The sequence below is a fragment of the Variovorax soli NBRC 106424 genome (assembly GCF_001591385.1).
GTDB lineage: Bacteria > Pseudomonadota > Gammaproteobacteria > Burkholderiales > Burkholderiaceae_C > Variovorax > Variovorax soli.
The window spans coordinates 1-48,453 of the sequence record NZ_BCUU01000033.1 but is presented as its reverse complement, the minus strand read 5'-3'; the positions used below and the strand labels follow the sequence as shown (position 1 = coordinate 48,453).

Sequence of the window (48,453 nt, the reverse complement as noted above, 5' to 3'; positions counted from 1 at the left end):
GCCCGCGGCGCCATGCAACAACGGCTGCGCGCCCGTCAATCGCCGCCCAGCGCGTCGAGTTCCTGGCGCATGTTGGTGCGCGCCTGCGCCTCCCACGCTTCGTGCCAGCGCGGCGTATGGAAAATCGCCGGGCGCGCGAGGAAGGATTGCAGCACGCGTCGCCTGCCTGCCTTGTAGGCCGCTTCCTCGACATGCCGGTATTCGGCGCGGATCGCCGCGCTGTAGGCCGCATACACCGGTGCGGGCTGCCCAAGGATCGACAGGTCCAGGTCGAGGAAGAGGCGCAGGTCCGCGTCCTCCACGCCGTCCGTTGCATGGCCGGCCGTGGCCAGCACCATCGATTCGACCTTGTCGATGGCAGGGGCCGGCCATTGCAGCGCGGTGAGTTCGCGGCGCGCCAACTGCGCCGAGTCCGCCTCGTTGCGCGTGCTGCGCGTGTCGTACACCGCGTCGTGGAACCAGATCGCGGCCTCGATGGCGCGCGGGTCGGCCGCCAGGTCGCGCGACTGGTCCAGCCAGCGCAGCAGCGCCTCGACATGCGCCATGCCGTGGTAATGCCGGCCCGGTTCGCGGTGCCGGGCCGCGAGCGAATCCTTCAGTGCCTGGGGCAGGGCGGGCGTGGCCTGCTGCTGCAGCAGGTCGACATACGCGCCTTCGCACAACTGGCTGCGCTCGATGGACAAGTCCTCCATCAGCCGGTGGGCTTCGCTCACGCCGTCTTGCGCGGACTCGCCTTCGCGCAGCACCACTTCCAGTTCGACGAACGCGCCCAGCCCTTGCACCTGGTCCAGGTGGATGCGCGTGCGGCCGAGCAGGTACAAAAGGCGCCGCTTGCGCACCCGACCGGCCGTGCCCCAGGCCAGCGTGAGTGACTCGCGCAGCACGTCGGGGTCGGGTGTCCTGCTGCGCAGGTAGAACGACTCCTTGGGCCCCGCCTGGTCGGCTCGCCGATAGAAGATGAGTTCGCCGCTGCCGTCGGCAAAGGCGCGCAGCTTGAGCCGGCCGTTCTGGCAGGCGAAGAAGCTGTCGTCCTGAAGGATTTCGACGGGGCCTTCTGCGCCCAGGCGCCGGGCTGCCGCGGCAATGGCGTCGAGGTCGGCGACGCGGGCCTTGATTTCGATGTTGCGGGCCATTGGGCGATCATGCCGCATCGCTTGTCGGCTCGCGCTAAAGTGGCGCCCCTCGTTTCGTCCGCCGCATCGCCCCCATGACCGCACCCCACCACAGCGCACGCCCGCCACGCACCGAAGCGCAGGTGCGCATCGACCTGGCCGCGGCCTTTCGCATGGCCGCCATCAACGGCTGGGACGACACCATCTACACGCATCTGTCCGCCAGCGTGCCGGGCGAACCCGGGCATTACCTGATCAACCGCTTCGGCGACACCTTCGACGAGATCACCGCATCGAGCCTGGTCAAGGTCGATGTGAACGGCAAGGTGGTGGACGGCTCCGGCGCGCCGGTCAACCCCAGCGGCTTTGCCATCCACGGCGCGGTGCATGCGGCGCGGCCCGAGGTGGAATGCGTGATCCACCTGCACACGCCCTGGGGCGTGGCGCTGTCGATGGTGCCGGGCGGCCTGCAGCCCACCTCCCAATCGGCCATGCGCCTTCACCGGCGCCTGGGGCGCCACGCCTACGAAGGTCTCGCGCTGGGCAAGGAAGAACAGCAGCGGCTGGTGCAGGAACTCGGCAGCCTGGACGGCCTGATTCTGGAGAACCATGGGCCGCTCGTCGTCGGCCGCACGGTGGCCGAGGCCTGGATGCTCATGCACCTGCTCGAACGCGCCGCGCAGGCCCAGCTGCGCGCCATGGCGGCCATCGGCGGCGCGGTGCCGGCGGTGAGCGAAGCGCTGGCGCAGCGCACCTATGAAGAATGGGTGGGCGACGGCAGCGTGTGGGACGGCGACATCGAGTGGCAGCCCCTGCTGCGCCGGCTGGACCGCACATCGCCCGGCTACCGGGACTGATGAAACGCGTCACTCAAGCAACCAATCAATCAATCGATCAATCAACATAAAGGAGAAACCAACCCATGCCAACCATCCGCGTCGAAATGTTCGAAGGCCGCACGGTCGACCAGAAGCGCGCCTTCGCGCAGGCCGTGACCGAGGCCGTGGTGAAGACGCTGGGCAGCTCGGCAGACAGCGTGGACGTCGTGTTCTACGACATCGCCAAGCAGGACTGGGCCACCGGCGGCAAGCTGTGGAGCGACCCGCCCGCCGCCAAGCCCGCGGGCTGACCCGGAACAAAAAAGTCAGTACAGCACGCGCCAGGCCGGCACCGGCCGCGCGAAGCCCTTGAGGGCCAGCTCGCCCACCGGGTCGAGCGACCAGCCGGCGGCATCGCCATCAGCGGCAGGATCCTGCAGTGCGGCATACACCCGCTGCGACAACAGGATCTGGCCGCCGGCCGCCTCGCCGCACAGCCGCGCGGCCAGGTTGGTCACGGTGCCGATGGCGCCGTAGTCGATGCGGCCCGCAAAGCCGATGCCGCCCAGCGTGGCAAAGCCCTGCGCGATGCCGATGCCCATGGTCAGGTCGTAGCCGCGGCGCCGCCACTGGCCGCTGAGGGCGGCCATGTCGGCCTGCATCTGCAACGCCATGCGCAGCGCGCGCGCCGGCGCATCGGGCACGGGCTGCGGGTCGTTGAAGAAGATCATCATCCCGTCGCCTGAAAAGCGCTCCAGCGTGCCCTCGTGCTCCAGCACGCGCTGCCCCATCGCGGCGTGGTACTGGGCCAGCACGCCCATCACTTCCTCAGGGTCGGCCGTCTCGGTAAAAGAGGTGAAGCCGCGCAGGTCCAGGAACACCACCGTGATCTCGCGGCGGTGGCTGCGCAGCGGGTCCTGCGCGCCACCGGCCAGGATGGCGTCGGCGAGCTGCGGCGAGAAGAAGCGCTTGAGCTGGCCCACGCGCTCGAGCTGCTGCACGCCATGCGCCACGCGCTGCTCCAGCGTGCTGTTCCAGGCCTGGAGCTCGGCGCGCTGGCGCTGCACTTCGTCGTACAGCGCCTTCACCCGCAGCAGCGAGCGCACGCGAGCCATCAGCTCGGCCTGGTGGATGGGTTTGCCCAGGAAGTCGTCGGCGCCGGCCTCCAGGCCCTTGATGCGCTCCTGCTCGGGGTCGAGTGCAGTGACGAGCACCACGGGCAGCACCGCGCAGGCCGGGTCGGCGCGGATGGCGCGGCACACCTGGTAGCCGTCCATGCCGGGCATCATCACGTCCAGCAGCACGAGGTCGGGCCGCTCGGCCGCCAGGCAGGCCAGCGCCTCTTCGCCCGAGGCGGCGGTGCTGGTGCGATAGCCGTGCGCGCCCAGCACGTCGGCCAGCAGGCGAACGTTGCGGGGCACGTCGTCCACCACGAGTATGTGTGCGGTCATTGGGAAACCTCCGTGCTGCGCACTGCGGTGCGAGCTTCCTTCGGAGCGGCCGGGCGGAAGCTCATGCAATCGCCTCCAGTGCGAGCCGCGGCAGCACGACGGTGAATGTGGAGCCTTCGCCCGCGCGGCTTTGCACGCTGAGGGCGCCGCCGTGCAGTTCGACAAAGCGCTTGGACAGCGACAGGCCCAGGCCCGTGCCCTCGGCCTTGTGCAGCACATTGCCGCCGCCTTGGCGGAACTCCTCGAAGATCAGCACCTGGTCCTCCAGCGCGATGCCCACGCCGGTGTCGGCGACGCTGATCTCGGCCATGGCCTGGCCGCCATGGTCCGCGTCGATGCGGCGCGCCAGCAGCCGCACGCTGCCGCCCATCAGCGTGAACTTCACCGCGTTCGACAGCAGGTTCACCACCACTTGCTTGAGCTTGCGGGCGTCGGCCACCCAGTCCTGCAGGCCCTCGCCCACCTCCAGCGACACCGACAGGCCGTGCCGCTGTGCGCGCTCGCGCACCAGCATCATGGCGTTCTCCAGCAGCAGGCCCAGGTCGAAGCAGCTCAGGTCCAGCTCCATGCGGCCGGCCTCGATCTTCGACAGGTCGAGCACGTCGTTGATCAGGCTCAGCAGGTGCTGGCCCGAGGCGTGGATGTCGCGCAGGTACTCCATCTGCTTGGCATTGACCGGGCCGAACATCTGGTCGGTGAGCACTTCCGAAAAGCCGATGATGGCGTTGAGCGGCGTGCGCAGCTCGTGCGACATGTTGGCCAGGAACTCGGACTTGTGGCGGTTGGCCACCTCCAGCTGGCTGCTCTTGTCCTCGATCTCGCGAAACATGCGCGCGTTCAGAATGGCGATGACGGCCTGGTCGGCAAAGGTCTCGACCAGGCGGATCTCGGCGGCGGAGAAGGGCTGCACGTCCTGCCGCAGCACGGTGATCACGCCCACCGAGGCGCCTTCGCGCACCATGGGCACGGCCAGCACCGTGCGAAAGCCCAGCCGCGACTGGCCCGGGCGGGATGCGGGGTAGCGCGAGTCGAGCAGCTGGCGCACGTCGTCCACATGCACGGTGCGCCGCTCCACGAACGCGCGGCCCACCACCGATTCGCTGCTTTGCGGCATCTCTTCGTCATGGCCGAGCTCGATGCTGCCCTCGGTCTGGTAGCCCGTCATGGCGCGCAGGGTCTGGCCGTCGGCCGCGGGCAGCCACACGCGGCTGCCGTGGGCGCGGCACAGCTGCACCGAGCGCTCGGCCACCGCCTGCAGCACCGGCTGCAGGTTGCTGGGCGACTGGCTCAGCACGCGCAGGATGTCGGCGGTGGCGGTCTGGAACTCCAGCGCTGCGCGCAGCTCGGCGGTGCGCAGCTCCACCTTGCGCTCCAGCTCGCCGTAGGACGCTTGCAGCTGGGCCGACATGCTGTTGAACTGAGCGGCCAGGTCTTCCAGCTCGTCGTGGGTGTCCACCTCGATCTTCTGGCTGAGCTCGCCGCGGCCGATGTGGCGCGCGCCGCGCGCCAGGGTGCGGATGGGCTGCACCATGCTGCGCGCCAGTACCGAGGCCGCCAGCGCCGACACCACGAGGCCTGCCAGCAGCAGGATGGCGGCGCGCAGGAAGGACGCGTTGAGCTTGGCGTAGACCTCGCCGATGGGCTGCTGCACATACACCTTCCAGCCCAGGGGCTTGATGGGCACCATCGAGGTCAGCACGGTGTCGCCCTGCAGGTCGTGCGACACCATGGCCAGTTCGTCGGGCACCTGGCCCGCGCCTGCCGCGGCCTGCACGTGCGGCAGGGCGGCGAAGCTGGTCTTGCGCAGCACCAGGCCGATGTCGGGGTCGGCCACCAGCAGGCCGTTGCTGTCCAGCACGTAGGCCTTGCCTTTTTCGCCGATGCGGATGCGCGAGACCACGTCCCAGATGAACTTGAGGTTGAACTCGGCCACCGTCACCGGCGCCTCGTCGCCGCCCGGGCGGATGGCCACGGTCATGTAGGGCTCGGTGTCGCGGTTGAAGTACACCGGCCCGTACCAGGTGGCGTCGGGCAGTGCGTTGCGGAAGGCCGGCTCGCCCGAACGGTCCTTGCCGGAGCCCAGCACATCCAGCCCGAGGCGCGACACGGCGACCTCTTCGCGTCCGGTGTGGTCGAGCTGGGCGACGTCGGTCACCTCGGGCGCCTGGCGCAGCAGGCGCCAGAACTCGCTGCGCTGCGCCTCCAGGTCGGGCGCGTCGATCTGCGCCAGCGAGGCGGACTCCAGCTGCTGCGACAGCTGCAGCACGTACTGCTCGATGCGCGAGGCCGCGCCCACCGCCTTCTCGTGCTGCAGGCTGGCCAGCGCCTCCTTGTTCTCCTGGTAGGCGAAGTACAGGCTGATGGCGCTGGAGGCCAGCAGCACCGTGGTCACTAGCGAGAGGATCAGCAGGAAGTACTTGCGGAACAGTTTCCCGTGGTGGGATCGGGGCGGCTCCGGTTCCGTCGGCGCAAGCTCGCCCGACAGGCTGGCGGGTGAAGAATCCGGCGCCTTCATGGTCTTTCGATTGGACCGCGCCCGCCGTGCAATGGGAAGGCCGCGGGCCCTGGCCATTGGTGGGATCGGCCATATGCCGCAGTGGCAGGCGCCACCGGGCGGCGCAGAATTTCCGGTTCCGCCTCTTTCTTCCTGCCGCAACCGGAGTCCCCTCGCGATGCGCCGCGCCTTCGCTTTCAGGCTGCACCTTCTGCTGGCGATGCTGCTGGCGCTTGCCTGCGCCAGCCCGGCGCATGCGCAGCCGGGCAAGAAGATGCCTCGCCTGGGCTACCTCGCGGCCGTCTCGGCCACCGCCGACGCGCCGCGGCTCGAGGCCTTCCGCCGCGGCCTGCGCGAACAGGGCTACGTGGAAGGCCGCAACATCCAGATCGAGTACCGCCACGAGAGTCAGGACCTGAGCCGCCTGACGGCCCACGCCGCCGAACTGCTGGCCATGGACATCGACGTGCTGGTGGCCGTCACCAGCAATGCCGCGGTGGCCGCGAAGAAGAGCACGTCGACCGTGCCCATCGTCTTCATGGGCGTCACCGACCCGATCAGCGCCGGCCTGGCAGAGAGCCTGGCGCGCCCGGGCGGCAATGCCACCGGCATCACCAACGTGGCGGCCATCCTCACTGGCAAGCGGCTGGAGCTGCTCAAGGAGACCGTGCCCGGCCTGGTCCATGTGGCCGTGCTCTGGGACCCGAAGGCGCCTGGCTCCATTCCACAGTGGGAGGCCAGCCAGGCCCCGGCCCGCACGCTTGGCCTGACATTGCATTCGATGACGGCCAGCAGCCCCGACGACTACGCCACGGCCTTCAAGGCCGCGCTGAAGGCGGGCAGCACGGCGGCATGGATCACGCTGAACCCGGTGGCCAATTCCAACCAGAAGCTCATTGCCGAGCTGGCCATCGAGAACCGGCTGCCGACCATCTGCGCGCGCGCCGACTATGCGGAGAACGGCTGCCTCATGGCCTACGGCCCGGGCTACGACACCGAGGGCAAGGACGGCGCGCGCTATGTGGACCGCATCCTGAAGGGCGCGCGCCCCAGCGACCTGCCGATCGAGCAGCCGACCAAGTTCGAGCTGATCATCAACCTCAAGACCGCCAAGCGCCTGGGCTTCGCCGTGCCGCGCCCGGTGCTCAACCGCGCGGACAGGATCGTTCAATGAAGAGGGAGGCGGCCCCGCGTGTGGAATGATGGGGGCATGACCCATTCACCCTACCGGAGGTGCCTGATGGCCGCAGGCTTGCTCGGCGCCCTGATGTCCTTGTTCGGCTGCGACTCGCAGCGCATCGAGAAGCTGGAGGAGGGCGTGTCCACCGAGGCCGACGTGCGCAAGGCCTTCGGCGAGCCCGAGGCCGTGTGGGAGTCGCCCGCCGGCCAGGTCTTCGAATACAACCGCCAGCCGGCCGGGCAGAAGAACTACATGATCACCATCGGCCCCGACGGCAAGATGGCCGCCCTGCGCCAGGTGCTCACGCCCGAAAACTTCGCGAAGGTGAAGGCCGGGATGGGGGCCGAAGAGTTGCGCAAGATGCTGGGCAAGCCCGCCAGCCGCAAGCCCTATCCGCTGAAGAACGAGGTCGAGTGGGAATGGCGCTGGCTGCAGCCGCCCAATTCGCCGATGGTGTTCGGCGCCGTGCTGAGCGCGGACGACCTGCGCGTGGTGCGCAGCGGCTCGTCGCCGGACCGGAGCACCGAGGCGCCGTAGTTGTGCAAGTTATAGCTTGCAAATTGGCCTGAATAGGCCAGACATGCAAGTCATGACTGACACGCGGGCACGGGCCGTGCGACGCAAAGCCGGGGTTTCTACCAAGATCCCCGCCCTTTTACCGGGGCGCATACTGGGTGCCACCCACGGTAACAAAACGCGCGAGCACCCCCACCCAGGGCGCCTGGCGCGGCAGCCAGGAGACACGCTTTGCTGCGCACCAACATCGAGAACCCGGCCTACTTCCACAAGGTCGTCGATTGCCAATACGCCTGCCCGGCGCACACCCCTGTTCCTGAATACATCCGGCTGATCGCGCAGCGCCGCTATGGCGATGCCTACATGATCAACTGGGTGTCGAACGTGTTCCCCGGCATCCTGGGCCGCACCTGCGACCGGCCGTGCGAGCCCGCCTGCCGGCGCGGGCGGGTCGAGCAGACCAACGCGCAGGACCCGGAGCCGGTGGCCATCTGCCGGCTCAAGCGCGTGGCGGCGGACATGAAGGAAGACGTGCGCGCCCGCATGCCCCAGGTGGCGCCTCGCAATGGCAAGCGCGTGGCCTGCGTGGGCGCCGGGCCGGCCTCGCTCACGGTGGCGCGCGACCTGGCGCCGCTGGGCTACGAGGTGACGGTGTTCGACGGCGAGGCCAAGGCGGGTGGCTTCATCCGCACGCAGATCCCGCGCTTTCGGCTGCCCGAGTCGGTCATCGACGAGGAATGCGGCTACATCCTTGACCTGGGCGTGCAGTTCGAAAGCGGACGGCGCATCGAGTCCATGCAGGCGCTGCTGGACGAGGATTTCGACGCCATCTTCGTCGGCTGCGGCGCGCCGCGCGGGCGCGACCTCGACCTGCCCGGGCGCCAGGAGGCCGCTGCCAACATCCACATCGGCATCGACTGGCTCGCTTCGGTGTCCTTCGGCCACGTGACGAAGATCGGCCGGCGCGTGATCGTGCTGGGCGGCGGCAACACCGCCATGGACTGCTGCCGCTCCGCGCGCCGCCTGGGCGGCACCGACGTGAAGGTCATCGTGCGCAGCGGCTTCGACGAGATGAAGGCCTCGCCCTGGGAAAAGGAAGACGCGGCGCACGAAGGCATTCCCATCATCAACTTCCATGTGCCCAAGGCCTTCGTGCTGGAAGGCGGCAAGCTGGTGGGCATGACCTTCGAGATCGTGCAGGCGCAGTACGACGACAAGGGCCGGCGCAAGCTGGTGCCCACCGGCGCACCCGACGCGTACTTCGAATGCGACGACGTGCTGGTGGCGGTGGGCCAGGAAAACGCCTTCCCGTGGATCGAGCGCGATTGCGGCATCGCCTTCGACGAGTGGGGCCTGCCCGTGCTGGACAAGACCAGCTTCCAGTCCACCGTGCCCCATGTCTTCTTCGGCGGCGACGCGGCCTTCGGCCCCAAGAACATCATCACCGCCGTGGCGCACGGCCACGAGGCGGCGGTGTCCATCGACAAGCTGCTCCATGGCGAGGAGGTCGACGAGCGCCCGGCGCCCATGACCAACCTGATCTCGCAGAAGATGGGCATCCACGAGTGGAGCTACGACAACGACATTGCCAACGACCTGCGCTTCAAGGTGCCGTGGGCCAAGGCCGAGAAGGCGCTGGCCAGCATCAAGGTGGAGGTGGAGCTGGGCTTCGACGCCGCCACCGCCTTCAAGGAAGCGGGGCGCTGCCTCAACTGCGACGTGCAGACCGTGTTCCAGGAAAGCGCCTGCATCGAATGCGATGCCTGCGTGGACATCTGCCCCATGGACTGCATCACCTTCACCGACAACGGCGATGAGCAGGAGCTGCGCCATCGGCTGAAGGCGCCCGCGCTCAACCTTGCGCAAGACCTGTACGTGTCGGGCGGCCTGAAGACGGGCAGGGTGATGGTCAAGGACGAGGACGTGTGCCTGCACTGCGGCCTGTGCGCCGAGCGCTGCCCGACCGGCGCCTGGGACATGAAGAAGTTCCTCTTGAAGATGACGCCGGCGGGGCCCGCCGCCCGCGCGGCCAAGGAAGTGCAGGAGGTGCACGCGTGACGAACAACACCCCTGCCCACCGGATCGAGGCCGTCAACGACTTCGTCATCAAGTTCGCCAACGTCAACGGTTCGGGCTCCGCCTCGGCCAACGAGCTGTTCGCCAAGTCCATCCTGCGCATGGGCGTGCCGGTGAGCCCGCGCAACATCTTTCCGAGCAACATCCAGGGCCTGCCCACCTGGTACGAGGTGCGGGTGACCGAGGCCGGCCACCTGGGCCGGCGCGGCGGCACCGACATGATGGTGGCCATGAACCCGCAGACCTGGGACGCGGACGTGGCCGAGCTGGAGAGCGGCGGTTACCTGTTCTATGACAGCACCCGCCCGCTGCCGCCCGCCAAGTTCCGCGAGGACATCCACGTGATCGGCATGCCGCTCACCGAGATCTGCAACGCGGTCTATCAGGATCCGCGTCAGCGCCAGCTGTTCAAGAACATCGTGTATGTGGGCGCGCTGGCGGTGCTGCTGGGCATCGACCCCGAGGTGATCGAGAAGCTCTTTTCCGAGCAGTACAAGGGCAAGGAGAAGCTGCTCGATTCGAACGTGCGTGCGCTGCACCTGGGCTGCGACTTCGCGCGCGAGAACCTGGCCGAGCGGCCCGTGGGCCTGAAGGTGCGCCGCGCCGACAAGGTGGGCCGCAAGATCTTCGTGGACGGCAACAGCGCGGCCGCGCTGGGCTGCGTGTATGGCGGCGCGACGGTGGCGGCGTGGTACCCCATCACGCCGTCGTCGTCGGTGGCCGAGGCCTTCCAGAAGTACTGCGCGAAGTTCCGCGTGGATGCGGCCACCGGCCAGCAGCGCTTCGCCATCGTGCAGGCCGAGGACGAGATCGCCTCCATCGGCATGGTGGTGGGCGCCGGCTGGAACGGGGCACGCGCGTTCACCGCGACCTCGGGGCCGGGCGTGTCGCTCATGACCGAGTTCATCGGGCTGGCCTACTTTGCCGAGATACCGGTCACCATCATCAACGTGCAGCGCGGCGGCCCGTCCACGGGCATGCCCACGCGCACGCAGCAGGCGGACATCCTCAGCTGCGCCTATGCATCCCACGGCGACACCAAGCACGTGCTGCTGTTTCCGCAGGACCCGCACGAATGCTTCGAGCATGCGGCCGCGGCGCTGGACCTGGCCGACCGGCTGCAGACGCCGGTGTTCGTCATGACCGACCTGGACATCGGCATGAACCAGCGCCTGTGCGAGCCCTTCGAATGGGACGACAGCCAGGCCTACGACCGCGGCAAGGTCATGACCGCCGAGGAACTGGAAGCCGGCAAGGAGTTCGGCCGCTACAAGGACGTGGACGGCGACGGCATTCCGTGGCGCACGCTGCCGGGCACCCACCCCACCAAGGGCAGCTATTTCACGCGCGGCACCACGCGCGACCCGTATGCCCGCTACTCGGAGCGCGGGCCCGACTACATCTACAACATGGAGCGGCTGCTGCGCAAATTTGCCACCGCCGCCACGCTGGTGCCGGCGCCCGTGCTGCGACCGGCGCCAGTGAAGACTGAGCTGGGCGTCATCTACTTCGGCTCCACCAGTCCGTCGATGCAGGAAGCGCTCGAGGTGCTGGAGTCGGAAGAGGGCATCCAGCTCGACGCGCTGCGGCTGCGCGCCTTTCCGTTTGCCGACAGCGTGGCGCAGTTCCTGGGCACGCACAGCCGCGTGTTCGTGGTGGAGCAGAACCGCGACGCGCAGATGCGCAGCCTGCTGGTCAACGAGCTGGGCGTGTCGCCCGAGCAGCTGGTGGCGGTGCTGCACTACGACGGCACGCCGATCACCGCGCGCTACATCGCCCGGGCCATCGCCGAAAAAGTGAAGGGCAAGCCGGCGCCGCCGCGCATGGCCGACCTGGCCGAGCCGCCGCCCGCCATCGTCACGCCGGCCAAGTAAGGGAGCGACCCGCATGACCTATCTCGCCAAGCCCCGCCTGCACCACCCCACGCTGGCCGCCAACAAGGTCGGCTACACGCGGCGCGACTACGAGGGCAAGATCTCCACCCTGTGCGCCGGCTGCGGGCACGACTCCATCTCCGCCTCGATCATCGAGGCCTGCTGGGAGCTGGACATCGAGCCGCACCGCGTGGCCAAGCTCTCGGGCATTGGCTGCAGCAGCAAGACGCCCGACTACTTCCTGGGCGCCTCGCACGGCTTCAACACCGTGCACGGGCGCATGCCCAGCGTGCTGACGGGCGCCAACCTGGCCAACCGCGACCTGCTGTACCTGGGCGTGTCGGGCGACGGCGATTCGGCCTCCATCGGCCTCGGCCAGTTCGCGCACGCCATGCGGCGCGGCGTCCGCATGGCCTACATCGTGGAGAACAACGGCGTGTACGGCCTCACCAAGGGCCAGTTCTCCGCCACGGCCGACCAAGGCTCCAGGAGCAAGAAGGGCGTGGTCAACACCGACAGCGCGGTCGACCTGGTGGGCATGGCGCTGCAGCTGGGCGCGACGTATGTGGCGCGCGGCTTCTCGGGCAACAAGGCGCAGCTGGTGCCGCTGATCAAGGGCGCCATCAGCCACGGCGGCGCGGCCTTCATCGACGTCATCAGCCCCTGCGTGGCCTTCAACAACCACCCGGGCAGCACCAAGAGCTACGACTACGTGCGCGAGCACAACGAGGCGGTGAGCCGCATCGACTTCATCAGCGGCCGCGACGAGATCACCGCCGACATCGCCCCCGGCGAGGTGATGGACGTGCGCCAGCACGATGGCACCCTGCTGCGCCTGCGCAGCCTGCATGCCGACTACGACCCGGTCGACCGCTACGCCGCCATGGCCTACATGCAAAAGCACCAGGCGCAGGGCGAGATCGTGACCGGGCTGCTGTACGTGGACCCGCTGGCCACCGACCTGCACACGGCCCTCAACACCTGCGAGGCGCCACTCAACAGCCTGGGCGCGAAGGATTTGTGCCCGGGTGCAGCGGCGCTCGAAAAGCTCAACAGTTCCTTACGCTAAAGCGATTGCGCGGCGGCTGCGGCTGCCGCAGCATTGCGAGTCCACGCGCAGGAGGGTGCCCATGGCCGAGAGGACGGTTTTTCAGTCGATTTCGCGCAAACACGTGATCAGCCTGGGTCCGCAGGCGACCGTGCGCGAGGCCGCAGGCGTGATGACGCGCGCCAACTGCGGCAGCGTGCTCATCATGGAGCCGCCCGACAAGCTGCTGGGCATCCTGACCGAGCGCGACCTCATGACCCGCGTGCTGGCCCGCGGGCTCGACCCCGACCACACCGCGATCCGCGCGGTGATGACGCCCAACCCCATCTGCGTGCCGCCAGAAATGCCGGTGTCCGACGCGGTCTGCCTCATGCTCGAGCGCGGCTTTCGGCACCTGCCGCTGGTGCGCGGCAAGCTGGTGCTGGGCGTGTTCTCGGTGCGCGACGCGCTGCCGCGTGAACTGGGCGTGGCCTGGAGCCAGGCGGAGTTCAACGAGCAGTTGAACGACGTGCTGGGGTGAATAGAGGAAGGTGTTACCATGGTGTCACCAGCACCTGGAACACTGCATGCCTACCACCTCGCTGAAACTCCCTGAGGACATCAAACAGCTCGCCGCTTCTGCCGCCACGCAGCAAGGCGTGACGCCGCATGCCTTCATGGTGGAGGCCATCCGGGCAGCGGCGCTGGCTGCGCAGCGGCGGGCGAGCTTCGTGTCGGAAGCGGCGGCATCGAGGGTGGAGGCCATGGAGTCCGGTAAGGGCTATGTCGCGACGGAAGTGCATGACTACCTTCGCGCCCGCATGCAGGGCAAGGCGGCGGCAAAGCCCAAGGCCAAGCCTTGGCGCGCCTGATCTACGCCAGGCGGGCGCTGGCCGATCTCGAGCGACTCAGCGACTTTCTGCAGGAGACCGACCCCGCAGCAGCGCTTCGCACGGTGGACTTGATCTCCGAGGCCGTACAGATTCTGCAGAACCATCCATTGATCGGCCGGCCTGTGGAAGAGGGCATGAGAGAGCTTGTGATCTCGCGCGGCCGCACGGGCTACCTGGCCTTGTACGACTACGTTGCGGCGCACGACGCGGTGCTGCTGCTGGCCATTCGGCATCAGCGTGAAGCCGGCTACGCGCAAGACTGATTGACGCGGCACATCTGCCGCGTGCGCTTTTCCAGACAACACCTCCTCCCGCCGTCCGGATTTCCATCCGCCCGCGCCCGGGAAAACCATGAGCCGTTGTCTGCGTCTCCTTTGAATTCAAGGACTTGCAAGCCGGGCCGCGCCTGGCATGTGCGTTGCTATTGACCGACCGCTGCGGCGCGCCCGCGCCGGGCTTCGCACTTTTTGCAAGTCCAAGAAGGAGACAAGAGACGATGACAACGAGAGACCTGATTTCTCGCCGCGGCAGCCGCCGCGTGCCTGCACAGCTCAGCGCCATGGGCGCCGCACTGATCCTCGCGGCCTGCGGCGGCGGCAGCGACGGTACCGGCACCAATGCCAGCGGCTCCGGCGGTACGAGCAGCACCGCCTCGGCCAAGCCCACGGTGCCCGGCGAGCCGCGCAACAGCGAGCCGACCATCCGCATCAACGTGCTGTCGTCCAGGCCGCACCTGGTGTCGGGCGACGATGCGCTGGTCGAGCTCGAAAAGCTGGTGTCCCAGCCCAGTGCGGACTTCTCCGTCACGCTCAACGGAGCGGACGTGACCGAGCTGTTCCAGACGCATCCGGGCACCGGCCGCCTGATCGCCAAGCTCACCGGCCTCAAGCTCGGCGACAACGACCTCATCGCCAAGTTCCGCGGCTACCGCGCGCACCAGGTGCTCACCGCCTACCCGGTCACCGGCCCGATGATCTCCGGCCCGCACGAGCAGCCCTTTGTCTGCGGCTACGAGACCTTCACCCGCATGGGCGGCCAGAAGCTCACGCCCACCGGCGACGACAAGTGCTCGGTGGTCACGCGGGTCGACTACTACTACCGCAACACCTCGGGCGGCAACACACGCTTCGTGCCCGAGGACATCACGGCGTACCCCGCCAACATGAGCTACCTCACCATCGACGGCAAGACGGTGCCCTACGTGGTGCGGCTGGAAAGCGGCACCATCAACCGCGCGCTGTACCAGTCGGCGATCCTGCACGACGTGCTCAACGAACCCGCGCCGTCGCCCACCTCGCGCCCCGCGGGCTGGACCGGTGGCGTGATCTATCCGCTGGGCGGGGGCTGCCAGGGCGGCTGGTTCCAGCAGGGCAACGACTTCGCCACGCTGATCAACCCCACCTACCAGAGCCGCGGCCTGGCGGTGACCACCTCCACGCTCAACGTCTTCGGCACCAACTGCAACGACCAGCTCTCGTCCGAGACCATCGCCATGGTCAAGGAGCGCTTCATCGAGAACTTCGGCGTGCCCGACTACACCATCGGCACCGGCGGCTCGGGCGGCTCCTACCAGAGCCACCAGACCAGTGACAACTACCCGGGGCTGTTCGACGGCGTGGTGGTCAGCCAGGTCTTTGCCGATGTGACGTCTTCCACCATCTTCAAGCTGCACGACTCGCGCGTGCTCAACAACTACTTCAACGATCCGGCCACGGCGGCGCTGAACTACACGGTGGCGGAGAAGCAGGCCATCTCGGGCTACCTGCAGATCGGCAACATCCCGAACATGAGCGGCAGCGCCGGCCGCCTGGACCCGGTGGTGTCGTTCCCGTCGGGCGTGCCGGTGGAGCAGCGCTACAACCCGGTGACCAACCCCACCGGCGCGCGCGCCACCGTGTGGGACCACACCATCAACGTCTACGGCAAGACGGCGGCCGAAGGCTTCGCGCTGCGGCCCATCGACAACGTGGGCATCCAGTACGGCCTGAAGGCGCTCAACGAAGGCAAGCTGGGCATCGAGAAGTTCCTCGACCTCAACGAGCGTGTGGGCGGCGTGGACCGCGACATGAAGCGCACCGCCACCCGTACCGTGGGCGACCTGGACGCGCTTCGCCGCGCCTACCAGTCGGGCCGCATCGTCAACGGCGGCGGCGGGCTGGCATCCACCGCCATCATCGACCTGCGCGACTACAACGACCAGGCCGTGAATGGCGACATCCACACCAAGATCCACTCCTTCTCGATGCGCGAGCGCCTGCGCCGCGCCAACGGCGACATCGGCAACCATGTGATGTGGACCAAGGGCGCCAGCAGCGCCGAGGCCTTCGACGCCATGGGCCGGTGGCTGCGCGCGGTGAAGGCGGACGATTCGGACCGCACGCTGGCGCAGAAGATCCGGGCCGACCGGCCGGCCGACCTGAAGGACGCCTGCTGGGCCAACGGCCTGAAGTACGAGGAGGAGCAGACTGCCTTCGGCCCCGGTGCCTGCAACACCTTCTATCCGGCCGGCACCACGCCGCGCATGGCGGCCGGCGGCCCGCTGGCCGACGACATCGCCAAGTGCCAGCTCAAGCCGCTGAACGCGGCCGACTACGGCGTGAGCTTCACGCCCCAGCAGTGGGCGCGCCTCTCGGCCATCTTCCCTGAAGGCGTGTGCGACTGGACCCAGCCCGGGGTGGGCCAGCAGCCGCTGGCAGGCACCTGGCTGTCCTTCGGGCCTTCGCCGGTGAACCTGCTGTTCGACATCACCGGCCTGATCACGGCCAGCGTGCTGCCGCAGCAGTGATGCACGGGCCGCCGGGAGCGTGCACCCGGCGGCCTTCTTCTCCATTCCAACGAACGACCCGCCTTGCGGAGTGATTACCTTGAGCGCCTCGAAGAAACTCAAATCCCTGGCACTGGTTGCCGCGGCCACCGCCTCCTTCGGCCTGCATGCCCAGAACTACCCCGACGGCAAGCCCATCACCATCGTCGTGCCCTTTGCCGCCGGCGGCCCCACCGACCGCGTGGCCCGCGACCTGGCCGAGGCCCTGCGCAAGCCGCTGGACGGCGTGAGCATCGTCATCGACAACGCCGCCGGCGCCGGCTCCACCATCGGCAACGCCAAGGTCGCGCGCGCCAAGCCCGACGGCTACACCCTGCTCGTCACCCACGTGGGCATGGCCACCACCCCGGTGCTGTACCGCAAGCTCACCTACAACTACGAGACCGACTTCGAATACTTGGGGCTGATCAACGACGTGCCCATGACGCTCATCGGCAAACCGCAGCTGGAAGCCAACAACTTCAAGGAGCTGCGCGAGTGGATTTCCAAGAGCGGCGGCAAGGTCAACCTGGGCAACGCCGGCATCGGCTCGGCTTCGCACCTGTGCGGCCTCTTGTTCCAGAGCGAGCTCAAGGCTGAAATGACGACGGTCCCGTACAAGGGCACGGCCCCGGCCATTGCCGACCTGATCGGCGGGCAGATCGACCTCTTGTGCGACCAGACCACCAACACCACGGGCCAGATCGAGGCCAAGAAGGTCAAGCCCTATGCGGTGACGACCCTGAAGCGCCTGAACACGCCGGTGCTGAAAGACATTCCGACGCTGGACGAGTCGGGCCTGAAGAACTTCCAGGTGACGATCTGGCACGGCATGTACGCGCCCAAGGGCACGCCCGCGCCCATCCTGAAGAAGCTCAACGATGCGCTGAAGGTGGCGCTGAAGGACCCGGACTTCATCAAGAAGCAGGAAGGCCTTGGCGCGGTGGTGGTCAATGACAAGCGCGTGGAGCCGGCCGAGCACAAGAAGTTCGTGCAGGCGGAAGTGGCGCGCTTCGGGCCGGTCATCAAGGCGGCGGGCGTGTACGCCGACTGACAGTGGTGGCGCGTGCGGCCGGGCTGTGCAAGCAGGGTAATTCCGCCTTCGCGGCGGGGGAGGCGGGGCCCATGATTCGACCCCGTTGCCGCCAACCCGAGCCGCACCGCTCCCCGTTTCCGTGTCAATGCTGCTTTCGGCAGGACGCGCCGTGCTGAGGCTTTCCGAGCCGTACCGCGCCAGCCTGGCCGGCTCCCTGGATGAACTTCGCGAGCATGCCGCGCCGCCGCGCGCGCAGTGGCGGCGCTGGGCCGCCGTGGGCGCCTGGGCCTGCCTGGTCGCGGCGGCCGGCGCGCTGGCCTATCTCGCGGCCGAGCGCGCGGGCATCCGCTCGCTGCAGCAAGGCACCCTGCATCGGCTCGACATCTACGCCACCGGCCTGCGCAGCGAACTCAGCCGCTACGAGTACCTGCCCCAGGTGCTGTCGCTCAGCCCCGATGTGCTGGACCTGCTGCATTCGCCGAACGACGAGGCCCTGCGGCGCGAGGCCAACGTCTACCTCGAAACCGTCAACGCCCACGCCCAGGCCAGCGCCAGCTACGTGATGGACAACGCGGGCCTCACGCTGGCCGCCAGCAACTGGGGCCAGCCCGGCAGCTTCGTGCACATGAACTTCTCGTACCGGCCGTACTTTCGCGATGCGATGGGCGGGCAGCCGGGGCGCTTCTACGGCATCGGCACGGTGAGCCGCGAGGCCGGCTACTACTTCTCCTTTCCGATCTCGGATGCGGGGCGGCGCATCGGCGTGGCCACCGTCAAGGTGGGCCTGGACAAGCTGGACGCGCCCTGGGCCAACTCGGCGGACAAGGTGCTGGCCATCGACCGCAACGGCGTGGTGGTGCTGTCGTCGGTGCCGGCATGGAAGTTCCGCTCGCTGCGTCCGCTGTCCACGCAGACGCTGCAGCAACTCGCGCAGACGCGCCAGTACACCGAGGCCGGCGAGCTCACCGCGCTGGACCTGCGCGAGCACCAGCCCTGGTCGGGCGGCGCGGCCACCGTGGTGCAGATCGGCACGGATGCGCCGCGCACCAAGGCCGGCAATGGCGGCTTCGGTCCCGACCTGCTGCTGGACAGCCGGCCGGTAGACGGCACCGACTGGAAGCTCATCATGCTGTCCGACATGGGCCCGGTGCATGCCTTTGCGCGCACGGCCGCGCTGGTGACCATGTTCGCGCTCGTGTTCCTCACGCTGCTGGTGCTGTTCTTCCAGCAGCGCCGCCGCATCGTCCACCACCGGCTGGCGGCGCGCGAGGCGCTGCAGCGCGCCTACGACGAGCTGGAGCACAAGGTGCAGCTGCGCACCGAGGCGCTGAGCGAAGCCAATTACCACCTCCAAAGCGAAGTGGCCGAACGCAAGCGCGCCGAGGAGATATTGAAGAACACGCTCGAGGACCTGGTGCAGACCGGCAAGATGGCCGTGCTGGGCCAGATGTCGGCCGGCATCACGCACGAACTGAACCAGCCGCTGGCGGCGCTGCGCACGCTGTCGGCCAATGCCGTGGTCTTCCTGGAGCGCGGCCAGCCCGAGCAGGTGGACCTGAACCTGCGCACCATCTGCCAGCTGACCGACCGCATGGGGCAGATCACCTCGCAGCTCAAGAAGTTCGCGCGCCGCTCCGGCGTGGAACTGCAATCTGTGCTGCTGGCGGATGTGATCGGCGATGCGGTGTTCCTGCTGGGCCAGCGCATCCGCGAAGAGCGCATCCAGCTCGAACAGCAGATCGAGCCTGGCCTGTGCGCGCTGTGCGAAGGCAATCGGCTCGAGCAGGTGCTGGTGAACCTGCTGGTCAACGCCTTCGACGCCACCGCCGCGGGCGGTGCGCCGCGGCAGGTGCGCATCGTGGCGCAGCGCACGGCGGACGGCGTGGCGCTGGAGGTGCACGACAACGGCCCGGGCATTGCGCCCGAGGTGATGGCGCATCTGTTCGAACCCTTCTTCACCACCAAGGAGCAGGGGCGGGGCCTGGGCCTCGGCCTGGCGATTTCGGCCGGCATCGTGCGCGACTTCGGCGGGCTGCTGCGCGCCACGTCCAGCGGCGCACTCGGCGGCGCGGCCTTCATCGTTTCCCTGCGCAACAACAACAACGGCAATGGCAACTGCGAGACATCCAATGACCGACCCCCAAGCGCTTGAAGTACTTTTCGTGGAAGACGACGACGCCGTGCGGCTGGGCAGCACGCAGGCGCTGCAGCTGGCGGGCCTGCGCGTGTCGGGCTTCGGCTCGGCCGAGAAGGCGCTGGCGCAGATCGTTCCGGGCGTGGCGGCAGTGCTGGTCACCGACGTGCGGCTGCCGGGCATCGACGGGCTGGAGCTGCTCTCGCGCGCACTCAGGATCGAGCCCACGCTGCCGGTCATCCTCATCACCGGCCATGGCGACATCTCGATGGCGGTGCAGGCCATGCGCCTGGGCGCCTACGACTTCCTCGAGAAGCCCTTTTCGCCCGAGCAGCTGAGCGAAGTCGTGTCACGCGCATTGGAAAAGCGCGCGCTGAGCCTGGAGGTGGAGCGCCTGCGCGGCCAGCTGGCCGGCTACGAAAGCATCGAGGCGCGGCTGGTCGGCCGCTCGGGCGCCATGCAGCAGCTGCGCCGCCTGGTGCGCGACCTGGCCAGCTCCGACGCCGACGTGCTGGTGCTGGGCGAAACCGGCACCGGCAAGGAACTGGTGGCGCGCTGCCTGCACGAAGGCAGCCGCCGGCGCGGCGGCAACTTTGCTGCCATCAACTGCGGCGGCATGCCCGAGGCGCTGTTCGAGAGCGAGATGTTCGGCCACGAGGCCGGCGCCTTCACCGGCGCGGCCAAGCGGCGCATCGGCAAGATCGAGCATGCGCGCGGCGGCACGCTCTTCCTGGACGAGATCGAGACCATGCCCATGAGCCTGCAGGTGAAGATGCTGCGCACCCTGCAGGAGCGGCAGTTCGAGCGCCTGGGCTCCAACGAGCTGCGGACCATGGACAGCCGTGTCATCGCCGCCACCAAGGCCGACCTGCTGGCGGCCGCGCGCGAAGGCAAGTTCCGCGACGACCTGTACTACCGCCTGGGCGTGGTGGTGCTGCAGCTGCCGCCGCTGCGCGAGCGGCGCGAGGACATTCCCTTGCTCTTCACCCACTTCGCCGCGCAGGCCGCGCTGCGCCACGAGCGCGAACTGCCGGGCGTGCACAGCCGCCACCTGGAGGCGCTGATGGCCCATGCCTGGCCCGGCAACGTGCGCGAGCTGCGCAACATCGCGGACCGCTTCGTGCTCGGCCTGTGGGACGGCGAGGCCCGCATGCAGGACGCCGCCCGCCCGCAGCGCAGCTTGGACGAGCAGATGGCGCAGTTCGAGCGCTACCTGATCAACGAAGCCCTGGAGGCCTGCAACGGCAGCGCCGCCGCGGCCGCCGAACGGCTGGGCCTGCCGCGCAAGACGCTGTACGACAAGATGCGGCGGCTGGGGCCGTTGAAGGCGGTGGCGTAGCGCCTAAGCCCTTGCCGCCTGCCCGGCACGCGCCCGGTACTCCGAAGGCGCCATCCCGGTCCAGCGCCGGAACGCGCGCCGGAAGCAGCGCGAATCCGAGAACCCCACAGCTTCCGCCACGGCCTGCGTGCCGGCCCCTTGGCGAAGCATGCGCTGTGCGCGCTCCTGCCGGTGGCGATCGGCCAGCTGCGAATAGTCGATGCCCTCGCGCGCGAGCAGCCGGTGCAGCGAGCGCAGGCTCATGCCCAGGTCGTCCGCCGCATCCGCCAGGCTCTTGAGTTCGCCGCGCCGGCCGAACAGGTGCTGCAGCATGCTGTTTGCGCCCGTCTCGTGCCGCACGCCGCGCCCGGCCAGTTCCTGCTCGCATGCCTGCCGCGACATGGCGAGCAGTGCGTGGTCGTGAAAGCGCAGCGGCGTGTCGACCTGGTGCGCGTCGAACACGATGCGGCTGGCCGCTGCGCCAAAGGCGACGGGTGCGCCGATGGCTCGCTCGATGGCATCCGCCAGTTCGTCGCCAGGCGGCGCAAACGCCAGCTCCAGGCGCCGCACTTCGAAGTGCACGTCGCAAGGCAGCTGGCGAATGGCATTGAGGGCGGTCAGCAGGTGGTCCAGGTCGAGGAAGGGCCTGAGGTCCTCATCGCTGAACAGCGGCTGCGCCTCGATGGCCGCGGTGTCGTCGTCCTCCACCAGCAAGTGCAGCCGCAGCATCGAGCCGGCCACCAGCTGGTAGTCCAGCCCGAAGCGGATGGCCTCGCCCCGCGTGCCGTGCGAGAGCATGCCCAGGCCCATCACGCCCAGGTTGGGAATGGACTTGCGTCCGCCCGAGAGCAGCGCCAGGTCGGTGGCGCCGTGCAGGCGCTGCGCGTTCAGGATGGCCTCGCGTGCCTGCACGTAGCTGCAGCGGGTGCCCGCCGGATCGGCCTGCGCGCCGTGCGCGGTGAACCACGGGAACAGCCCGTCGTGCAGCCAGCCGCGCTCGCGTCCCACCGACAGCACGCCGGCGAAAGGGAGCATTGGAAAGACTGGGTCGTGCATCGACAGCACCTGTGGCGCGGGCCGTGGCGTCGTTGTTGCGGAATCGTTGGCGAAAGAGGCAGGCATGGCAGCAAATGTCCGTTGCCCTGGCACGCGGTGCCCTCGGCAACGAGGCGCCCGCGCGTCAGCATCCGGCTCGGGCCTCAGGAATGTAAGTGAATGTAGATAAGCCCGTGCGTGTTGCCGGCGGCCGGGCGGATGAGGCTTTCCCCAAGGGCCGGCGGCAACCGGATGTGGTTGGAGACGAATAGCGATGAAGGCGATGGATCGACGTGGCTTCCTGGCCGTGGCCGGTGCCGCGTGCATGGCAGGCCGGGTGCAGGCGCAGGGCGCGGACGCGGGCGTCTCGCGAACCGAGATTCTGCTGGGCCAGAGCGCGGTATTGACCGGCCAGCTCGGAGACGCAGCCCTGGCGGCACAGGCCGGCGCCCGGCTGGTGTTCGACGACGCGAATGCCGGCGGCGGCGTGGCGGGCCGGGCGCTGCGGCTGGTGTCCCTGGACGACGAGCTCAACCCCGACAAGGCCCTGGCCAACTACCGCAGCCTGGTGCTCGAGCAGAGGGTGCTGGCCTGCGTGTGCGGCACCGGCGCCGCGCCCACGATGGCCGGCACGGGTGTGCTGCGCGAGAACGGCGTGCCGCTCATCGGCGCCAGCGCCGTCACCGATTCGGTGCGCGACAAGACGCGCGGCGTGGCCTACTACGTGCGCGCCAGCTCGATGCGCGAGCTGGAGGCGCTGGTGCAGCACCTGGTCACCCTGGGCATGTCGCGCATCGCCTTCATCCACCTGGCCACGCCGGGCGGAGAAGAAATCAAGGGGCAGATGCAGCAGGTTCTCTCGGCGCAGCAGCTGCAGCTGCATGCTTCCGCCGGCGTGGGCCCCGACGGGGCCGGCGCGCAGGACACGGCCAAGCTGCTGGCCACCAGCCAGCCGCAGGCGGTGGTGCTGTTCATGAGCGGCGCCGCGGCTGCCGCCGTGATGAAGGCCACCTGGCAGCTCGGCGCGGCGCCCACCTTCTACGGCATGTCCATCGTCTCGGGCGAAACCACGGCGCGCCTGCTGGGTGCGCAGTCGCGCGGCCTGGCGGTGGCGCAGGTCACGCCCTACCCGTGGGACGGCGCGGACCCCGACGCGCTCCAGTTCCGCCGCCTGGCGCAGGCCGCCAAGGTGCCGGTCAACTACCACAGCTACGAAGGCTACCTGGCCGGCCGCGTGACGGTCGAGGCGCTGCAGCGCGCGGGGCGCGACCTGTCGCGCGAGCGCCTGCATGCCGTGCTGCGCTCGATGCGCATGCGCGTGGCGGGCATGGACATCGACTTCACCGGCAACCGCCACACCGGCTCGCGCTTCGTGGAGCTGGTGCAGGTCAAGCAGGACGGGCGCTACGTGCGCTGACCATGCGCTGCGCCGGGCACCAGGGCGTCAACCCAGAGCCAGCTCGCGCGCATGGTTGCTGCGCACCCAGCTGATCTGGCCCGCCTGCGCGTTGTGGGCCTGCCAGGCACGGAATTCGGGGTCGGCCGAGAGCGGATCGACGACCTTGGCGAAGGCCGCGGCGCTGTCGAACTGCACGCTGAGCACGTAGTTGCCCAGCTCCCCGGCGGTGATGGCCCAGAGCTGGGGACGCGCGGCGCCGTGCTTGCGCCAGAGCGCGGCCCCTTGCTGCATCGTCGTCATGACGGCAGCCAGGTCGGCGCCGGGGTTCAGCTTGAAGACATAGCGGGCTTCGTATGCCATGGGGCCTCCTCGCGGGAGCGTGCGGGCGAACATTAAAGCGCCGGGCGCGGCGAGGTGCAACATCTTCTTGCCAGCCGGCGCGATGGCGCGGCCAACCAGCAGCGGCAGGTCAGTTCGCCGCGAGCTTGAACAGGCTGGTGGCCACGAGGTCCAGCGCCACCTGCTCGCGCTGGTTGATCAGGCGCCACTGCCAGCGCAGGATGCCCAGGGTGGGGCGCTTTTCCGATCGGCGCGCGTCGATCACATCCGCCACCAGGCGCAGCGAGTCGCCGGGGCGCACGGGGTTGGGCCACTTCACGTAGTCCAGCCCCGGCGAGGCGAAGGACTCGGAGCCTTCCAGCGCCGCCAGCGCCACCAGCCGCATGGCAATGCCGCAGGTGTGCCAGCCGCTGGCGATCAGGCCGCCGAAGGGACCCTCGGCCGCGGCCTTCGCATCGGTGTGGAACCACTGCGGGTCGTAGGCCTTGGCGAACTGCAGCAGCTCTTCCTCGGTGACGAGGTAGGGGCCTGCCTCGATGACCTGGCCCGCGTGGAACTCGGCGAACTTCATGCGCGCGACTCTAGCGCGCTAGTAGGTCTCGAGGTGTAGGCGGCCTTCGCGCTTCAGCGCCGCGCCCACCGTGTCCCAGTCCAGCCCGGCCTCCTGGGCCACGTCGCGCAGCGCGAGCACCACGCCTTCCTCCATGCTCTTCAAGCCGCACACGTAGAAGTGGCTCTGGCCGTCTTTCAGCAACTCGGCCAGGTCGGCGGCGCGCTCGCGCATCAGGTCCTGCACGTAGCGCTTGGGCTGGCCTTGGGTGCGTGAGAAGGCGAAGTTGATGTCGATGAAGTCCTTGGGCAGCGACTGCAGCGGGCCGAAGTAGGGCAGCTCCTGCTGGGTGCGCGCGCCGAAGAAGAGCAGCAGCTTGCCGCCCTCGAACTTGCCGCTCTTGCGCAGGCGCCGGCGCCATTCGGTCATGGCGCGCATGGGCGCGCTGCCGGTGCCGGTGCAGATCATCACGATGTGCGACTTGGGGTGGTTGGGCATCAGGAAGGACGAGCCGAAGGGCCCGATTACCTGCACCTTGTCGCGCACCTTGAGGTCGCACACGTAGTTGGAGGCCACGCCGCGCACCGGCCGGCCCTGGTGGTCCTGCAGCACGCGCTTTACCGTGAGCGACACGTTGTTGTAGCCGGGCCGCTCGCCGTTGCGCGGGCTGGCAATGGAGTACTGGCGCGCGAAGTGCGGCTTGCCGTTGGCGTCCGTGCCCGGCGGGATGATGCCGATGGACTGCCCCTCCAGCACCGGGAAGGGCATGGCGCCGAAGTCCAGCACGATGTGGTGCGTCTGGTTCTCGTAGCCGGCCTCGGTGCAGTTGAAGTTGCCCACCACCGTGGCGGTGGTCGGTGCCTTCGGCGGATACAGGTTGGTGTACGCATGCGCAGCCGACCACGGCGGCGTGGTGGCGCCGTACTGCGCGGAGTTGAAGGCCACCGTGCCGGGCTCCGGCGCGGTGATCTGCTCCGCGGTGCTGGCCAGGGCGGCCTGCTGCGGCGGCAACTCGGCCGGTGCACCGGCGCCTTCGGCTTCCAGCTGCTCGGGCGTGAGTTCGGCGGGCAGTTCGTCCCACGTCAGCTGCTCTTCGATGGAGTAGGCCTTGGCCACCGGCATGGTGCGCCAGTTGTCGATGCTGCCGGTGGGGCAGGGCGAGATGCAGGCCATGCAGCCATTGCACACGTCGGCGCGCACCACGTAGTTGCGGTCGTCGTGGGTGATGGCGCCCACGGGGCAGGTGGCCTCGCAGGTGTTGCAGCGGATGCAGATCTCGGGGTCGATCAGGTGCTGCTTGATCACCCCGATGTTGACGACGGCCATGTCCATGTTGTGTCTCCTTGCATTCACTCCCTCCCCCGCTGGGGGCGGGTTGGGGTGGGGGCATGCGGCGCTGATCGTGGTCGCGCTGCGTGCCCCCATCCCGGCCTTCCCCCAAAGGGGGAAGGAGGAATACCTCAGCCGAAGCGGATGTATTCGAAATCCACCGGCTGGCGGTTGATGCCCATCACCGGCGGTGCGATCCAGTTGGCGAACTTGCCCGGCTCCACCACGCGGCCCATCAACGATGCCACGAAGGCGAAGTCTTCGGGCGTGGGCAGCCATTCGCCCTTCTTGGCCTGCCATTCGGCCTCGTTCACCACGCGGCCCTCGGGCGACATCTTGATGCCGGCCAGCGCGCCGATCTGGCGGTTGAAGGCCTTGTGCGGCACCGTCAGGCGGGTGGGAATGCCGGCCTTTTCCAGCACCTTGTTCCAGCGGCCCACGCCGGCCACCGAGTCCTTGATGAAGTCGTCGCGCAGCACCTCGTTCAGGGCGTTGAGCATCGGCACTTCCTTCTCGACGAGCTGGCCGTTCTGCACTTCCAGCACCTTGTAGGTGTTGCCCTTGAGCACGTGGTCGTCCTCGCGCTTGCCTTCTTCGTAGCGGCCCTTCAGGCCCGAGGAGTAGAAGGTGGCGGCGTTGCTCGACTGGTCGGCGCCGAATAGGTCGATGGTCACCGAGTAGTGGAAGTTGAGATAGCGCTGGATGGTCGGCAGGTCGATGCAGCCGGCCTCGCGCACCTTCTTCGCATCGTCGGTCTTGAGTTCGTTCATGACCTGCGCGGTGCGTGCCAGCACGCGCGACACGCCCGACTCGCCCACGAACATGTGGTGCGCTTCCTCGGTCAGCATGAACTTGGTGGTGCGTGCCAGCGGGTCGAACGCGCTTTCTGCCAGCGCCGACAGCTGGAACTTGCCGTCGCGGTCGGTGAAGTAGGTGAACATGAAGAAGGCCAGCCAGTCGGGCGTCTTCTCGTTGAACGCGCCCAGGATGCGGGGGTTGTTCTCGTCGCCGCTCTGGCGCTGCAGCAGGGCTTCGGCCTCTTCGCGGCCGTCGCGGCCGAAATGCTTGTGCAGCAGGTACACCATGGCCCACAGGTGCCGGCCTTCTTCCACGTTGATCTGGAAGAGGTTGCGCATGTCGTACATGCTGGGGGCGGTGAGGCCCAGGTGGCGCTGCTGCTCCACCGATGCGGGCTCGGTGTCGCCTTGCGTCACGATGATGCGGCGCAGGTTGGCGCGGTGCTCGCCGGGCACGTCCTGCCAGGCCTTCTCGCCCTTGTGGTCGCCGAAGTGGATCTCGCGGTTGGCATCGCCCGGGTTCAGGAAGATGCCCCAGCGGTAGTCGCGCATCTTCACATGGCCGAACTGCGCCCAGCCCTGCGGGTCGACGCTCACCGCGGTGCGCAGGTACACCTCGTAGTTGGCCGAGCCGTCCGGGCCCACATCGTCCCACCAGTTGATGAAGTTGGGCTGCCAGCCTTCGAGCGCGCGCTGCAGCGTGCGGTCTTCGCCGAGGTTGACGTTGTTGGGGATCTTCTCGCTGTAGTTGATCGTGCTCATCGTGATTCCTCGGTTGTGTTCAGACGCGGTTGAGATCGAAGCCGGCCTTCTGGCCGGTGCCGTAGACCTTGAGCGCACCCTTCTCGCCCACGGCGTTGGGGCGGTTGAAGATCCAGTTCTGCCAGGCCGAGAGGCGGCCGAACACGCGGGTGATCATGTTCTCCTTGCTGGCAAAGCGCAGGTTGGCTTCCAGGCCGGTAAGGGCGTCGGGCGACATGGCGGCGCGCTCCTCGATGGCGATGCGGATCTCGTCATCCCAGTCGATGTCGTCGGGCGCGGCGGTGACCAGGCCCAGCGCCACGGCGGCGTCGGCGTCCAGTGCCTTGCCGATGGCGCCGCGGGCAGCTTCCATGGGCGCGGCCTCTTCGTAGAAGCGGCGCTGCAGGCGCGTCTGGTCGTTCACCAGCGGGAAGTAGCCGAAGTTCATTTCGCTGAGCGTGATGCGCGGTGCGCGCTCGGGCTCGTCGGGCAGGGCCAGCATGTAGGCGCGGTCGGCGGCAAAGGCCAGCTCGGCCAGCGTGCCGGCGAAGCAGGAGCCGGCCTCGATCAGCGCGAACAGGCTGCGCGAGGACACGTCCAGGCGTGCCAGCGTGCGGCGCAGCGCGCCCAGCGTCTCGCGCACCAGCCAGTGGTCCTGGTGGGCGAGCATGAGGGCGTCGTTGGCCAGCACGGCTTGAGCACCTGCCTCATCGCCTTCGGTCTTGAGCAGCCAGGTGCCCACGTCCAGCTCGTTGGTGCGCAGGTTCAGGATGGCGTCGTCCAACTGGCGCGCCACGGCCAGCGGCCACCAGGCGGCAGCCGCGGCCTCGATGCCGGCGATGTCGGTGGGCTGCGCGCCGGCCGGGGCCTTCACCGTGAGGGTGGCGGTGCGGCGGCTGCGGTCGATCTGCACATCGACATGCTCGTAGCGGATGCCGTCGGCGCTGTCTTCGCGCTCGATGCGGGGCAGGGCGATGCCCTTGGCGTTGGCGGGGCGCTTGGCTTCATCGCCCATCTTCGCGGCGCGCTCCTGCACAGCGGCAGCGAATTGCGCCGGCTTGGCGATCGCATCCACCAGGCGCCAGTCCACGGCACGTTGGCCTCTTACGCCTTCCACGCTGGTGCAGAAGATGTCGGCCAGGTCGTGGCGCACATGGCGCTTGTCGGTCACGCGGGTGAGGCCGCCGGTGCCGGGCAGCACGCCCAGCAGCGGCACTTCGGGCAGGCTGACGGAAGAAGAACGGTCGTCCACCAGCAGGATCTCGTCGCAGGCCAGGGCCAGCTCGTAGCCGCCGCCGGCGCAGGCGCCGTTCACGGCCGCCAGGAACTTCAGGCCCGAATGCTTCGAGGTGTCTTCCAGGCCGTTGCGCGTCTCGTTGGTGAACTTGCAGAAGTTGACCTTCCAGGCGTGGCTGGAGACGCCCAGCATGAAGATGTTGGCGCCCGAGCAGAAGATGCGGTCCTTGCCGCTGGTGACGATCACGCTCTTGACCTGCGGATGCTCGAAGCGGATGCGGTTGATGGCGTCGTGCAGTTCGATGTCCACGCCCAGGTCGTAGCTGTTGAGCTTGAGCTTGTAGCCCGGCCGGATGCCACCGTCTTCCGCGATGTCGAGCGTGAGGCGCGCCACGTTGCCTTCCACGGCGAGTTTCCAGTGGCGGTATTGCGAAGGCTCCACGCGGTAGTCGACGCGCGCGGGGTGGGCGGTGCTTTCAGTCATGGCCGGGGTCTCCTGATGGAAAAATAATGCAAACGCTGGTCCGATGGAGATGCATCATTATGCATGTTGACGTTGGCGTCAACCCCTTTGGGCCTTTGCTTACAAGTTTTCAGTGGGGGTGCTGGGCCAGGCTGGCGCGCACGGTGCTTCGCAGCAGCTCGAAGCTGGCGGGCAGGTCCAGGCCGGTGGTGTCCACCTTCAGGTCGGCCTTCGAATAGAAGGCGGCGCGGCCCTGCAGGATGCGGCGCAGGTCTTCCATCGCCTCCTTGCTGGCCGCCATGGGGCGGGTGTCGCCCTGGGCCCGCACGCGGCCCATGTGCTCCTCGGGCGCGGCCTGCAGCCACACGGTGGTGCAGTGCGCCAGCAGTTCGTTGAAGGTGGCCGGGTCGGACACGATGCCGCCCGGCGTGGCGATGACCACCTCGCTGTAGATCTGCACGGTTTCTTCCAGCGCGCGGCGCTCGTAGCGGCGGTAGGCGTTGGTGCCGTACAGGTCGTGGATCTCGCGCACGCTGCAGCCGGCGAACTTCTCGATCTCGCGGCTGAGTTCGATGAAGGGCACGTCCAGGTCGTCGGCCAGCATCTGGCCCAGGGTGGATTTGCCGGCGCCGCGCAGCCCGATGAGCGCAAAGCGGCGCTGGCGGGCCGGGTCGCTGGCGGCGGTGCCCAGCAGTTCGCCGATGGCCACGCGCGCCCGGCGCAGGTCGGCTTCGCTGCGGCCTTCGAGCAGTTCGCGGATGAGCAGCCACTCGGGCGAGCTGGTGGTGACGTCGCCCACCAGTTCGGCCAGCGGGCATTGCAGCGCGCCGGCCACCTGCTGCAGCACCAGGATGGAGGCGTTGCCCGTGCCGTATTCCAGGTTGGCCAAGTGCCGCTCGGAGACTTCGGCCGCCTGCGCGACGGCCTTGCGCGTCAGGCCGCGGCGCGCGCGCAGGTTGCGCACCCGCTCGCCCAGCGCCACCAGCAGCGGGTTTTTTGCTTCTTCCGCCAGCTCGCCGGTTTCTGGCGCGGCGGCAAGCAGCATGTCGTCGGTTCGTTCGTTCATGGCGCGTGTTGTCTGTTGGCCGGAGCGGTGCCCCATCAGGGTTTTCACCGTTCATGCACTATATTGCTTGACACTCCGAGGGTGGATGCTTATGGTTCGTCCACAAGCAAGATACTGCACGCAGGCTATTGCCGCAAGCACCGGAAAGACGCCCCATGATGTCCAAGCAAGATTTCCACGGCCTGATCGAAGCGCTGACCGCCCGCATCGCCGGCCGGCCGCTCGACGCGCAACTGCAGCAGTGGCTCAACAGCGAGTACGGCAGCCAGACCGAGGGCTACCGCCAGCTCAAGCAGGCCTGCATCGACGGCGTGGCGCAAGGCTGGCTGTGCGAGCGCGAAGGCGGCGGCATCCGCTATGGCCGCGTGTTCAAGGCCGAAGACGCGCTGCAGCGCTTCTCGGTGGATGTGGTCGACATGCAGGACATCGCCGGCCCGCACCACCGCCACCCCGGCGGCGAGATCGACCTGATCATGCCCCTCGAAGGCGAGGCCACCTTCGACGGCCACCCCGCCGGCTGGTGCGTCTACGGCCCCGGCACCGCGCACTACCCCACGGTGGCGCAGGGCAGGGCGCTGGTGCTCTACCTGCTGCCCGAGGGGCAGATCGAATTCACACGCGGCGCGCCGCCCAAGCCGGCCGCCTGACAACGCCTGCCGCGCGCCCGCACCCAAGGAGACAAACCCCATGACCAGTAGCCCGAGCCTGCCCGAGCGCTTCAATTTCGCCGAGCATCTTTTTTCCCTGAACAGCGGCCGCGCCGGCAAGGTTGCCTACATCGACGACCGCGGCGTGCTGAGCTACGGCGAGCTCGAGGAGCGCTCGCGCAAGCTGGCCGCGGCCCTGCTGGCCAGCGGCGTGCAGCGCGAAGACCGCGTGCTGCTGCTGATGCTCGACAGCAGCGACTGGCCGGTGTGCTTCCTGGGCAGCCTCTACGCGGGCGTGGTGCCGGTGGCGGTGAACACGCTGCTCACCAGCGAGGACTACGCCTACATGCTGGCCCACAGCGAGGCCAGGGCCGCGCTGGTGTCGGGCGCGCTGCTGCCCACGCTGCAGTCCGCCATGGACAAAGGGCCGCACCACCTGCGCACGGTGTTCGTCTCGCAGCCCGCCGGCCCGTTGCCCGAAGGCATGCTGGCGCTGGAGGCCTCCATCGCTGCGCGCGCGCCCATGTCGCAGGCCGCGGAAACATCGCCGCGCGACCATGCCTTCTGGCTCTATTCCTCCGGCTCCACCGGCAAGCCCAAGGGCACGGTGCATGTGCATGGCAGCCCGTGGTGGACGGCCGAGCTGTTCGGCAAGCCGGTGCTGGGCCTCATGGAAAGCGACGTGTGCTTCTCCGCCGCCAAGCTGTACTTTGCGTATGGCCTGGGCAATGCGCTGACCTTTCCGCTCTCGGTGGGCGCCAGCGTGGTGCTGATGGCCGAGCGGCCCACGCCCGATGCCACCTTCAAGCGCTGGGTCGGGCAGACCGATGCGCTGAAGGCCGCGGGTGGCGTGCAGCCCACGGTGTTCTTCGGTGCACCCACGGGTTTCGCCGGCATGCTCGCGTCGCCGCAGCTGCCGGCGCGCGAGGCGGTTCGCCTTCGCATGTGTTCCTCGGCCGGCGAGGCGCTGCCGGGCGAGCTGGCGCAGCGCTTCAAGGCGCACTTCGGCTGCGACATCGTCGACGGCATCGGCTCCACCGAAATGCTGCACGTCTTCATCTCCAACCGGCTGGGCGACATCCGCTACGGCACCACCGGCAAGCCGGTGCCCGGCTACGAGATCGAGCTGCGCGGCGAAGACGGCCAACCCGTGGCCGATGGCGAAGTGGGCGACCTGTACATCAAGGGCCCGAGCACCGCCGTCATGTACTGGGCCAACCCGGAAAAGACCGCCGACACCTTCAAGGACGGCTGGGCCAAGAGCGGCGACAAGTACTCGCGCGATGCCGACGGCTACTACACCTACGCCGGCCGCAGCGACGACATGCTCAAGGTCAGCGGCATCTACGTCTCGCCCTTCGAGGTGGAGGCCACGCTGATGCAGCACCCGGCCGTGCTGGAAGCCGCCGTGATCGGCAAGCAGGACGCCGACGGCCTGACCAAGACCAAGGCCTTCGTCGTGCGCAAGGGCGACGCGCAAGTGAGCGATGAAGAACTCAAGGCTTTCGTGAAGGAGCGGCTGGCACCCTACAAGTACCCGCGCTTCATCGAGTTCGTCGACGAGCTGCCCAAGACGGCCACCGGCAAGATCCAGCGCTTTCGTCTGCGTGAGTTGGAGAACGCTCGATGAGCGTTTCCGAAACGGAGTTCGCCAGCATCGACTGGCGCGGCCGGCCCGTGCGCATCGAATACCAGCGCATCGCGCCTGAGCGTACGGATGCGCCGCTCGTCGTCTTCCTGCATGAAGGCCTGGGCTCGGTGTCGATGTGGAAGGACTTCCCGCGCCAGCTGTGCGATCGCGGCGGCTTTCGCGGCATCGTCTTCTCGCGCCCCGGCTACGGCCAGTCCACGCCGCGGGCAGAGGACGAAGTGTGGGATGTCGATTTCATGCACCGCCAGGCGCACGAGGTGCTGCCGGCCTTCTTCGATGCGATCGGCATCGCAGGCGAAAAGCCCTGGCTCCTCGGCCACAGCGACGGCGGCTCCATTTCCTTGCTGTACGCCTCGCGCTTTCCGGATCGCGTGGCGGGGCTGGTCGTGCTCGCACCGCACATCTTCGTGGAGGACGTGACGGTGTCCAACATCGAGGTCGCGCGACAGACCTACCTTGAAACCGACATGGCCCAGCGCCTGGGCAAGTACCACGACGACGTGGACTCCGCCTTCTGGGGCTGGAACCGCATCTGGCTGCACCCGCCCTTCAGGCAATGGAACATCGAGGCGGAACTCGGCGCCATCCGTTGCCCGGTTCTTGCTATGCAGGGTGTGGACGACGAATACGGCACGCTCGGGCAGATCCGCGGCATCGCCGGGCGGGTGCCGTCGACGCGCCTGCTGGAGATCCCCGACTGCGGGCATTCCCCGCACCGGGATCAGCCTGAAACCGCGATAGTCTCGTCCGTTTCATTCATCAAGTCCGGCGGCGCTTCCTGAGCAGGGTTTGTACGGGGCCCCGCGAGCTTGAGACGTGAATAGTTTATTAGTAAAGTAATTCAACCACTGACCCGAGGAGATTCCACATGAGCCACCGCATCGCACGCACCACGCTCACCGCCCTGGCGCTTGCCTGCGTCGCCACCTTTGCGCAAGCCCAGCAAGGCAAGCTCAAGGTCGGCCTGATGCTGCCCTACAGCGGCACCTACACCGCGCTGGGCGTGGCCATCGAGAACGGCTTCAAGCTGGCGGTGGAAGAAAAAGGCGGCAAGCTGGGCGGCCGCGAAATCGAATATGTGAAGGTGGATGACGAGTCCGATCCGGCCAAGGCCACCGACAACGTCAACAAGCTCATCAAGCGCGACAACGTCGACGTGATCATCGGCACCGTGCACTCGGGCGTGGCCATGGCCATGGCCAAAGCAGCCAAGGAAAGCGGCACGGTGCTGATCGTGCCCAACGCCGGTGCAGACGCGGTGACGGGCCCCATGTGCGCGCAGAACATCTTCCGCAGTTCGTTCAGCAACTGGCAGCCGGCCTACGCCATGGGCGAAGTGGCGGCCAAGCAGGGCAAGAAGACCGCGATGACCATCACCTGGAAGTACGCCGCCGGCGACGAGTCGGTGGCCGGCTTCAAGGAAGGCTTCGAGAAGGGCGGCGGGAAGGTGGTCAAGAGCCTGACGGTGCCGTTCCCGAACGTGGAGTTCCAGGCGCTGCTCACCGAGATCGCGGCGGCCAAGCCCGATGCGGTGTATTCGTTCTTCGCCGGCGGCGGCGCGGTGAAGTTCGTCAAGGACTACGCGGCCGCGGGCCTCAATAAGAACATCCCGCTGTACGGCCCCGGCTTCCTCACCGACGGCACGCTTGACGCGCAGGGCGATGCGGCCCAGGGCATGCTCACCACGCTGCACTATGCCGACGGCCTGAACACCCCGCGCGACACCGCCTTCCGCACCGCCTATGCCAAGGCCTTCAAGCTGCAGCCGGACGTGTACGCCGTGCAGGGTTACGACGCCGCGCAGATGCTGGCCGTGGGCCTGGCCGCCACCAAGGGCGACATCACGAAGAAGGCCGAGTTCGCCGCCGCCATCGAGAAGGCCAAGATCGACAGCCCGCGCGGCAGCTTCACCATGAGCAAGTCGCACAACCCGGTGCAGGACATCTACCTGCGCAAGGTGGAGGGCAAGGAGAACAAGCTGGTGAATGTGGCCGTCAAGGGCCTGGCCGACCCGGCCCGCGGCTGCAGGATGTAATTTCACTCCCTCCCCCGCTGGGGGAGGGCCGGGGTGGGGGCAAGCGGCGCATCAAGCCATGCGTCCTCATCCACCGCCGCCTGCCCCCATCCCCACCTTCCCCCAGAGGGGGAAGGAGCAAATCCATCTCTTGGCGAAAGCTCGTCCCTTGGACTTCGGTACCTTTCTCGTTCAATGCCTGAACTCGGTCCAGTACGGCTTGCTGCTGTTCCTGGTCGCGTCGGGGCTGACGCTGATCTTCGGGATCATGGGCGTCATCAACCTGGCGCATGGCAGCTTCTACATGATCGGCGCCTACATGGCGTTCTCGCTGTCGCCGGTCTTCGGCAACAGCTTCATCCTCATGCTGCTGGCCGGCGTGGTGCTGGCCGCCGTCTTCGGCTACGTGCTGGAGTGGGCATTCTTCAGCTACCTGTACCAGCGCGACCACCTGCAGCAGGTGCTGATGACCTACGGCCTGATCCTGGTGTTCGAGGAGCTGCGCTCCATCCTGGTGGGCAATGACGTGCACGGCGTGAAGGTGCCGGCCTGGCTGGACGGAAGCTTCGCGCTGGGCGACCTGATGAGCTATCCGTGGTACCGCCTGTTCGCGTCGGCCGCCTGCATCGTGCTGGCAGTGGGCCTGTACTGGGTGGTGAACCGCACGCGGCTGGGCATGATGATCCGCGCCGGTGCCAGCAACCGCGACATGGTGCGCGGCCTGGGCATCGACATCCGGCGGCTCTACCGCATCGTGTTCGCCGCAGGCGTCGCACTCGCTGCGCTGGCGGGCATGATCGCCGCGCCCATGAGCTCGGTGTATCCCAACATGGGGGCCAGCGTGCTCATCATCTGCTTCGTGGTGGTGGTGATCGGCGGCATCGGCTCCATCACCGGCGCGCTGGTGGCTTCGCTGCTGGTGGGCTTCGTCGACACCTTCGGCAAGGTGTTCTTCGCCGAGGTGGCCGGCATGGGCGTGTACGTGCTCATGGCCATCATCCTGATCTGGCGCCCCGAAGGCCTGATGGGAAAAAAATGACTGCCCCCCGGCTTTTCACTCGCTTCGCTCCTGTAACTCCACCCCCCGAGGGGGAGGCGCGGCCCGCCTTGGGGCGGCCCGGCGGCGGCCGCATTGCCCTATGAAACGACTCTCCTTGATTCTTCCCGGTGCCATTGCCCTGGCGCTCGCGATGCTGGCACCCACGCTCAGCCCGTACCTGTCGGACTTCGTGGTGAAGATCATGATCCTGTCGATCTTCGCGCTGAGCCTGGAACTGCTGGTGGGCATGACCGGCCTGGTGAGCCTGGGCCATGCGGCCTTCTATGGCATCGGTGCCTATGCGACGGTGCTGCTGTCGGGCAAGGAGGGCGGCTCCATCGCCTTCCTGCTGCCGGCGGCCATGGGCTGCGCGGCCGCCTATGCCCTGGTGGTGGGTGCCTTGAGCCTGCGCACCCGCGGCGTCTACTTCATCATGGTCACGCTGGCCTTTGCGCAGATGGCCTTCTTCGTCTTCCACGACACCGCGCTGGGCGGCGGCAGCGACGGCATCTACATGTACGTGCGGCCGGTGCTGGGCGCGCTGGACATGGAGAACCGGCTGGTGACCTTCTATGTGGCGCTGGCCGCGCTGGTGTTCACCTACGCGCTGCTGGTGCTCATCGGTCGTTCGCGCTTCGGCGCGGCGCTGGCCGGCATCCGCGTCAACGAGCAGCGCATGCGGGCCACGGGCTTTCCGGTCTATGCGTACAAGCTGGCGGCTTTCGTCATTGCCGGCGCCCTGGCGGGCCTGGCGGGCTTTCTCGTGGCATCGCGCGACGGCGTGGTCAACCCCGAACTGCTGGCCTGGCACAACTCGGGCGAGGTGCTGCTGATGATCATCCTGGGCGGCCTCGGCCACCTGCGCGGCGCGGTGATCGGCGCGGTGGCCTTCACGCTGCTCAAGGAAGTGCTGGGCACGCATGCCATCGTCGGGCCGCTGGCGGACCACTGGCAGCTCACGCTGGGGCTGTGCATCATCGCCTTCGTGGCGCTGCTGCCCAAGGGGCTGATCGGGTTGGCCAGTCGACTTTCTCCAAAGGCTTCTTCATGAGCGCGCTTCTTTCGGTCGAAACCCTGACGCGGCGCTTCGGCGGCCTGGTGGCGGTCAACGGCGTCACGCTCGACCTGCGGCTGGGCGAGGTGCATGCGGTGATCGGCACCAACGGCGCCGGCAAGTCCACGCTGATCAACATGCTCTCGGGCGAGATCGGGGCCTCCGAAGGCCGCATCGCGCTCGATGGACAGGAGATCACCGGGCGCTCGCAGGCGGCGCGGGCGCGCAGCGGGGTGGGGCGCAGCTACCAGCGCACCACCATCTTCCCGGAGTTCACGGTGCATGAGAACTGCCGGCTGGCGGCGCAGGCGGCCACGCAGCGCCCCTGGGCCATCTGGCAGTCGTCGCGCCAGTGCAAGGCGAGCAATGCCGCGGCGCGCGAGGCCCTGGAAGCCGCCGGCCTGGCCGACATGGCCGAGCGCATTGCCGGCACCATGAGCCACGGCGCCAAGCGCCAGCTGGAAGTGGCCATGTGCCTGGCCACCCGCCCGCGCGTGCTGCTGCTGGACGAACCGCTGGCCGGCATGGGCGCGGAAGAAACCGACCGCATGCTCACGCTGCTGGAAAAGCTCAAGGCCAGCCACGCCATCCTGCTGGTGGAGCACGACATGGACGCGGTGTTCCGCATTGCCGACCGCATCACGGTGATGGTCAACGGCACGGTCATCGCCACGGGCGACCCGGCCTCGATTCGCCAGAACCCGGAAGTGCGCACCGCGTACCTGGGTGAGGAAGGGACCCACTGATGCTCAAGATCGAGTCCCTCAACACCTACTACGGCGACAGCCACATCCTGCGCGGCGTCGACGTGCAGCTGCCGGCGTCCACCTCGCTGGGCCTGCTCGGCCGCAACGGCATGGGCAAGACCACGCTCATCCGCAGCCTCATGGGCTATGTGCGCCCGGCGTCCGGCCAGGTGCTGTTCGAAGGCCGCAACGTCACCGGCTGGGTGCCGGAGAAGATGGCGCGGCTGGGCATCGGCTACGTGCCCGAAGGCCGCGGCATCTTCCCCAACCTGTCGGTGCGCGAGAACCTGGTGATGAGCGAGCGCGCCGGCCCCGATGGGCGGCGCGACTGGACCTTCGACCGGGTGATGAGCACCTTCCCGCGCCTGTCCGAGCGCCTGTCGCACGGCGGCCAGCAGCTCTCCGGCGGCGAACAGCAGATGCTGTCCATCGGCCGCGCGCTCATGACCAACCCGCGCCTGATGATCCTGGACGAAGCGACCGAGGGCCTGGCGCCGCTGGTGGTGGCGGAGATCTGGCGCGTGATCGCGCAGATCCGCGCCACCGGCATCTCCACGCTCATCGTCGACCGCGACTGGCGCAAGGTGCTGGGCCATACCGATCAGGCGGTGGTGATGGAGAAGGGCCGCATCGTGCTGGCATCGGACTCGGCCGGCATGCTGGCCGAACCGGGGCCGGTGGCGGCGCTGCTGGGCGTTTGAATAGCGGGCCCTATTCACCCGAACCCAGGTAGACCGGCACCGGCCCAGCCGGCTTGCGCTGCTGTTGCGCCGGGCGGGCCGCCGGCTTCAGCCCGAACAAGGGCCGCAGCCAGCGCACGCGCCGGATCAGCCCGTCGGTCAGCAGCCAGCAGCCGCCCACGGTGAAGGCGAGCAGCATCGCGGGCTCCAGCTGCGGCCCCAACTGGTAGGGCGCCAGCAGCACCGCGCCGGCGATGATCAGGGTCTGGTGCAGCATGTACCAGGGGTAGACCGATTCGTTGGCCCAGTCCAGCCAGGGCCAGGGGCGGTTCAGGTGCCGGTGCGCCAGGCCGAGGATGGCCGCCAGGGCGCTCCACAGATACAGGGTGCGCAGCGCCCGCAGGAGCCAGGGAACATCCATCTGCATGGCGCGCAGCGCGAAGAACAGCCCGACCAGCGCCAGCGCCACAGCCAGCGAGACGTGCCGAAGCCGGGCCAGCTCGGCCCACAGTCCGGCGTTCGTGCCCATCAGGTAGCCGTAGACGAAGACGGTGATGTACAGCGGATGCAGGTAGCCGTCGTGCAGCAGGTCGTGGGTGGCCGGAAAGCGGGGTGCCAGCAGCAGCGCATAGAGCAGCAGCGGCAGCGCGGGCAGGAGCAGCAGCTTCCATCCGCGCAGGCTGTGGAACGCCGTCGACAGGCGCAGCCCGGCGGACCCGCGCAGCCACGGCAGCAGCAAGGCCAGCGCGGCCGAATAGACGAACAGGTAGGGCAGGTACCACAGGTGCATCCAGGTGATGCCGAAGTCCGAGCCGTCAAAGGCGCCCCGGGGCCAGGGCCCGCGGGCCAGGTAGCGCTGCATGAAGGCGAGGAAGCCCGGTGCGACGGCGCCGTTGTCCACCGCCTGCGCATAGGCCTGGTACGACACCACCACATACATCCCGAAGACCAGCGGCAGCAGCAGCCGCCAGGCGCGCTGGCCGACGAGCCGCCACGGCGGGGTGCCGCCCTTGCTCAGGAAGCCGAAGGCGATGCCCGAGACCAGGAACACGAGGTCCATGCGCCAGATGTTCACGAACTGCATCGGCCAGCGCAGCCACTCGGCCTCGTGGGGGCTTTTCAGGTGCCAGGGCCAGCCGGCCACGTAGTACATGCCCAGGTGGTAGAGGATCAGCAGGCCGAAGGCGAGGGCGCGCAGGGCATCGATGTCGTGGCGGCGGCGCGCGGGGAGGGTGGGCTGCATGGCGGTCTCCGGTGTCCAGGTCCGGCCATGCTCCGGCGGCTTGTGCCCGGGTGGTGCGCCCATGGGGCGAACGCCCGGCACTTTGGGACGAGCGGCGCCTGGCGGGGACGAAATTCGCCCCGCCGGCGCCCGATGTGATGAGAATGCCGCCCATGCCAGTGCTCCGGCCCAACGGACCCAACGGACCCAACCTCTTCGAGCGCTACCGGCCGTTGCGCCGGCGCGCCGAGATCGGCTTCTGGCTGCTGGTGGTGGCGCTGCAGGTGGGCACCAGCGTGGCGGTGGCGGCCATGGATGTGCGCAGCAGCGGCCGCAGCGTGGCGTTCTGGCAGGTGCTGACATGGGAGCTGAGCAGCCACTTCAGCCTGCTGGCGCTGTTGCCCGCGGTGTTCGCCTTCGAGCGGCGCTTTCCGATGGACCTGGACCACCTGCGCCGCCACCTGCCCTGGCACCTGCTGGGCAGCGTGGTGTTCAGCCTGGTGCACGTGGGCGCCATGGTGCTGATCCGACAGGCGGTCTACGCCGCCATGGGCGAGCACTACAGCTTCGGCAACTGGCTGGTGCAGTGGCCCTACGAGTTCCTGAAGGATGTGCGGGCCTATGCGCTGATCGTGCTGGGCATCCGCTTCTACCGGCTGTTCATGCTGCGCCTGCAGGGGGAGGCGCGGATGCTCGACGAGCCCGAGGGCGCTGCGGCGCCGGCTGCATCGCCGGCGGCGACGGCGCAGGAATCGCCGCCCCCGGCGGCCCCACGGCCCGAGCGTTTTCTCGTGCGCAAACTGCGCCGGGAATTCCTCATCAACGCCGCCGACATCGACTGGGTGCAGGCCCAGGGCAACTACGTCGGGCTGCATGTCAACGGCCACGACTACCTGCTGCGCGCCACGCTCACCGACCTGCTCGCCCAACTGGACCCGGCACGCTACGCGCGGGTGCACCGCAGCTACGCGGTCCACCTGGACCGCATCCGCGAGATCGAGCCGCTGGAGGGCGGCGACGCCCGCCTGCACATGCGCGATGGCAGCCAGGTGCCGTGCAGCCGCCGCTACCGGGCCAACCTGTCGCAGATGCCTGGCATGCCCGGCGGCGAATGATCCGCCGGCCGAATCACTCCGGCTGCGCGTCCAGCGCGGCGGCCCGTGTGCGCCCGCGCTCGCTGCGCAGCATGTGCAGCCCCGAGCCCACCAGCAGCGCAATGCCCAGCCAGGCCCAGCCGTCAGGCGCTTCCTTCCACATCACGAAGCCCAGCATCACCGCGATGAGCACCGCCGTGTAGCGGAACGGCGCCGTCAGCGTCACCTCGCCCGTGCGCATGCATTGCACCAGCAGCAGGTAGCCGCAAGCCAGGAAGACGGCGGCAACGCCCAGCAGGGCCAGCTCGCGCAAGCCGAAGGCCTGCCAGCCGGCCAGCAGGGTGATGACGCCCGACAGCAGGGTGACGGACAGGGCAGTGGCCAGCGTGATGATGATCGACGGGATGGCCGGATCGATCCGCCGCGTCATCAGGTCGCGCGTGGCATGGAAGAGGGTGCCCAGCAGGCACAGCAGCGACCAGGCATTGAAGCCGTCGCCGCTGGGCTGCACGATGCACAGCACGCCGACGAAGCCCATCACCACCGCGAACCAGCGCGCGCCGCCGGCACGCTCGCCCAGGAAGAGGACGGCGAACAGCGTCATGAACAAGGGCGCGGCCAGGTTGATGGCCGTGGCGTTGGCAATGGGCAGGTGGAACAGCGACAGCAGGTACAGCATGGTCGCGCAAGCATCGACCGCGGCGCGCAGCGCCACCCGCGGGTTCAGCACCTGGCCCACCTGGCGCAGAACGCCCAAGTGCCGCGCCACCAGCAGCACCAGGGCCGAGGCCATCAGCCCGCGAACGAAGATGAGCTGCGCCGAGGGCATGGACTGGCTCACATGCTTGACCAGCGCGTCGTTGAACACGAAGCAGGTCATGGCGCCGACCATCATGGCAATGGCGCGGCCATTGGCGGAGGCGGAGGCAGGCCGGGAGGCGAGGGGTTGGGAAGACATCGGCTGCTTGCTTCAGGCGCGACGCACTTCCATCACCCCATGCTCGGTGGCCTGCTCGTACACCGACGGCAGGCGCGCCACCAGGTGCAGCAGGATGCGCGGCGCCTGGCGCTTGACGGTGCGCCGCAGCAGAATGCCCGCCGCCACCAGCAGCGCGCCGATCCAGGGGTGGCCTGCCAGCGCGACGGCGATGCCGGGGCCGATGAGCGCAATGGCCAGCGGGGTGACGCGCGTGCAGTGGGCCACGAAGGGTGGGGCCAGTTCAGGGTTGACGATGACACGGAAGCGGCCCTGCGGCAGCCCCTTGCAGAAATCTTCGAAGGAGATGTATTCGGCCGTGTCTTGCGCTTCGGAACTCATCGTCAGCGCAGCTTGCCGGAAAGATAGGGCTCGGGGTCCACCGCCACGCCCTGCTTGCGGATCTCGAAGTGCAGCATGGGCGTGCCGGCCGGGTTCTTGCCCATCTCGGCGATCTTCTGGCCCTGGGTGACGCTCTGCTTTTCCTGCACCAGCACCACCTGCGCATGCGCGTAGGCGGTGAGGTAGTTGTTGCCGTGGTCGACGATGATCAGGTTGCCGTAGTTGCGCAATTCGTCGCCCACGTACACCACCTTGCCGGCGGCCGAGGCGATGACTGGGTCGCCCGGCCTGCCGGCGATGTCGATGCCCTTGTTTCCCTTGCCGTCGAACTTGGCCAACGTGGCGCCGCTGGCCGGGCGCATGAAGCGGCTTTGAGGCGCCGAAGGCGCCGGGGAACCGGGCGGCGGGGTGAGGGGCGTGCTGGTGCAGGCGACAAGGAAGGCCGTGCCCAGCGCAATGCCTGCGGCAAGGCGAAACCGGGAAAGGCGGGAAGTCAGATGGCGTGCGGTTCTTGAATGCATGGCGCAGATTGGAATGCTGTCGTGCGGCGATGTTCCCAACATTTCGTGACGAGGCGTGTAGGCCGGTGCCTACACGATGTCCACGGTATGGATGCGCCCGAAGTGTCCCTTCCTGCGGTCTTCGAAGAAAAGACGCAGGGCTTCGCGCACGGTGCGAAAGGCGATCTCGTCCCAGGGAATCTCTTCCTCGGTGAACATGCGCGCCTCGATGGTCTCGTGGCCCGGCGCAAAGTCTTCGTTGATGAGCTGGGCGCGGTAGAACAGGTGAACCTGGCCCACGCGCACCACGCTCATCACGGCGAAGAGCTCGCCGATCTCGAAATTGGCGCCGGCTTCTTCCACCGTTTCGCGCGCGGCGCCTTCCGACACGCTCTCGCCCAGTTCCATGAAGCCGGCGGGCAGGGTCCACTTGCCCCAGCGCGGCTCGATGTTGCGCTTGCACAGCAGCACCCGGTCGCCCATGACCGGGATGGTGCCCACCACGTTGTTGGGGTTCTCGTAGTGGATGGTGTCGCAGGCCGGGCACACGCCGCGCTCGCGCGTGTCGCCGTCGTCGGGCACGCGGTAGACCAGCGCCGTGCCACAGTTCCTGCAGTGCTTGGCGGGAGTGCGGATCACGCGATCTTCACGCTGAGCTTGGGCAGGCCCGCCACTTCGCCGACGAGCGTGTCGCCCGCCACCACCGCCGCCACGCCTTCGGGCGTGCCGGTGAAGATCAGGTCGCCCGGCTGCAGCTCCCACGCGGTGGACAGGTGCTCGATGGTCTCGCCGATGTTCCAGATGAGCTTGCTCACCGTGCTGCGCTGGCGGTCGGCGCCGTTGACCTGCAGCGAGATCGCGGCATTGGCCACGTCGCCCGCCTTGGCAGCCGGCACGATGGGGCCGATGGGGGCCGACTGCTCGAAGGCCTTGCCGATCTCCCAGGGGCGGCCCTGCTTCTTCATCTCGCCCTGCAGGTCGCGCCGCGTCATGTCCAGGCCCACGGCGTAGCCGTAGATGTGCTGGTGCGCATCGGCCGCCAAGATGTTCTTGCCGCCCTTGCCGATGGCGACCACCAGTTCGATCTCGTGGTGCAGGTTCTTGGTGAGCGGCGGGTAGGCGACGGTGCCCGTCTCGCCCTCGTTCACCACCACGGCGTTGGTGGCGGGCTTGATGAAGAAGAAGGGCGGCTCGCGGCCGGTGAAGCCCATCTCCTTGGCATGTTCCTCGTAGTTGCGGCCCACGCAATAGATGCGATGCACCGGGAAGCGCGCCGCCTCGCCCACCACGGGGACGGAAACCATGGGGACAGGAGAGAAAACAAACTCGGAGGCCATCGCGCTGTCGTCCTTTGTGCTCAGATCTTCGGAAAAACGAATTGAAATGGAATGCAACGCCGCAGTGTGCCAGAGGCCCGGACCCTGCGCTTGTACGGGCCGGGGCCCCGCCGCTATGCTCGAGCGATCATGAAGCTCTACAACTATTTTCGTTCCTCCGCCTCCTTCCGCGTCCGCATTGCCCTGGCACTCAAGGGATTGCCCTATGACTACCAGGCCGTGCACATCGCGCGCGGCGACCACAAGAAGCCGCCGTACGCGGACATCTCGGCCGACACGCTGGTGCCCATGCTGGAGCTGGACGACGGAACGCGCCTGTCGCAATCGATGGCCATCATCGAGTACCTGGACGAAGTGCAGCCCGAGCCGCGCCTGCTGCCGGCCGACCCGCTGGGCCGCGCGCGCGTGCGTGCACTGGCCGAATCCATCGCCTGCGAAATCCATCCGCTGAACAACCTGCGCGTGCTCAAGTACCTGGTGCGCGAGCTCAAGCAGGACGACGATGCCAAGAATGCCTGGTACCGCCACTGGGTGCGCGAAGGCCTCGAAGCCTTCGAGCGCCAGCTGGCGCAGCTGCCGCCCTCCACCTACTGCTACGGCGACACGCCCACCCTGGCCGATTGCTGCCTGGTGCCGCAGATCTTCAACGGCCAGCGCTTCAACTGCGACTTCAGCGGCCTGGACCGCACCATGCGGGCCTTCGAGGCCTGCATGAAGCTTGAAGCCTTCCAGGCCTCGCAGCCTTCGCGCTGCCCGGACGCGGAAGCGTGACCACACCCAACGTGCTCGATCCCGACTGGATCGTTCCCGACTGGCCCGCCCCTCCGGGCGTGCGCGCGGTGTGCACCACGCGCGCCGGGGGCGTGTCCAGCGGCCCCTATGCCAGCCTGAACCTGGGCGATCACGTGGGCGACGTGCCGGCCAGCGTGGCAGCCAACCGGCAGCGACTGGCGCAGGCCATCGATGCACGGCCGGTGTTCCTGCGGCAGGTGCACGGCACCGATGTGGCGGTGCTCGATGCCGCGACGGCCGACGACACCGAGGCCGATGCGGCCTGCACCGCCCATGCGGGCCTGGCCTGCACCGTGATGGTGGCCGACTGCCTGCCGGTGCTTTTCACCGATGCGCAGGGCCGGCGCGTGGCGGCGGCCCATGCCGGCTGGCGCGGGTTGGCGTCGGGCGTGTTGTCTCGGGCGGTGCAGAGCTTCGAGGACAACGAGGGCGGGCGCGACGAAATCATGGCCTGGCTCGGCCCGTGCATCGGGCCGGAGGCTTTCGAGGTGGGCGGCGAAGTCAAGGCGCAGTTCGAGGCGGCCGACACCGAGGCGGCCCGATGCTTCAAGCCCGCCGGTGCGCCGGGCAAATGGCTGGCAGACCTGCCTGCGCTGGCGCGGCTGCGCCTGCAGGCACTGGGCGTGCGGCAGATCCATGGCAACGACGGCAGCGTCGGCTGGTGCACCGTGGCCAACGCGTCACGGTTCTTTTCCTACCGGCGCGAGCGGATCAGCGGGCGCCTGGCCGCCCTGGTCTGGCGCGAGCGCTGAGCCTGGCGCGGCGGCACCGGCCGCCATGGCCGCTTCGCGCGCGGCCTGTTCGCGGGCCTGGCGGGCCCGGCGCCGCGCCGGCGTGCGCATGATGTAGGCAATGATCGCCACAGGCAGCGCCCCATACAGCACGAAGGTGAAGATGGCGCCCAGCACCGTGCCGGTGGTGTTCGTGGCCTCGGCCACGGCCATCATCAGGGCGACATAGAGCCAGGCGATGATCACGAGATGCATAAGTCGAGAAGCGCGATGCGCCTTTGCGGTTCGCGTTGTGGGGGGTCGTCGAATGCAGCATACTCAATGCGCGAGCATCCGCACCTCACAGGGACAGGAGACACCCATGAACAAGCAAGGCGCCACAACGGCCGAAGCCATGCTCGGCCAATTCGCGCAGGGATGGACCCAGGCGCTGGCTTCGATCCAGGCCTTGGGCAAGGGCAATGGCGGCGACACGGGCGACACAGGCCATGGGGCTTCCTGGCAGTTTCCGCAGATCAGCTTCGACCCGCAGCAGCTGCAGGCCATGCAGCAGCAGTATGTTTCCCAGGCCGCTGAGCTTTGGCAAAAAGGCTTCGCGGCACATTCACTGGGGGATCGGCGTTTTGCCGGTGAAGCATGGGGCGCCAATCCGGTGGCGTCGCTCGCCGCGGCGGTCTACCTGCTCAATGCGCGGACCATGATGGCGCTGGCAGAGTCGGCGCAGGCCGACGACAAGACCCGCGCGCGCCTGCGCTTCGCGGTCGAGCAATGGATGGCGGCCAGCGCGCCCAGCAACTTCCTGGCCTTCAATGCCGAGGCCCAGCAAAAAGCCATCGACACCCAGGGCGAGAGCATTGCCCGCGGCATGCAGAACCTGCTGGGCGACATCCAGCAGGGCCACCTCAGCATGACCGACGAGCGCGCCTTCGAGGTGGGCCGCAACGTGGCCACCACCGAGGGCGCGGTGGTGTTCGAGAACGAGCTGTTCCAGCTGCTCGAATACAAGCCGGCCGGCGCCAAGGTGTACGAGCGGCCCTTCCTGCTCATACCGCCTTGCATCAACAAGTTCTACATCCTCGACCTGCAGCCCGACAACTCCCTCATCCGCTACGCGGTGGAGCAGGGGCACCGCGTGTTCGTGGTGAGCTGGCGCAACCCGGACGAGTCGCTGCGCGAAGCCACCTGGGACGACTACATCGAGAACGCCGCCATCCGCGCCATCCACACGGTGCAGGAGATCTCGGGCAGCGAGCAGATCAACGTGCTGGGCTTCTGCGTGGGCGGCACCATCCTGGGCACCGCGCTGTCGGTGCTGGCCGCGCGCGGCGAGCATCCGGCAGCCTCGGTCACCTTCCTCACCACGCTGCTGGACTTTTCCGACACCGGCATCCTCGACGTGTTCATCGACGAGCCCACGGTGCAGTTCCGCGAGCTCACCATGGGGCAGGGCGGGCTCATGCCTGGCGGCGACCTGGCTTCCACCTTCAGCTTCCTGCGGCCCAACGACCTGGTCTGGAACTACGTGGTGGGCAACTATCTGAAGGGTGAAACGCCGCCCGCCTTCGACCTGCTGTACTGGAACTGCGACGCCACCAACCTGCCGGGCCCGTTCTATGCCTGGTACCTGCGCAACACCTACCTCGAGAACAAGCTCTCCACGCCCGGTGCGCTCACCGTGTGCGGCGAGAAGGTCGACCTGGGCGCCATCAAGTCGCCGGTGTACATCTACGGCTCGCGCGAGGACCACATCGTGCCCATCGGCGGCGCCTATGCGAGCACGCAGCTGCTCAAGGGCAAGAAGCGCTTCGTCATGGGCGCCTCGGGCCACATTGCCGGCGTGATCAATCCGCCGGCCAAGAAAAAACGCAGCCACTGGATCCGCGAAGACGGCAAGCTGCCGGCGGCACATGCCGACTGGGCGGCCGGCGCCACCGAGCATCCGGGCAGCTGGTGGACCGACTGGTCCAAGTGGCTGGCCTCGCATGCCGGCAAGCAGATCGCGGCGCCCAAGGCCTACGGCCGGGGCACCAAGTACAAGGCGAAGGAGCCGGCACCCGGCAGCTACGTCAAGGCCAAGGCCTAGGCCTCAATTCACCCCCCCCTCAAGCTCGAGTTCATCAGGAGATCACCATGGAAGACATCGTCATCGTTTCTGCCGCGCGCACGGCAGTGGGCAAGTTCGGCGGTTCGCTGGCCGGCATTCCGGCCACCGAGCTGGGCGCCGTCGTCATCAAGGAAGTACTGCAGCGCGCCAAGCTGAGCAACGACCAGGTCGGCGAAGTCATCATGGGGCAGGTGCTGGCCGCCGGCGTCGGACAGAACCCGGCGCGCCAGGCGCTGATCAAGAGCGGCATCGTCAAGGAAACACCTGCGCTCACCATCAATGCCGTGTGCGGCTCGGGCCTCAAGGCCGTCATGCTGGCCGCCCAGGCCATCGCCTACGGCGACAGCGAGATCGTCGTGGCCGGCGGCCAGGAAAGCATGAGCCTGGCGCCGCACGTGCTGCCCAACTCGCGCAACGGCCAGCGCATGGGCGACTGGAAGCTGCAGGACACCATGATCATCGACGGCCTGTGGGACGTGTACAACCAGTACCACATGGGCATCACGGCCGAGAACGTGGCCAAGAAGTACGGCATCGACCGCTCGGCGCAGGACGAGCTGGCCCTGGCCAGCCAGACCAAGGCCGCCGCCGCGCAGGACGCCGGCAAGTTCAAGGACGAGATCGTCGGCGTCACCATTCCGCAGAAGAAGGGCGACCCGGTGGTGTTCAACACCGACGAGTTCATCAACCGCAAGACCAGCGCCGAAGGCCTGGCCGGCCTGCGCCCCGCCTTCGACAAGGCCGGCGGCGTGACGGCGGGCAATGCCTCGGGCCTGAACGACGGCGCCGCCGCCGTGGTGGTCATGTCGGCCAAGAAGGCCGATTCGCTGGGCCTCAAGCCCCTGGGCCGCATCGCCAGCTTCGCCACCACCGGCCTGGACCCGGCCTACATGGGCATGGGCCCGGTGCCGGCCTCGCAGAAGGCCCTGCAGCGCGCCGGCTGGAAGCCGGCCGACCTCGACCTGCTCGAGATCAACGAAGCCTTTGCCGCACAGGCCTGCGCGGTGAACAAGGAAATGGGCTGGGACATCAACAAGGTCAACGTCAACGGCGGTGCCATTGCCATCGGCCACCCCATCGGTGCTTCCGGCTGTCGCATCCTGGTCACGCTGCTGCACGAGATGCAGCGCCAGAACGCCAAGAAGGGCATCGCGTCGCTGTGCATCGGCGGCGGCATGGGCGTGGCGCTGACCATCGAGCGCTGAGCCCCGCGCCCGGCACGCCGCCATGCGCTGCTCAGCGCTTGGCGTCGCGCGGCGGGCGCTTGGCGGGCGGGCGGAGCCTGGCGCGTTCCGCCTCCTGCCCTGAAGGCGTCTGCGCATCCAATCCACGATCGGGCGATTCGGCCACCTGCGGCAGGTCCGTGCCGTGCTCGATCAGCTCCTCGATGACCAGCCGGCCATAGCGCTGCGCGCGCTCGGCGCCATGCGCCTTCGCAATGGCCGCCACGCGCACCGCCAGGTCGCCCTCGGCGCGCACGATGAGCCAGTGGTAGCCCAGCTCGGCCAGTTCGCGGTGCGCTTTCACCAGGTTGAGTTCCTGCCCGAAGTTGACCAGCGGGCTGGCGTCCAGGATGTCGCTGTCGACCTGCTCGACCATCTGCCGGTCGGTCATGAAGTGGATGGCGTCGCCTTCCAGCCCCGCCTCCTTGGCCAGGGCGGCGCGGGCGGCTTGCGCCTGCTGCGCCGTGGGAAAGGAAATGACGACATGGCCCACGGGCTTGTAGACGCCGAAGCTTGTGTTGTCCGGTTCACTCATGTGTTGGCTCCAATTCGATGGCCGCTGCGCTCCTGGGCCAGCAGCGCGAGCAGGCGCCGCTCGCCCAGGCGCAGGCCCC

General features: G+C 68.2%; 46 protein-coding genes. 28 read left to right on the top strand and 18 right to left on the bottom strand.

Translation table 11 applies throughout. The features are described from left to right. Nucleotides 1-35: 35 nt before the first annotated feature. Complete coding sequence (locus VSO01S_RS28220) at nt 36-1,133, bottom strand: CYTH domain-containing protein (protein ID WP_218002341.1); 1,098 nt, start codon at nt 1,131-1,133, stop codon at nt 36-38. A 74-nt stretch (nt 1,134-1,207) separates the two neighbouring features. On the opposite strand from VSO01S_RS28220, the gene VSO01S_RS12085 reads away from it, so the two are divergent. Both VSO01S_RS12085 and VSO01S_RS12080 read left to right on the top strand, forming a co-directional pair. Next, nucleotides 1,208-1,969 (top strand): class II aldolase/adducin family protein, encoded by a 762-nt coding sequence (locus tag VSO01S_RS12085; protein ID WP_068642663.1) that lies wholly within the window; start codon nt 1,208-1,210, stop codon nt 1,967-1,969. 65 nt (nt 1,970-2,034) lie between these two features. After that, nucleotides 2,035-2,241, top strand: a complete 207-nt coding sequence (locus tag VSO01S_RS12080) for a 4-oxalocrotonate tautomerase (protein ID WP_068642661.1) — start codon at nt 2,035-2,037, stop codon at nt 2,239-2,241. Between the two features lie 15 nt (nt 2,242-2,256). On the opposite strand, the gene VSO01S_RS12075 is transcribed toward VSO01S_RS12080, so the two are convergent. Together VSO01S_RS12075 and VSO01S_RS12070 are read right to left on the bottom strand one after the other, a co-directional pair. After that, a complete protein-coding gene (locus VSO01S_RS12075; protein WP_068642659.1) occupies nt 2,257-3,381 on the bottom strand; it encodes an adenylate/guanylate cyclase domain-containing response regulator in 1,125 nt (374 codons plus the stop codon). A gap of 61 nt (nt 3,382-3,442) precedes the next feature. Then, nucleotides 3,443-5,896: an ATP-binding protein gene (locus tag VSO01S_RS12070; RefSeq protein ID WP_068642657.1), complete on the bottom strand. Its 2,454-nt coding sequence runs from the start codon at nt 5,894-5,896 to the stop codon at nt 3,443-3,445. Nucleotides 5,897-6,053: 157 nt separating this feature from the next. On the opposite strand from VSO01S_RS12070, the gene VSO01S_RS12065 reads away from it, so the two are divergent. The 12 genes from VSO01S_RS12065 (at nt 6,054) to VSO01S_RS12010 (ending at nt 20,753) form a co-directional block, all read left to right on the top strand. Continuing rightward, nucleotides 6,054-7,049 (top strand): ABC transporter substrate-binding protein, encoded by a 996-nt coding sequence (locus VSO01S_RS12065; protein ID WP_068642655.1) that lies wholly within the window; start codon nt 6,054-6,056, stop codon nt 7,047-7,049. A 66-nt stretch (nt 7,050-7,115) separates the two neighbouring features. Further along, the gene (locus VSO01S_RS12060; RefSeq protein ID WP_068642653.1) at nt 7,116-7,592 is read left to right on the top strand and encodes a hypothetical protein; all 477 of its coding nucleotides are present in this window, start codon (nt 7,116-7,118) and stop codon (nt 7,590-7,592) included. A 210-nt stretch (nt 7,593-7,802) separates the two neighbouring features. After that, complete coding sequence (locus VSO01S_RS12055) at nt 7,803-9,629, top strand: FAD-dependent oxidoreductase (protein WP_068642651.1); 1,827 nt, start codon at nt 7,803-7,805, stop codon at nt 9,627-9,629. Continuing rightward, the gene (locus VSO01S_RS12050; RefSeq protein WP_084241830.1) at nt 9,626-11,521 is read left to right on the top strand and encodes a 2-oxoacid:acceptor oxidoreductase subunit alpha; all 1,896 of its coding nucleotides are present in this window, start codon (nt 9,626-9,628) and stop codon (nt 11,519-11,521) included. The genes VSO01S_RS12055 and VSO01S_RS12050 overlap by 4 nt, the downstream gene beginning before the upstream one ends. 13 nt (nt 11,522-11,534) lie before the next feature. Then, entirely contained in the window at nt 11,535-12,590 is a 1,056-nt protein-coding gene (locus VSO01S_RS12045; RefSeq protein ID WP_068642649.1) for a 2-oxoacid:ferredoxin oxidoreductase subunit beta, read from the top strand. Between the two features lie 61 nt (nt 12,591-12,651). Continuing rightward, a complete protein-coding gene (locus VSO01S_RS12040) occupies nt 12,652-13,089 on the top strand; it encodes a CBS domain-containing protein (RefSeq protein ID WP_068642647.1) in 438 nt (145 codons plus the stop codon). 46 nt (nt 13,090-13,135) lie between these two features. Beyond that, nucleotides 13,136-13,420, top strand: coding sequence for a hypothetical protein (locus VSO01S_RS12035; RefSeq protein WP_068642645.1), 285 nt, complete (start codon nt 13,136-13,138; stop codon nt 13,418-13,420). Beyond that, nucleotides 13,408-13,704 (top strand): type II toxin-antitoxin system RelE/ParE family toxin, encoded by a 297-nt coding sequence (locus VSO01S_RS12030; RefSeq protein ID WP_068642643.1) that lies wholly within the window; start codon nt 13,408-13,410, stop codon nt 13,702-13,704. Before VSO01S_RS12035 ends, VSO01S_RS12030 begins: the two co-directional genes overlap by 13 nt. A 233-nt stretch (nt 13,705-13,937) precedes the next feature. Then, on the top strand, nt 13,938-16,226 hold the full coding sequence (locus VSO01S_RS12025) for a DUF6351 family protein (protein WP_068642641.1): 2,289 nt from the start codon (nt 13,938-13,940) through the stop codon (nt 16,224-16,226). Nucleotides 16,227-16,305: 79 nt separating this feature from the next. Then, a complete protein-coding gene (locus tag VSO01S_RS12020; protein WP_068642639.1) occupies nt 16,306-17,298 on the top strand; it encodes a tripartite tricarboxylate transporter substrate-binding protein in 993 nt (330 codons plus the stop codon). Between the two features lie 151 nt (nt 17,299-17,449). Further along, a complete protein-coding gene (locus tag VSO01S_RS12015) occupies nt 17,450-19,432 on the top strand; it encodes a sensor histidine kinase (protein ID WP_161944439.1) in 1,983 nt (660 codons plus the stop codon). Beyond that, nucleotides 19,410-20,753 carry a sigma-54-dependent transcriptional regulator gene (locus tag VSO01S_RS12010; RefSeq protein ID WP_068642635.1) on the top strand — a complete coding sequence of 448 codons (1,344 nt, stop codon included), beginning with the start codon at nt 19,410-19,412 and terminating at the stop codon, nt 20,751-20,753. The genes VSO01S_RS12015 and VSO01S_RS12010 overlap by 23 nt, the downstream gene beginning before the upstream one ends. Nucleotides 20,754-20,756: 3 nt before the next feature. On the opposite strand, the gene VSO01S_RS26685 is transcribed toward VSO01S_RS12010, so the two are convergent. Then, on the bottom strand, nt 20,757-21,767 hold the full coding sequence (locus VSO01S_RS26685) for an AraC family transcriptional regulator (protein WP_068642634.1): 1,011 nt from the start codon (nt 21,765-21,767) through the stop codon (nt 20,757-20,759). Nucleotides 21,768-22,050: 283 nt separating this feature from the next. On the opposite strand from VSO01S_RS26685, the gene VSO01S_RS12000 reads away from it, so the two are divergent. Continuing rightward, nucleotides 22,051-23,184 (top strand): ABC transporter substrate-binding protein, encoded by a 1,134-nt coding sequence (locus tag VSO01S_RS12000; protein ID WP_218002340.1) that lies wholly within the window; start codon nt 22,051-22,053, stop codon nt 23,182-23,184. A 27-nt stretch (nt 23,185-23,211) separates the two neighbouring features. Here VSO01S_RS12000 and VSO01S_RS11995 read toward each other — a convergent pair whose 3' ends face one another. The 6 genes from VSO01S_RS11995 to VSO01S_RS11970 form a co-directional block, all read right to left on the bottom strand. After that, a complete protein-coding gene (locus tag VSO01S_RS11995; protein ID WP_068642630.1) occupies nt 23,212-23,526 on the bottom strand; it encodes an NIPSNAP family protein in 315 nt (104 codons plus the stop codon). A gap of 109 nt (nt 23,527-23,635) precedes the next feature. Continuing rightward, the gene (locus VSO01S_RS11990) at nt 23,636-24,076 is read right to left on the bottom strand and encodes a MaoC family dehydratase (RefSeq protein ID WP_068642628.1); all 441 of its coding nucleotides are present in this window, start codon (nt 24,074-24,076) and stop codon (nt 23,636-23,638) included. Between the two features lie 18 nt (nt 24,077-24,094). Further along, nucleotides 24,095-25,387, bottom strand: coding sequence for a benzoyl-CoA 2,3-epoxidase subunit BoxA (boxA, locus tag VSO01S_RS11985; RefSeq protein ID WP_068642626.1), 1,293 nt, complete (start codon nt 25,385-25,387; stop codon nt 24,095-24,097). 128 nt (nt 25,388-25,515) lie between these two features. Next, nucleotides 25,516-26,943, bottom strand: a complete 1,428-nt coding sequence (boxB, locus tag VSO01S_RS11980; protein WP_068642624.1) for a benzoyl-CoA 2,3-epoxidase subunit BoxB — start codon at nt 26,941-26,943, stop codon at nt 25,516-25,518. A gap of 19 nt (nt 26,944-26,962) precedes the next feature. After that, nucleotides 26,963-28,642, bottom strand: coding sequence for a 2,3-epoxybenzoyl-CoA dihydrolase (gene boxC, locus VSO01S_RS11975; RefSeq protein ID WP_068642622.1), 1,680 nt, complete (start codon nt 28,640-28,642; stop codon nt 26,963-26,965). Nucleotides 28,643-28,751: 109 nt separating this feature from the next. Then, a complete protein-coding gene (locus VSO01S_RS11970; protein WP_068642620.1) occupies nt 28,752-29,687 on the bottom strand; it encodes a helix-turn-helix transcriptional regulator in 936 nt (311 codons plus the stop codon). A 155-nt stretch (nt 29,688-29,842) separates the two neighbouring features. Here VSO01S_RS11970 and VSO01S_RS11965 point away from each other — a divergent pair, with 155 nt between their 5' ends. The 8 genes from VSO01S_RS11965 (at nt 29,843) to VSO01S_RS11930 (ending at nt 37,539) form a co-directional block, all read left to right on the top strand. Next, complete coding sequence (locus VSO01S_RS11965; protein WP_068642618.1) at nt 29,843-30,334, top strand: 4-hydroxylaminobenzoate lyase; 492 nt, start codon at nt 29,843-29,845, stop codon at nt 30,332-30,334. Between the two features lie 40 nt (nt 30,335-30,374). Then, nucleotides 30,375-31,964 (top strand): benzoate-CoA ligase family protein, encoded by a 1,590-nt coding sequence (locus tag VSO01S_RS11960; RefSeq protein WP_068642616.1) that lies wholly within the window; start codon nt 30,375-30,377, stop codon nt 31,962-31,964. After that, entirely contained in the window at nt 31,961-32,767 is an 807-nt protein-coding gene (locus VSO01S_RS11955) for an alpha/beta fold hydrolase (protein ID WP_068642614.1), read from the top strand. Before VSO01S_RS11960 ends, VSO01S_RS11955 begins: the two co-directional genes overlap by 4 nt. Nucleotides 32,768-32,853: 86 nt before the next feature. Continuing rightward, entirely contained in the window at nt 32,854-34,020 is a 1,167-nt protein-coding gene (locus tag VSO01S_RS11950; protein WP_068642612.1) for an ABC transporter substrate-binding protein, read from the top strand. Nucleotides 34,021-34,168: 148 nt separating this feature from the next. After that, nucleotides 34,169-35,038: a branched-chain amino acid ABC transporter permease gene (locus VSO01S_RS11945; protein ID WP_068642610.1), complete on the top strand. Its 870-nt coding sequence runs from the start codon at nt 34,169-34,171 to the stop codon at nt 35,036-35,038. Between the two features lie 100 nt (nt 35,039-35,138). Next, nucleotides 35,139-36,089, top strand: a complete 951-nt coding sequence (locus VSO01S_RS11940) for a branched-chain amino acid ABC transporter permease (RefSeq protein WP_068642608.1) — start codon at nt 35,139-35,141, stop codon at nt 36,087-36,089. Continuing rightward, entirely contained in the window at nt 36,086-36,838 is a 753-nt protein-coding gene (locus VSO01S_RS11935) for an ABC transporter ATP-binding protein (RefSeq protein ID WP_068642606.1), read from the top strand. The genes VSO01S_RS11940 and VSO01S_RS11935 overlap by 4 nt, the downstream gene beginning before the upstream one ends. Beyond that, on the top strand, nt 36,838-37,539 hold the full coding sequence (locus VSO01S_RS11930; protein WP_068642604.1) for an ABC transporter ATP-binding protein: 702 nt from the start codon (nt 36,838-36,840) through the stop codon (nt 37,537-37,539). Before VSO01S_RS11935 ends, VSO01S_RS11930 begins: the two co-directional genes overlap by 1 nt. Nucleotides 37,540-37,549: 10 nt before the next feature. Here VSO01S_RS11930 and VSO01S_RS11925 read toward each other — a convergent pair whose 3' ends face one another. After that, nucleotides 37,550-38,761 carry an acyltransferase family protein gene (locus tag VSO01S_RS11925; RefSeq protein WP_068642603.1) on the bottom strand — a complete coding sequence of 404 codons (1,212 nt, stop codon included), beginning with the start codon at nt 38,759-38,761 and terminating at the stop codon, nt 37,550-37,552. A 152-nt stretch (nt 38,762-38,913) separates the two neighbouring features. On the opposite strand from VSO01S_RS11925, the gene VSO01S_RS11920 reads away from it, so the two are divergent. Beyond that, nucleotides 38,914-39,855, top strand: coding sequence for a LytTR family DNA-binding domain-containing protein (locus VSO01S_RS11920; RefSeq protein ID WP_068642601.1), 942 nt, complete (start codon nt 38,914-38,916; stop codon nt 39,853-39,855). A gap of 13 nt (nt 39,856-39,868) precedes the next feature. Here VSO01S_RS11920 and VSO01S_RS11915 read toward each other — a convergent pair whose 3' ends face one another. The 5 genes from VSO01S_RS11915 to VSO01S_RS11895 all read right to left on the bottom strand — a co-directional run bounded on the left by VSO01S_RS11915 (nt 39,869) and on the right by VSO01S_RS11895 (nt 42,989). Further along, complete coding sequence (locus VSO01S_RS11915) at nt 39,869-40,792, bottom strand: DMT family transporter (protein WP_084241829.1); 924 nt, start codon at nt 40,790-40,792, stop codon at nt 39,869-39,871. 12 nt (nt 40,793-40,804) lie between these two features. Then, nucleotides 40,805-41,152 carry a hypothetical protein gene (locus VSO01S_RS11910; protein ID WP_068642597.1) on the bottom strand — a complete coding sequence of 116 codons (348 nt, stop codon included), beginning with the start codon at nt 41,150-41,152 and terminating at the stop codon, nt 40,805-40,807. Nucleotides 41,153-41,154: 2 nt separating this feature from the next. Further along, nucleotides 41,155-41,673 carry a murein hydrolase activator EnvC family protein gene (locus VSO01S_RS11905; protein ID WP_068642596.1) on the bottom strand — a complete coding sequence of 173 codons (519 nt, stop codon included), beginning with the start codon at nt 41,671-41,673 and terminating at the stop codon, nt 41,155-41,157. Between the two features lie 69 nt (nt 41,674-41,742). Continuing rightward, the gene (locus VSO01S_RS11900) at nt 41,743-42,291 is read right to left on the bottom strand and encodes an NUDIX hydrolase (RefSeq protein WP_068642594.1); all 549 of its coding nucleotides are present in this window, start codon (nt 42,289-42,291) and stop codon (nt 41,743-41,745) included. After that, nucleotides 42,288-42,989 carry a fumarylacetoacetate hydrolase family protein gene (locus tag VSO01S_RS11895; protein WP_068642592.1) on the bottom strand — a complete coding sequence of 234 codons (702 nt, stop codon included), beginning with the start codon at nt 42,987-42,989 and terminating at the stop codon, nt 42,288-42,290. The genes VSO01S_RS11900 and VSO01S_RS11895 overlap by 4 nt, the downstream gene beginning before the upstream one ends. 129 nt (nt 42,990-43,118) lie before the next feature. On the opposite strand from VSO01S_RS11895, the gene maiA reads away from it, so the two are divergent. Beyond that, complete coding sequence (gene maiA, locus VSO01S_RS11890) at nt 43,119-43,760, top strand: maleylacetoacetate isomerase (protein WP_068642590.1); 642 nt, start codon at nt 43,119-43,121, stop codon at nt 43,758-43,760. Continuing rightward, nucleotides 43,757-44,533, top strand: a complete 777-nt coding sequence (pgeF, locus tag VSO01S_RS11885; protein ID WP_245684188.1) for a peptidoglycan editing factor PgeF — start codon at nt 43,757-43,759, stop codon at nt 44,531-44,533. The genes maiA and pgeF overlap by 4 nt, the downstream gene beginning before the upstream one ends. On the opposite strand, the gene VSO01S_RS11880 is transcribed toward pgeF, so the two are convergent. After that, nucleotides 44,462-44,767, bottom strand: coding sequence for a hypothetical protein (locus VSO01S_RS11880; protein WP_068642588.1), 306 nt, complete (start codon nt 44,765-44,767; stop codon nt 44,462-44,464). The genes pgeF and VSO01S_RS11880 overlap by 72 nt on opposite strands. Before the next feature lie 106 nt (nt 44,768-44,873). Here VSO01S_RS11880 and VSO01S_RS11875 point away from each other — a divergent pair, with 106 nt between their 5' ends. After that, nucleotides 44,874-46,595, top strand: coding sequence for a PHA/PHB synthase family protein (locus VSO01S_RS11875; RefSeq protein ID WP_068642586.1), 1,722 nt, complete (start codon nt 44,874-44,876; stop codon nt 46,593-46,595). Nucleotides 46,596-46,642: 47 nt separating this feature from the next. Then, nucleotides 46,643-47,821: an acetyl-CoA C-acetyltransferase gene (locus VSO01S_RS11870; protein WP_068642584.1), complete on the top strand. Its 1,179-nt coding sequence runs from the start codon at nt 46,643-46,645 to the stop codon at nt 47,819-47,821. Nucleotides 47,822-47,852: 31 nt separating this feature from the next. On the opposite strand, the gene VSO01S_RS11865 is transcribed toward VSO01S_RS11870, so the two are convergent. Then, nucleotides 47,853-48,374, bottom strand: coding sequence for a hypothetical protein (locus tag VSO01S_RS11865; protein WP_068642582.1), 522 nt, complete (start codon nt 48,372-48,374; stop codon nt 47,853-47,855). Nucleotides 48,375-48,453: the final 79 nt, after the last annotated feature.

What these genes read in the sequence shown, in the direction of transcription:
- VSO01S_RS28220 (WP_218002341.1), bottom strand. Translation starts at nt 1,133, where the DNA reads ATGGCCCGCAACATCGAAATCAAGGCCCGCGTCGCCGACCTCGACGCC.
- VSO01S_RS12085 (WP_068642663.1), top strand. Translation starts at nt 1,208, where the DNA reads ATGACCGCACCCCACCACAGCGCACGCCCGCCACGCACCGAAGCGCAG.
- VSO01S_RS12080 (WP_068642661.1), top strand. Translation starts at nt 2,035, where the DNA reads ATGCCAACCATCCGCGTCGAAATGTTCGAAGGCCGCACGGTCGACCAG.
- VSO01S_RS12075 (WP_068642659.1), bottom strand. Translation starts at nt 3,381, where the DNA reads ATGACCGCACACATACTCGTGGTGGACGACGTGCCCCGCAACGTTCGC.
- VSO01S_RS12070 (WP_068642657.1), bottom strand. Translation starts at nt 5,896, where the DNA reads ATGAAGGCGCCGGATTCTTCACCCGCCAGCCTGTCGGGCGAGCTTGCG.
- VSO01S_RS12065 (WP_068642655.1), top strand. Translation starts at nt 6,054, where the DNA reads ATGCGCCGCGCCTTCGCTTTCAGGCTGCACCTTCTGCTGGCGATGCTG.
- VSO01S_RS12060 (WP_068642653.1), top strand. Translation starts at nt 7,116, where the DNA reads ATGGCCGCAGGCTTGCTCGGCGCCCTGATGTCCTTGTTCGGCTGCGAC.
- VSO01S_RS12045 (WP_068642649.1), top strand. Translation starts at nt 11,535, where the DNA reads ATGACCTATCTCGCCAAGCCCCGCCTGCACCACCCCACGCTGGCCGCC.
- VSO01S_RS12040 (WP_068642647.1), top strand. Translation starts at nt 12,652, where the DNA reads ATGGCCGAGAGGACGGTTTTTCAGTCGATTTCGCGCAAACACGTGATC.
- VSO01S_RS12035 (WP_068642645.1), top strand. Translation starts at nt 13,136, where the DNA reads ATGCCTACCACCTCGCTGAAACTCCCTGAGGACATCAAACAGCTCGCC.
- VSO01S_RS12025 (WP_068642641.1), top strand. Translation starts at nt 13,938, where the DNA reads ATGACAACGAGAGACCTGATTTCTCGCCGCGGCAGCCGCCGCGTGCCT.
- VSO01S_RS12010 (WP_068642635.1), top strand. Translation starts at nt 19,410, where the DNA reads ATGACCGACCCCCAAGCGCTTGAAGTACTTTTCGTGGAAGACGACGAC.
- VSO01S_RS26685 (WP_068642634.1), bottom strand. Translation starts at nt 21,767, where the DNA reads ATGCTCCCTTTCGCCGGCGTGCTGTCGGTGGGACGCGAGCGCGGCTGG.
- VSO01S_RS12000 (WP_218002340.1), top strand. Translation starts at nt 22,051, where the DNA reads ATGGATCGACGTGGCTTCCTGGCCGTGGCCGGTGCCGCGTGCATGGCA.
- VSO01S_RS11995 (WP_068642630.1), bottom strand. Translation starts at nt 23,526, where the DNA reads ATGGCATACGAAGCCCGCTATGTCTTCAAGCTGAACCCCGGCGCCGAC.
- VSO01S_RS11990 (WP_068642628.1), bottom strand. Translation starts at nt 24,076, where the DNA reads ATGAAGTTCGCCGAGTTCCACGCGGGCCAGGTCATCGAGGCAGGCCCC.
- boxA (WP_068642626.1), bottom strand. Translation starts at nt 25,387, where the DNA reads ATGGACATGGCCGTCGTCAACATCGGGGTGATCAAGCAGCACCTGATC.
- boxB (WP_068642624.1), bottom strand. Translation starts at nt 26,943, where the DNA reads ATGAGCACGATCAACTACAGCGAGAAGATCCCCAACAACGTCAACCTC.
- boxC (WP_068642622.1), bottom strand. Translation starts at nt 28,642, where the DNA reads ATGACTGAAAGCACCGCCCACCCCGCGCGCGTCGACTACCGCGTGGAG.
- VSO01S_RS11970 (WP_068642620.1), bottom strand. Translation starts at nt 29,687, where the DNA reads ATGAACGAACGAACCGACGACATGCTGCTTGCCGCCGCGCCAGAAACC.
- VSO01S_RS11965 (WP_068642618.1), top strand. Translation starts at nt 29,843, where the DNA reads ATGATGTCCAAGCAAGATTTCCACGGCCTGATCGAAGCGCTGACCGCC.
- VSO01S_RS11960 (WP_068642616.1), top strand. Translation starts at nt 30,375, where the DNA reads ATGACCAGTAGCCCGAGCCTGCCCGAGCGCTTCAATTTCGCCGAGCAT.
- VSO01S_RS11955 (WP_068642614.1), top strand. Translation starts at nt 31,961, where the DNA reads ATGAGCGTTTCCGAAACGGAGTTCGCCAGCATCGACTGGCGCGGCCGG.
- VSO01S_RS11950 (WP_068642612.1), top strand. Translation starts at nt 32,854, where the DNA reads ATGAGCCACCGCATCGCACGCACCACGCTCACCGCCCTGGCGCTTGCC.
- VSO01S_RS11940 (WP_068642608.1), top strand. Translation starts at nt 35,139, where the DNA reads ATGAAACGACTCTCCTTGATTCTTCCCGGTGCCATTGCCCTGGCGCTC.
- VSO01S_RS11935 (WP_068642606.1), top strand. Translation starts at nt 36,086, where the DNA reads ATGAGCGCGCTTCTTTCGGTCGAAACCCTGACGCGGCGCTTCGGCGGC.
- VSO01S_RS11930 (WP_068642604.1), top strand. Translation starts at nt 36,838, where the DNA reads ATGCTCAAGATCGAGTCCCTCAACACCTACTACGGCGACAGCCACATC.
- VSO01S_RS11925 (WP_068642603.1), bottom strand. Translation starts at nt 38,761, where the DNA reads ATGCAGCCCACCCTCCCCGCGCGCCGCCGCCACGACATCGATGCCCTG.
- VSO01S_RS11920 (WP_068642601.1), top strand. Translation starts at nt 38,914, where the DNA reads ATGCCAGTGCTCCGGCCCAACGGACCCAACGGACCCAACCTCTTCGAG.
- VSO01S_RS11915 (WP_084241829.1), bottom strand. Translation starts at nt 40,792, where the DNA reads ATGTCTTCCCAACCCCTCGCCTCCCGGCCTGCCTCCGCCTCCGCCAAT.
- VSO01S_RS11910 (WP_068642597.1), bottom strand. Translation starts at nt 41,152, where the DNA reads ATGAGTTCCGAAGCGCAAGACACGGCCGAATACATCTCCTTCGAAGAT.
- VSO01S_RS11905 (WP_068642596.1), bottom strand. Translation starts at nt 41,673, where the DNA reads ATGCATTCAAGAACCGCACGCCATCTGACTTCCCGCCTTTCCCGGTTT.
- VSO01S_RS11895 (WP_068642592.1), bottom strand. Translation starts at nt 42,989, where the DNA reads ATGGCCTCCGAGTTTGTTTTCTCTCCTGTCCCCATGGTTTCCGTCCCC.
- maiA (WP_068642590.1), top strand. Translation starts at nt 43,119, where the DNA reads ATGAAGCTCTACAACTATTTTCGTTCCTCCGCCTCCTTCCGCGTCCGC.
- VSO01S_RS11880 (WP_068642588.1), bottom strand. Translation starts at nt 44,767, where the DNA reads ATGCATCTCGTGATCATCGCCTGGCTCTATGTCGCCCTGATGATGGCC.
- VSO01S_RS11875 (WP_068642586.1), top strand. Translation starts at nt 44,874, where the DNA reads ATGAACAAGCAAGGCGCCACAACGGCCGAAGCCATGCTCGGCCAATTC.
- VSO01S_RS11870 (WP_068642584.1), top strand. Translation starts at nt 46,643, where the DNA reads ATGGAAGACATCGTCATCGTTTCTGCCGCGCGCACGGCAGTGGGCAAG.
- VSO01S_RS11865 (WP_068642582.1), bottom strand. Translation starts at nt 48,374, where the DNA reads ATGAGTGAACCGGACAACACAAGCTTCGGCGTCTACAAGCCCGTGGGC.